The 40,771-nt window shown below is 36.1% G+C and carries 37 protein-coding genes (1 of these 37 only partly in view); 23 read left to right on the top strand and 14 right to left on the bottom strand.

Features of this window, described 5'->3' with window-relative positions; genetic code table 11:
- The 3 genes in view from fliD to A9G03_RS11980 are tightly spaced (at most 13 nt apart) and all read left to right on the top strand, a layout consistent with a single transcriptional unit that may run on beyond the window.
- Positions 1-745: the 3' portion of a flagellar filament capping protein FliD gene (fliD, locus tag A9G03_RS11970; RefSeq protein ID WP_082209462.1), read on the top strand. 689 nt of this gene lie to the left of the window's left edge; 745 of the gene's 1,434 nt are visible here — the last part of the coding sequence; its start codon lies off the left edge, out of view; its stop codon occupies positions 743-745.
- A 9-nt stretch (positions 746-754) separates the two neighbouring features.
- The gene (gene fliS, locus A9G03_RS11975; RefSeq protein WP_065633052.1) at positions 755-1,135 is read left to right on the top strand and encodes a flagellar export chaperone FliS; all 381 of its coding nucleotides are present in this window, start codon (positions 755-757) and stop codon (positions 1,133-1,135) included.
- Positions 1,136-1,148: 13 nt separating this feature from the next.
- The gene (locus A9G03_RS11980; protein ID WP_065633051.1) at positions 1,149-1,493 is read left to right on the top strand and encodes a hypothetical protein; all 345 of its coding nucleotides are present in this window, start codon (positions 1,149-1,151) and stop codon (positions 1,491-1,493) included.
- Between the two features lie 231 nt (positions 1,494-1,724).
- Here the strand turns inward: A9G03_RS11980 and fliE are convergent, their stop codons facing one another.
- Positions 1,725-2,036: a flagellar hook-basal body complex protein FliE gene (gene fliE / locus A9G03_RS11985; protein WP_065799345.1), complete on the bottom strand. Its 312-nt coding sequence runs from the start codon at positions 2,034-2,036 to the stop codon at positions 1,725-1,727.
- Between the two features lie 178 nt (positions 2,037-2,214).
- Between fliE and fliF the strand changes: the two genes are divergently transcribed.
- From fliF to A9G03_RS12055, 14 genes are all read left to right on the top strand, one after another.
- The gene (gene fliF / locus A9G03_RS11990) at positions 2,215-3,924 is read left to right on the top strand and encodes a flagellar basal-body MS-ring/collar protein FliF (protein ID WP_065633050.1); all 1,710 of its coding nucleotides are present in this window, start codon (positions 2,215-2,217) and stop codon (positions 3,922-3,924) included.
- Complete coding sequence (gene fliG / locus A9G03_RS11995; protein WP_065633049.1) at positions 3,921-4,925, top strand: flagellar motor switch protein FliG; 1,005 nt, start codon at positions 3,921-3,923, stop codon at positions 4,923-4,925. Before fliF ends, fliG begins: the two co-directional genes overlap by 4 nt.
- A complete protein-coding gene (locus A9G03_RS12000; RefSeq protein WP_065633048.1) occupies positions 4,918-5,670 on the top strand; it encodes a FliH/SctL family protein in 753 nt (250 codons plus the stop codon). The genes fliG and A9G03_RS12000 overlap by 8 nt, the downstream gene beginning before the upstream one ends.
- Before the next feature lie 7 nt (positions 5,671-5,677).
- Positions 5,678-7,045 (top strand): flagellar protein export ATPase FliI, encoded by a 1,368-nt coding sequence (gene fliI / locus A9G03_RS12005; protein ID WP_218837134.1) that lies wholly within the window; start codon positions 5,678-5,680, stop codon positions 7,043-7,045.
- Positions 7,046-7,058: 13 nt separating this feature from the next.
- A complete protein-coding gene (fliJ, locus tag A9G03_RS12010; protein ID WP_065633047.1) occupies positions 7,059-7,520 on the top strand; it encodes a flagellar export protein FliJ in 462 nt (153 codons plus the stop codon).
- Positions 7,510-8,706 (top strand): flagellar hook-length control protein FliK, encoded by a 1,197-nt coding sequence (locus A9G03_RS12015; RefSeq protein ID WP_065799325.1) that lies wholly within the window; start codon positions 7,510-7,512, stop codon positions 8,704-8,706. Before fliJ ends, A9G03_RS12015 begins: the two co-directional genes overlap by 11 nt.
- Before the next feature lie 176 nt (positions 8,707-8,882).
- Positions 8,883-9,350, top strand: a complete 468-nt coding sequence (locus A9G03_RS12020; RefSeq protein WP_065799326.1) for a flagellar basal body-associated FliL family protein — start codon at positions 8,883-8,885, stop codon at positions 9,348-9,350.
- Between the two features lie 5 nt (positions 9,351-9,355).
- Complete coding sequence (gene fliM / locus A9G03_RS12025) at positions 9,356-10,393, top strand: flagellar motor switch protein FliM (protein ID WP_065633044.1); 1,038 nt, start codon at positions 9,356-9,358, stop codon at positions 10,391-10,393.
- Positions 10,386-10,763: a flagellar motor switch protein FliN gene (gene fliN, locus A9G03_RS12030; RefSeq protein ID WP_065633043.1), complete on the top strand. Its 378-nt coding sequence runs from the start codon at positions 10,386-10,388 to the stop codon at positions 10,761-10,763. The genes fliM and fliN overlap by 8 nt, the downstream gene beginning before the upstream one ends.
- Complete coding sequence (locus A9G03_RS12035; protein ID WP_065799327.1) at positions 10,763-11,200, top strand: FliO/MopB family protein; 438 nt, start codon at positions 10,763-10,765, stop codon at positions 11,198-11,200. Before fliN ends, A9G03_RS12035 begins: the two co-directional genes overlap by 1 nt.
- On the top strand, positions 11,197-11,937 hold the full coding sequence (gene fliP, locus A9G03_RS12040) for a flagellar type III secretion system pore protein FliP (RefSeq protein WP_306453258.1): 741 nt from the start codon (positions 11,197-11,199) through the stop codon (positions 11,935-11,937). The genes A9G03_RS12035 and fliP overlap by 4 nt, the downstream gene beginning before the upstream one ends.
- Before the next feature lie 8 nt (positions 11,938-11,945).
- Positions 11,946-12,215 carry a flagellar biosynthesis protein FliQ gene (fliQ, locus tag A9G03_RS12045; protein ID WP_065633041.1) on the top strand — a complete coding sequence of 90 codons (270 nt, stop codon included), beginning with the start codon at positions 11,946-11,948 and terminating at the stop codon, positions 12,213-12,215.
- 5 nt (positions 12,216-12,220) lie between these two features.
- Positions 12,221-13,021 carry a flagellar biosynthetic protein FliR gene (gene fliR / locus A9G03_RS12050; RefSeq protein ID WP_065799328.1) on the top strand — a complete coding sequence of 267 codons (801 nt, stop codon included), beginning with the start codon at positions 12,221-12,223 and terminating at the stop codon, positions 13,019-13,021.
- A 589-nt stretch (positions 13,022-13,610) separates the two neighbouring features.
- On the top strand, positions 13,611-14,903 hold the full coding sequence (locus tag A9G03_RS12055) for a hypothetical protein (protein WP_143425859.1): 1,293 nt from the start codon (positions 13,611-13,613) through the stop codon (positions 14,901-14,903).
- A 138-nt stretch (positions 14,904-15,041) separates the two neighbouring features.
- Here the strand turns inward: A9G03_RS12055 and A9G03_RS12060 are convergent, their stop codons facing one another.
- Entirely contained in the window at positions 15,042-15,677 is a 636-nt protein-coding gene (locus tag A9G03_RS12060) for a tetratricopeptide repeat protein (protein WP_065633038.1), read from the bottom strand.
- Positions 15,678-15,939: 262 nt separating this feature from the next.
- The gene (locus A9G03_RS12065) at positions 15,940-16,275 is read right to left on the bottom strand and encodes a zinc ribbon domain-containing protein YjdM (protein WP_065633037.1); all 336 of its coding nucleotides are present in this window, start codon (positions 16,273-16,275) and stop codon (positions 15,940-15,942) included.
- 321 nt (positions 16,276-16,596) lie between these two features.
- Between A9G03_RS12065 and A9G03_RS12070 the strand changes: the two genes are divergently transcribed.
- From A9G03_RS12070 to A9G03_RS12090, 5 genes are all read left to right on the top strand, one after another.
- Positions 16,597-18,171, top strand: coding sequence for a hypothetical protein (locus tag A9G03_RS12070; protein ID WP_065799330.1), 1,575 nt, complete (start codon positions 16,597-16,599; stop codon positions 18,169-18,171).
- 54 nt (positions 18,172-18,225) lie between these two features.
- A complete protein-coding gene (locus A9G03_RS12075; RefSeq protein WP_143425860.1) occupies positions 18,226-18,759 on the top strand; it encodes a hypothetical protein in 534 nt (177 codons plus the stop codon).
- A 197-nt stretch (positions 18,760-18,956) separates the two neighbouring features.
- Entirely contained in the window at positions 18,957-19,958 is a 1,002-nt protein-coding gene (locus A9G03_RS12080; RefSeq protein WP_065799332.1) for an ABC transporter substrate-binding protein, read from the top strand.
- Between the two features lie 61 nt (positions 19,959-20,019).
- Positions 20,020-20,847: an ABC transporter permease gene (locus A9G03_RS12085; RefSeq protein WP_065633035.1), complete on the top strand. Its 828-nt coding sequence runs from the start codon at positions 20,020-20,022 to the stop codon at positions 20,845-20,847.
- Complete coding sequence (locus A9G03_RS12090) at positions 20,847-21,608, top strand: ABC transporter ATP-binding protein (protein WP_065799333.1); 762 nt, start codon at positions 20,847-20,849, stop codon at positions 21,606-21,608. The genes A9G03_RS12085 and A9G03_RS12090 overlap by 1 nt, the downstream gene beginning before the upstream one ends.
- 171 nt (positions 21,609-21,779) lie before the next feature.
- On the opposite strand, the gene tuf is transcribed toward A9G03_RS12090, so the two are convergent.
- The 4 genes from tuf to rpsL form a co-directional block, all read right to left on the bottom strand.
- Positions 21,780-22,964, bottom strand: coding sequence for an elongation factor Tu (gene tuf / locus A9G03_RS12095; protein WP_065633263.1), 1,185 nt, complete (start codon positions 22,962-22,964; stop codon positions 21,780-21,782).
- Between the two features lie 68 nt (positions 22,965-23,032).
- On the bottom strand, positions 23,033-25,135 hold the full coding sequence (fusA, locus tag A9G03_RS12100; RefSeq protein WP_065633264.1) for an elongation factor G: 2,103 nt from the start codon (positions 25,133-25,135) through the stop codon (positions 23,033-23,035).
- 108 nt (positions 25,136-25,243) lie between these two features.
- The gene (gene rpsG / locus A9G03_RS12105; protein ID WP_065633265.1) at positions 25,244-25,714 is read right to left on the bottom strand and encodes a 30S ribosomal protein S7; all 471 of its coding nucleotides are present in this window, start codon (positions 25,712-25,714) and stop codon (positions 25,244-25,246) included.
- 99 nt (positions 25,715-25,813) lie between these two features.
- Entirely contained in the window at positions 25,814-26,188 is a 375-nt protein-coding gene (rpsL, locus tag A9G03_RS12110; RefSeq protein ID WP_034883792.1) for a 30S ribosomal protein S12, read from the bottom strand.
- A 432-nt stretch (positions 26,189-26,620) separates the two neighbouring features.
- Between rpsL and A9G03_RS12115 the strand changes: the two genes are divergently transcribed.
- The gene (locus A9G03_RS12115; protein WP_065799334.1) at positions 26,621-27,805 is read left to right on the top strand and encodes a XylR family transcriptional regulator; all 1,185 of its coding nucleotides are present in this window, start codon (positions 26,621-26,623) and stop codon (positions 27,803-27,805) included.
- 87 nt (positions 27,806-27,892) lie between these two features.
- On the opposite strand, the gene A9G03_RS12120 is transcribed toward A9G03_RS12115, so the two are convergent.
- The 7 genes from A9G03_RS12120 to A9G03_RS12150 all read right to left on the bottom strand — a co-directional run.
- The gene (locus A9G03_RS12120) at positions 27,893-29,128 is read right to left on the bottom strand and encodes an MFS transporter (protein WP_218837135.1); all 1,236 of its coding nucleotides are present in this window, start codon (positions 29,126-29,128) and stop codon (positions 27,893-27,895) included.
- Positions 29,129-29,146: 18 nt separating this feature from the next.
- Complete coding sequence (locus A9G03_RS12125) at positions 29,147-30,793, bottom strand: family 43 glycosylhydrolase (protein ID WP_065799336.1); 1,647 nt, start codon at positions 30,791-30,793, stop codon at positions 29,147-29,149.
- A gap of 406 nt (positions 30,794-31,199) precedes the next feature.
- The gene (gene xylB / locus A9G03_RS12130) at positions 31,200-32,657 is read right to left on the bottom strand and encodes a xylulokinase (RefSeq protein ID WP_065799337.1); all 1,458 of its coding nucleotides are present in this window, start codon (positions 32,655-32,657) and stop codon (positions 31,200-31,202) included.
- 70 nt (positions 32,658-32,727) lie between these two features.
- Positions 32,728-34,047, bottom strand: coding sequence for a xylose isomerase (xylA, locus tag A9G03_RS12135; RefSeq protein ID WP_065799338.1), 1,320 nt, complete (start codon positions 34,045-34,047; stop codon positions 32,728-32,730).
- Between the two features lie 317 nt (positions 34,048-34,364).
- Positions 34,365-35,675: an NCS2 family permease gene (locus A9G03_RS12140; protein WP_065633271.1), complete on the bottom strand. Its 1,311-nt coding sequence runs from the start codon at positions 35,673-35,675 to the stop codon at positions 34,365-34,367.
- 178 nt (positions 35,676-35,853) lie between these two features.
- Positions 35,854-37,653: a YbaL family putative K(+) efflux transporter gene (gene ybaL, locus A9G03_RS12145; RefSeq protein ID WP_065799339.1), complete on the bottom strand. Its 1,800-nt coding sequence runs from the start codon at positions 37,651-37,653 to the stop codon at positions 35,854-35,856.
- Between the two features lie 1,826 nt (positions 37,654-39,479).
- A partial coding sequence (locus tag A9G03_RS12150; protein ID WP_143425861.1) for a TerC family protein occupies positions 39,480-40,771 on the bottom strand: 1,292 nt, incomplete at its 5' end.

Below are 40,771 nucleotides of genomic sequence, written 5' to 3' on the forward strand. Positions count from 1 at the left end.
CCAAGCGCAAGATGCTAAGTTTACTTTTAATGGTATTGCCATTACCAGCGCTTCAAATACTGTTAAAGATGTGGTTGCTGGCATTGATATCACCTTAAAGGCAACGACTACAACTAGCGAAAATTTAACTATAACGGCTGATAACGAAAAAGCCGAAGAAGCCATTAAACAGTGGGTTGAGGCATTTAATCAATTACAATCAACCATATCGAGCTTGACTAAATTTACCGCAAAAGAGGCCAATTCCGAAGAGTTAGATAGTAATAATGGACCGCTCATTGGTGATTCTACTTTACGTAATATCGATCAAAGTATTCGTTCAATTTTTGCAAAAGGGCAAGCTGGGGAATTTTCGGTTTTAGCACAAATTGGTGTCAATATGGATAATAATGGTTCATTAACTATCAACCAAACTCAATTACAAAAAGTGCTGAGTGAAAATAGTGAAGCTGTTGCTGAGTTGTTTATTGGTGATGGTCAAAATAGCGGTATCGCTAATGAGGTTTTCGCTAAGATTAGTGGATTTATTGATAATGACGGTATGATTGATTCTGCAACGAATGGCTTAAATTCGACATTAAAATCATTAGATAAGCGTTATGAACAAGTGAATAACTCAATTGAACAAACTGTTGAACGCTATCGAGTACAATTTACTAAGTTGGATGTTTTAATCAGCTCGTTAGATAGCATGAGTAACTATTTATCTACTCAATTTGACATGATGGCCAATTTAAAAAAATAGGAATACCCGATGTATAAAGTTGGTTCTGATGCTTATCAGCAAGTGAATTTAGAAACTCAAGTTAGTCAGGCGTCCCCTCATCAATTGATTGTATTACTGTTTGATGGTGCACTTAACGCTATTCGCTTGGCCAGTCTACACATTGAACGAGGCAATATTGCCGGTAAAGGCGCAGCAATTTCAAAAGCCATTAATATCATTGATAATGGCTTGAAAAGTTGTTTAGATCTAGAACAAGGTGGCGAAATTGCTGAAAATCTAGATCGCTTATATCACTATATGACCCAACAATTGGTGCTAGCAAATTTGCATAATGATAGGCAAAAATTACAAACTTGCTTTGATTTACTTGATAATATTGCAGAGTCTTGGCGCGAGATTGCCAGATAAAAAGGAATAGAATGTGAAAACATCTTTATTAGAACAATATGAACAACTTAATTATGTCACAGAACAAATGCTTATCAATGCGCGTGATGAAAATTGGGATCTATTGTTAACTTGGCAAGCTAAATATCATCAATTAACGAAAGCAATTATGCAGGCCGATGATCTCACTGCTGTTGATAAAATACCTTTAAAACAAAAAGATATATTTAGTATGTATATAAAAAATATTCATAGCTATCAACAGCAAATTAGTCAATTAATTATTTATCGTCATGCTCAATTAAAAGAGTTAATTGGCGAACAAGTCGATTATCAAACAAAGCTTGATAGCTATCAAAAAATCGCAAGTTTAATTTAGATTGCCTTATTAGCTTTAGTTTTATTAATAAAATACGGTTAAATATAACTATGTTGAGCAAAATAGTGATATTGTTGGCCAGTGATTTTTAGTTATGATAAGTGATATTGCAATCACTTATCAGATGTTTGAATCTTATTTAGCGTTACTTACAACCGCTTATAGTAATATGACGAGCTGTGAGTCATGCTAAACCTGTTAAATTGAAGATAGCATAGACAATTACATCATTTAAACATTCATGTTCATGACTTCTTGATAGGCAGCAACGAGTTTATTACGCACTTGAATACCAAATTGAAGTGAAACCGAAGATTTTTGCATATTAACCATCACTTCATTTAACGTTATGTTGGGCTTTCCTTGTTCAAAAGCTTGTGCTTGATTATGGGCCTGAATTTGTGTTTGGCTAATGTGATCGAGTGCCATTTTTAATGCCGCAGTAAAATCAGATTGTGCGCTCTTTGATTGGTTGTTTATTGTGGAGTTGGTTTGATTAAAATCAACTAGAAACGTATTGTTAATTGTATTTAGCGTGTTCATGGCGTTAAAAGTCATCTCTTCTTAACTTGCTCAATATGTGATTGAATTTAACATACAACCTTAAATCTAAATGCCACAAGTAAGGGGTAAAGCATTTGCTTTTTTAGCTATTGATTTTTTTAAATGGATTGATAATAAACTCTAGAACAAATCTAATTAGTTTAGCATTAGGGTTTTTATGGATAGCCAAACTGTCGGTAACAAAGGCGAATCAATATTGAGTAAGTTACCATTTATCAATCAATTTAAACAAAATCGTAAAATGCTGCTGCTTGTTGCTGGCGTGGTTGTGCTTGCCATTAGTAGTATCGCCTATTTATGGTTAAAAGATGATAATTATGGGGTTTTGTTTAGCCAGTTGAGCGATAAAGATGGCGGCGAAATTATTAGCCAACTTGATAAGATGAATATTCCTTATCAGTTTTCATCTTCAGGATCGACTATCTTAATTCCTGCTGATAAAGTTTATGACACGCGCTTACGTATTGCCCAGCAAGGCCTACCTAAAGGTGGTGCTGTTGGTTTTGAATTACTCGACAAAGACAGCTTTGGTATGAGTCAATTTAATGAACAGATTAATTATCAACGCGCATTAGAAGGCGAACTATCAAGAACCATTTCAATTATTAGTAGTGTGGATGATGCGAGAGTGCATTTAGCGATGCCTAAGCCATCTTTATTTGTACGTGAACGAAAATTTCCTTCAGCGTCTGTAGCATTAACATTGTTGCCAGGACGATCATTATCGCAAGGGCAAATAGATGCTATTGTTCATTTAATTTCAAGCAGTGTACCGGAATTACAAGCAGAAAAAGTCACAATTATTGACCAACAAGGTCATTTATTAACGGGTGAAAAATTTCGCGACGGTAACGTCAACGTAGCGCAGTTAGAATACAGTCAAAAAGTAGAAGATACTATTCGAGAGCGGGTCGAAAAAATCATTACACCAGTGTTAGGTAAACAAAATATTATGGTGCAAGTTAATGCTGATATTGATTATAGCCGGCAAGAAGCAACATCTGAAACCTTTGATCCCAATGGCGATACTGCTCAGCAAACCTTACGTAGTAAGCATCAAGTGGAGAATCGTCAGTTAGCAGCAAACGATAACACAGGTGGTGTGCCGGGCGCTTTGTCAAACCAACCTATGCCAACACCGAGTGCCCCAATAGATGATAATCCAGACTCAAAATCAAAAGACGATAAGAAAAAAATTTATAATTTACAATCAAATAACACGTTAAATTTTGAAGTAAATAGACAAATCGTGCACAGTAAAATCCCAGAAGGGCGTATTAAACGATTGTCAGTTGCAGTGCTGGTTAATTATAAGTTTATGGCACAACAGTTGGATCAATCTCAATTACAAGAGCAATCTGACAATGCCAAGGAACCAGCACCACAATGGGTGAAATTAGATAAAGACGAATTGGAAAATATTGAAGCATTAGCGCGTCAAGCAATGGGATTTTCTGATTCACGCGGTGATACGTTGACAGTTGCAAATTTAAAATTTACCGATCAAGCGCTCGAAACGGATGATAGCTTGCCATTTTGGCGAACACATGAGTTTTATGATGTGCTAAAAACAGTAATTAAATATCTTGTTTATGTTTTAGTGTTATGGTTTGTTTGGCGCAAAATGTTACGTGCTTTATGGATTAAATTACAACGCCAGCTCTTTAATGTGAACCATGCTTCAACGGATACTAAATTATCGGGTGAGGATAAGTTAGATTATAAGGCGCATAGTAAACAGCAGCAGAAGATATTTGAAGATAATATGCAGCAGCAACAATATATTCGCAAAATTGTCGAGAAAGATCCTCGGGTCATGGCGTTAATTATACGTGGTTGGATAAGTAAGGCGGACACAAATCCATGAATTTAAGTTTAAGTGAATCTCAAAAAGCAGCAACCGTGCTAATGGTATTAGGTGAAGAGCTTGCCGCTAACGTTATGCAATACCTTAATCCCAAAGAGGTACAGCAAATTAGTAGTGCAATGATGTCGCTACCACAACTTTCTCAAGAACAGTTGAAAGACATCTTAAATGAATGTCAAAAAACACTTGAAGAGTGTGCAGTACTTAATACCGATACCAATGGTTATTTACGTTCAATTCTCGAAAAATCAATCGGTACTGAAAAAGCCGATCGGTTACTTGATGAGTTGTTAGAGGTCGATTTAGATGAAGCGAAAGATGGACTTGAGATGCTTAATTTTGTCGATGCAGCTAGAGCGGTTGATTTAGTTAAAAAAGAACATCCACAAATTATTGCTACAATTTTAGTTCATTTAAATCGAGATTTAGCTGCGGAAATTTTAAATCTATTTGATGATGAATTACGTAATGATGTCATGCTTAGAATCGCAACATTTGGCGGGGTTGAGCCGTCGGCACTTCAGGTTTTATCTGCCTCATTATCGACGTTACTACATGGTCAAAATATTAAACTTAATAACCTTGGTGGTATTCGTACTGCGGCTGAAATTATTAACTTGATGAAATCACAACAAGAAGAATTGGTGATCAATTCCTTACGTGATTATGACAGTGAACTTGCACAGAAAATTATTGATGAAATGTTCTTGTTCGAAAATCTGGTTGAAGTTGATGATAGAAGCATCCAACGTCTACTTAAAGAGGTGGATAATGAAACATTGATTATTGCCTTAAAAGGGGCATCTGTGGCATTACGTGACAAGCTATTAAGTAATATGTCACAGCGTGCCGCTTCGATTTTACGTGAAGATTTAGAAAATAGACCACCAGTGCGCTTATCTCAAGTCGAAACAGAACAGAAGAAAATTTTGGTTATTGCGCGCAAATTAGCTGAAAGTGGTGAAATGATTTTAAGTAGCGGTGATGACGAATATGTATAATCGAACCAATACCATGAGTTGGGAACCATTAAGTTTTCAGGATTTAACGTTAGCTAAGTCGCAAAAGTTAACCAAAAAGAAAATAACTAAAAATGCTGATAAGGTTGAGCCTAAGCCAGAACCTAAAGTTATTGAAGTCGACAACAGTGTTATTGAACAACAATTAGCCATTATCAAGCAACAAGCAAAAGAGCAAGCTTATCAAGATGGATTTAATTTAGGGAAAGAAGAAGGGTTTAATATAGGCCAACAAGCAGGTTATGAGCAAGGGTATGCCATTGGTCAACAAGAAGGCAAAGCGGTAATTGAACAACAGCTTGATGCAGAAAAATTAAAAGCAGTAGAGACAATAGCTAATTTAGTTAGCCATTTTCATACCGCTATCAATCAAATAGATGATTTAATTGTCCCACAATTGTTTGATTTAGCCTTAGTTGCGGCACAAAAAACGGTAGGGACAATATCAAAAGTTAAACAAAAACAGTTAATGCATACCATTAAGACCTTAATTGACGAAGGTTCGATGATAATTAAGTCAGCTTCTTTGCACCTGCATCCCGATGATCTGTTATGGATTGAACCTTTATTACAAGATGAAATTAAACAATATCATTGGCAATTAGTTGCAGATACGAATGTTGAATTAGGTGACTGTAAAATATGGACCGATACTAATCAAGTCGATGCTAGCAATGCTTGTCATTGGCAAATGATGGCCGATTGTATACAGGGAGAGAATCAGTAGCGTGAGCTTGGCAAAGCAATGGGCAGCTAAAATTGATTATGCCACACAGCAGCTGCAATCGTTATCGTTGATTCGGCATTATGGACGATTAGTTAAAGCTTCGGGCTTAGTACTTGAAGCTATCGGATTAAAATTACCGTTAGGATCAAATTGTTTTGTTGAACGGCAATCACATGGAAAAATCGATGCGGTGGAGTGTGAAGTCATTGGCTTTAACGATAAAACTCTATATTTAATGCCTTTTGATACCACTGAAGGTATTTTGTTAGGTGCTAGAGTGTATACCGCACAATATGATTTAGCTCACTTTAATCATAAAGTGTTACCTATTGGTATGGCATTGTTGGGTCGGGTTGTTGATGCAGCTGGAAGACCGTTAGATGGTATGCCATTACCAGAAAATATTGAATATCAAGGATTAGCAAATTCATCGCTCAATCCACTACAACGTACACCTATTGATCAGATCTTAGATGTGGGTATTCGAGCTATTAATGCGCTGTTAACCGTTGGTCGAGGGCAAAGAATGGGGTTGTTTGCCGGTTCAGGTGTTGGTAAAAGTGTTTTATTAGGGATGATGGCGCGTTATACCAAGGCCGATATTATCGTCGTTGGCTTAATTGGTGAGCGTGGTCGGGAAGTTAAAGATTTTATCGAAAATATTTTAGGAAAAGAAGGATTAGCGCGATCGGTTGTGGTAGCTGCTCCTGCTGATGTTTCACCGCTGCTACGTTTACAAGGCGCGGCATATGCAACAAAAATTGCAGAAAACTTTCGCGACCAAGGGTTTAACGTGCTACTCATTATGGACTCTTTGACCCGTTATGCTATGGCACAACGAGAAATTGCTTTAGCTATTGGCGAACCACCAGCTACCAAAGGTTATCCACCTTCGGTATTTGCTAAATTACCGGCATTAGTTGAAAGGGCAGGTAATGATGATAAAGGTCAAGGATCGATTACTGCATTTTATACCGTATTAACTGAAGGCGATGATCAGCAAGATCCGATTGCAGACTCAGCACGTGCTATTTTAGATGGGCATATTGTATTATCACGTTCACTCGCAGAATCCGGGCATTACCCAGCGATTGATATTGAAGCGTCAATTAGCCGTGTCATGACTGATTTAACACCTGTTGCCGATGAAAAAAAATCTCGGTTATTTAAACAGCTATTTTCGAGTTTTCAACGAAATCGTGATTTGATTAATGTCGGTGCTTATGTTTCGGGCACCGATCCTCTATTAGACAGTGCTATCACTTTGTACCCAGCAATGAAAGATTTTTTACAACAGGGTATTGATGAACATTGTAGTTATCAAGATGCTTATCAACAATTAGCCAGTATGTTGCAACCCATTTTAACTAATTAAAAAGGGGGGAATGATGAATAAAAATTCAGGGTATTTGGCGTTTTTAACATTAAAAAAGTTAGCGAAAAAATCGCTAGATGATACGTTAATTAAGTTAAAAAAAGCTGATGATAATCAGCGCCATGCTCAGTCTCAGCTCAATTTATTAAATGAGTATTATCTTGAGTATCAAGGACGATTGAATAAAGCTTTATTCAATGGCATTAAAGGGCATGAATTATCAAATTTTCAGGCTTTTATTGCAACACTAGAGCAAGGTATTGCTAAACAAAGAAAGTTATTATTGACGTTAGATATCAAAAAAAAACAGATAACGCATGAACTTAATCAATCTCAAAAAAATCTTAATACTTATAAAACATTGTTAGATAAGCAGCAGCAAAAATATGTAGAGCAACAAAACCGGTTACAACAAAAACTGACAGATGAATTTGCTCAGCAACAATTAGCCAGGAGAGCGTTAAATGAATATTAACCTAATCACTGATGTAGCATTAGCACCTTCAAAGCAGTTACCCTCAACTGATGAAGATTTGTCGTTGGTGGATAGCGATTTATTTCAGCAATTATTACACGCTAATCAAAATCATGGGTTAGGTTTGCAACACAGCCTTAACTCAACACAAAAAATAGGTGATGATAGTGACGCGGATCAGCAACAAGATGATAGTTGTTTAGCTATGGTGTGGATAACGCCATCTCCGCTAGAAATCGTTAATTCACGAACAGATGTCACATTGAATGATATGATTGCCAATCATTTAATTGAAAAATCGCATTGCGCCTTAAACGCTAATCAACCGGCTAAAGTTGATAGCTTGCCATTGAATACTTTGCAAAATGCTGATTCTCCGACAATTGCTAATAATCAAGTTACCGAGTTGTTGATATCGATCAATGATAGTGAACTATTGATCAACAACATCTCTCAGCCAGATGAATTCTTTAATCAACGTAATGGTGCTAGTAACCGTTTAATGGAAGAACATTTGGTGGATAAAACAATTGCGGCTCATTATTTGCAAACGGATGCACCAAGTCAGATGCTGGATTCTGATAGTATAAACAAACCAATTGCTTTATTTAATCAGTTTGTAACTAACCCTGTGGATAATGATACTGCCATTCATGCCCAAGCCGATAATCATGTTGTGACCAGTATTAATACGTTCACTCAACCTTTTTCACAACAAACTGCGCCTGTTACAACTTCGACTTTTATGATGAATTTGCCTATGCCAGTTGATGTGACACAGTGGCAAGCAGCGTTGACAGAGCAAATTAGCTTAATAACTCGTCAAGGTATTCAAAGTGCGGAAATCAAGTTAAACCCCGAACAATTAGGATCGTTACATATTAAGCTTGATCTGCTCGATGATAAAATCAATATGCATATGGTAGTTGCCCATTCGGCGGTTAAAAGTGTTTTGGAATCTACATTACCTTATCTTAGAGCTTCCCTTGAAGAACAAGGCATGAGTTTAGCGCAAACCAATATTAGTGATTTTTCAACGATGCATCATTCAGAGCAATCCTCTGGATATAAATCAAGTAAAAATCCTCAATTCACTGCTGCTAATTCAGATACCATTGATGAATCTGTTGAGCAAGTGGAGGGTGACAAGCCCTTATCGCACTTAGGATTAAGTATATTTGCTTAAGTGAAGGAGTTAGCTTGTGTTTAGCGGTTGTTTCAATGTTAAAAACGTCGAATAGGTGATATTTTTATTGTCTATTCTTCAAATCAAATTTTTAAGCATGATTTATTATTTTTGTAATTTTTACCATTTAGCTGGTCAAAAAATAATTTTTAATTTTTACTGAGATAATAATCAATATGCAAACTACCAAGAAAAAAGTAAGTATTTTAAACATAATACTTATTATCATTACGTTATTAGCATCAGGCACTGCAGTTTATTTGTGGTTACAAAATCATTCAAGTAACAAGCCTCAAGTTGAGCAAGAAACACCAATTGTATCTCCGGTATTTTTAACTTTAAAACCTTTCACTCTTTCGTTACCGGTTGCCGAAGATAACAGTGATGCGACTAAAATTTTGTATGTTGGTATGGTGTTACGCGTTGCTGATGAGCAACAAAAAACAGTTTTATTAGAGTATTTACCAGAAGTGAGAAGTGATGTTTTACTTTTGGCATCAAAGCAGTATGTTAATAATCTTAAAAAAGAGAACGGTAAAACTGATTTACAAGAGAAGATTAAGTCAACGTTAACTCGTCAATATGACGCAAAACATTCTGTAAAAATTGATGAAGTGCTATTTACTGATTTTATACTTCGGTAAGTATTATGTCTGATAAGCAAGAATCAACAGTTGACATTAATCCCTCTACAGATGCTGAGTTTACTCATAACCCAGCAGAGGCTCAATCTGATATTTTGATTGATTCTCAGCAATCGATTGGTAAAAAGATTGAAGTCAAACCCTATGATTTATCGGTAAAACACAGCTTTATTCCAGAGCGATTAACCGCTTTAGAAATTATTAATGAGCGTTTTTCGCGCCAGTTTCGCATTGGCTTATTTAATTTACTTCGTCGTAATACCGATGTTATTGCTTGCCCGATTGAGCCGAAAACATTTAAAGAGTTTTCGGCAATTTCGGCAACAAATCATCTAAATTTAGTCCATCTTAATCCACTAAGGGGGACGAGTTTATTTTCGTTTTCACCTGAACTGGTGTTTATTGTTGTCGATACTTTATTTGGCGGTGATGGTCACTTATCTAAAGTTGAAACAGAAGGGCGAGAGTTTACTCATACTGAACAACAAATTATAAAACGAGTATTAGAGCTAGCTTTAACTATCTATCAAAATGCATGGACAGATATATATTCAATTGAAACTGAATATATTCGTTCTGAAATCCAAAGTAAATTTACCAATATTACCAGCTCGCCGGATGATGTTGTATTAACCACTACATTCAAAGTCGAAATTGGTAATTGTAAAGCTACATTTTGTATCTGTATTCCCTATGCAATGGTTGAACCCATCAAAGAATTACTAATAAAACCGCCAGTAGAACAACAAACGTATCAGGATGATAACGTTTGGATGAGTTCGTTAACCAGTGGTATTAAACAATCGACCGTTGAATTAGTGGCTAACTTTACTCATATCCATACCACAGTCAATAAACTTTTAGCCTTAAAAGTGAATGATATTTTAGTGATTGAAAAGCCTACACATCTTGATGTCACTGTTGGTGGGGTGCCAGTGCTAAAAGGTCACTATGGTAAAGTGAATAAACAATATGCAATTCAAGTCGAACAGGTAATTAATCCTGTTTTAGAACAACTGAATGAAGGAGCACTTAATGACTGATAGCAAATCAACGAATGATGATGATCAAACGTCCGCTGTGGCTGATGAATCAGTGAATAAACAAACTATTTTTGAAACACTATCACCACAACAAACCGAAATCAAAAAGCAAGATATCAATTTGATTTTAGATATTCCTGTGAATTTAAGTGTTGAATTGGGTCGAACCAAAATGGCAATTAAAGATCTCTTAAATTTAACGCAAGGCTCAGTTATTGCATTAGATGGTTTAGCCGGTGAACCTTTAGATATATTAATTAATGGTTATTTAATTGCACAAGGTGAAATTGTGGTGGTGGGTGATAATTATGGTGTGCGAATTACTGATATTATTACACCTTCTGAACGTGTACGTAGATTGAGTCGTTAATGTCTAGTAACAATCAACATACATCTCCAGCAATATCCACAAGTGAGCATACCGTGTCTTCTTCGCCAGAAATGAACCTATATACACAAGTTGCAACATCGATGGGGCTATCCTTTGTTTTAGTTATTAGCGTTATTTTGTTATTAGGTTGGATGGTCAAGCGGCTGAGTTGGAAAAAAAAGACAAAGCAGTTAATCGAGGTTAAATCTATCTATAATTTAAGTCCAAAAGAACGCATTATTTTAGTACATGTTGATCACCAATTATTGGTTGTCGGGGTGAGTGCACAACAAATGACGTTATTACATACGATAGATGAGCAACGTACTGAAATGTTATTATCCCAACCTACCGCAAGCAAAGAATCGAGTAAAAATAATTTATTTCATCAACTATTACTGTCTACGTTAAGTTCAAAAAGGAGTAATAACGAGTGAAGTTAAAAATCTTTTTTTTACTTAGCTTATTATTATTCAGTCACTTATGTCAGGCTGACATTTCACCGTTTTCTTTGATTGCTGAACCCACGGCGCAAGGTGGGCAAAGCTGGTCATTGCCAGTTGAAACGTTAGTTTTTATTACACTACTGACCTTTATTCCGGCTATTTTGCTGTTAATGACCAGTTTTACGCGGATTATTATTGTATTAGGTTTGTTACGTAATGCACTCGGCACTCAGTCAGCACCACCTAATCAAGTGATATTAGGTATTGCGTTGTTTATGACATTTTTTATCATGTCACCGGTATTTGATAAAATTTATCAAGATGCTTATTTACCCTACTCTCAAAACCAAATTACCTTGCATCAGGGCTTATCTACAGCCAGTCAACCATTACGAGAGTTTATGTTAACTCAAACTCGTGAAGATGATTTAGCGTTATTTGTAAACATGTCTCATTCAGGTGATATTGCAACGCGTGATGAAATTCCTTTAAAAATATTGGTGCCCGCGTTTGTGGTGAGTGAACTTAAAACCGCTTTTCAAATCGGTTTTACTCTTTTTATTCCCTTTTTAGTGATTGATTTGGTGGTAGCAAGCACACTCATGGCACTCGGTATGATGATGGTTCCACCAGCAACGGTATCTTTACCATTTAAAATCATGCTGTTTGTGTTAGCCGATGGGTGGCACTTATTATTAGGATCGTTGGCTCAAAGTTTTTTTAGTTGAGGAGTGTTATGTCATCTGAATATATCAGTACATTAGCGATGCAAGCGATAAAAGTGGCAGGCTTACTTGCTGGTCCTTTACTCCTTGCTGCACTGATTACTGGGTTGATTATTAGTTTGTTACAAGCGGCAACTCAAATTAATGAAATGACATTGTCATTTATTCCAAAGATTCTGGCGGTAGTTGTAGTACTCATTATTTTAGGCCCATCAATGTTATCAACAATGATTGATTATATTCGAATTGTTATTACCGATATTCCAAACTTAACGCGTTAAGCTTAATGGATTTTAATATTCAGCAACTACTTAATATTGATTTGTTTACTTGGATAAAACAATGTTTTTTTCCATTTGTACGCATTTTAGCATTGATTATGGTTGCTCCTATTACCGGCGAAAAAGAGGTCCCTAAGCGACTTAAGATTGGTTTAGCTTTATTTATTACTATACTTTTACCCTTACCTGAGTTTGATAATACCTTAGGGATCTACTCTTTTATCGGGGTTGCTGTTATTTTGCAACAAATTGTCATCGGTGTCATGATGGGTTTTACTATGCAGTTAGCATTTATGGCAGTCAGGTTTTCTGGTGAATTAATTGGTATGCAAATGGGACTTGGTATGGCGACTTTTTTTGATCCAATTGGTGGTCCTGCAACCTCGGTATTATCGCGCTTAATTAATATCGTCGCACTGTTAATTTTTTTAAGTTTAAATGGTCATTTGTGGTTGTTATATGGCTTGGCTAATAGCTTTGATATCATTCCAATTAGCTTTACCTCTTTAAAACAAAATGGCTATTTAGTTTTAATTGAGGTCAGCGCATCATTATTTGTAAATGGTCTTATGTTAGCACTCCCGTTAATGACATTGTTGTTGATAATAAACATTGCACTTGGTTTATTAAACAGAATGACACCACAATTATCCATTTTTGTGGTCGGCTATCCGGTGACCTTATTATTGGGACTGACCATGTTAACTTACATAATTTCAACATTACCTGTTTTTGCCGAATCTATTTTTGAACAAATGTTTGAACATATTTCAACCATGCTTTTGGATTTAAGTGATAGTAATTAACTCTAAAATTGATAGGGTTATATGCTAGCCTTTATAAATTGTACAGTAATAAGACAATGTTATATTTATAATTCAATTTTGAGTTCTTTTTTATTGCAAATTTATGACTATTTTGATGAAAAGAAAAGTAATCAAAAAGCCAAGTTATAGTACAAATGTGTAAACGATTAATGGTCTAACTGATTAAATAAGTGTTAATAATTCCGTCATATACTTGACATTTTTTTATAATAATAAGGGTATACAACAAGATCGTTTTCATTTAGCATACAAGCATATTTAATGCAAATTACGTTGTATTGCATAGTTATTAAACAGATTCATTCTTTCAATTTTAGAAAAATTTATATTTATATTTATGAAAAATAAGGAATAATTGTCAAAAGAGGTAAAGTATGTTAAAATATGGTCCTAATCAAGCATCACAATAATTGATCATTTTCTGTTCTATAACGGTTTTCTTTTTTATATCTCTTCTTATTTCAACTATTTTCTACTTTATGCAATTACCACTAAAAATTATCGAACTGTATGTCGTATAAAAGTAATCGATATCCTTGTTATTTTAATTTTGCTCGCTACTTTTTTATTGCCAATTAATTCTGCTAATGCGCTATCTGCGGTAACATCTCAAAAAATTATTGGTAATTCACCTAGATTTGTTGATGTTCAAAATGCTACCAATAAGCTTGGGTTCAAAGTGAATGGTATCTTGTATCGTGAATTTGACAATAATATCAAATCAACAGAAATAAAAGTGTTTGATGGAGAATTTACCTTTGATAATTTTCAAGTTCAAAATTATGACACCAGCAATCTGGTAGTGTTAAACAATTATAAAGATAGTGATGGTGATGGTGCCCATTTAAATACCCCTTTTGTTATTACTGAAACTGAATATAAGTGGTTTGATAATAGCGGTAAGCAAATAGATTCAAGTGAATATCAGCATAGTATTGGCTGTGGTAGTGGTTATTATATGCCTCTAAAACTGGTTATTGCTACACAAGTTAAGGTTAAATCACAATATGGGATACCCGATGAGAGTGAATATATAACATTAAAAAAAGAGTATAAAATTGCCACTAAACCTGCCATATGTTTTGCAAAACCTAACGCAACCATTACTGTTGAAAATGCCCAGTGGCATAGTTTTGATGACAATGGTAATTCACAACCTTGGAATCTCAATAATGCGCAAATTAGTTCGATATATGGTGGTGGGCGCACCACTGATTATGTACTGAATTTTGGTTTTAAAGCATCACCGACACAATCAAATGGAAAAAAATTTCCAACCACTGGTTTTCCTGGGGCTAAATTTCAGTTAGTAATGGCGGGTTCGCAATATGATTATCGTTTTTCTTTAATAACACCAACAAGCGATGTGGTTACGGTTAGTGCAGATGGGTTTGTTACTTTAAACAAGAAACCTGTGGGTAATGTAACTATACGTGCCACGCTGAAAAGAGAGCCAGCGATCACGTTTGATTATACTTTTAATCCAACATCGGTTTGGGCGGTGCCTACAGGGGATTATTCTGCTATTTGGGCCGTTGCTGTTCAAGATAAGTGTGGTAGTGAATCAAATGTATTAAGTCGGCAAGAACTGACTAATTCACCACAAAATCAAGCTCCTCAATTTTGGACTTATTTCGATAATAACTATACTCGCAAGATAGGCGGTGGACTTAGTGCTGAGTGGGGACAAATGAATCAAACAAGTTATCCAGATTCTAATTGGCGCAATGAGCATTATTGGACCAGAGATTACTATTCACCAGACAGGCACTTTGTTGTACATAGTGTTAATGGTGGAGTCGGTTATGATGGCTATGAAAACAAAATAGGGAAAATTAATTATATTGCTTGTAAGCAATAGCTATATTTACATATAAATCACTCCAGCTATAATTTTTTAGATAAAAAGAGTTATCAAGGATAAATAATTAAGGGATGATGTGATTATCGTCCCTTAATATAATATTTATTTTAATTTAAATTTTGTTTAGCTAGACTATTAATTTTCATGCCAACCTAGATAATCAAGCATGATATCCATTGGCGGTTTTTTACTATTTTTTTGATGTAAGGCGTTGTACACTACTTTGCCTTGTTCTAGCTCTGCTTTTGTCATTTTACTTTGTAGAACAGCTAAATTATTTGGTGCTTCTCTATCACCTTGATTGACTGCACTGGCAAATAAAGCCCAAGCAACAGACGTGTTTTGTGGTAAGATTTCGCCGTTAAGTGCCATTACACCCAGATTATTCATTGATTTGCCATCACCTTCATTTAGTCCGGTAAAATAATATCCCATTGCGGTACCCCAATCTTGTTTTACGCCTCGACCGAGTTCATATAATACAGCTAGGTTACCATTGGCTTTTACATTACCTTTTTCAGCTGCTTTTTTATAATACTTTACTGCAGTTTGATAATTTTGTTCAACACCTAAACCTTTCTCATATAAGGTACCAAGACTATTGTATGCTCGTGGGTCATCATTTTCTTTAATGGCTTTTTGAAAAAGCTTATATGCAACATCATACTGTTGATTTTGTGCTGCCTCGGCTGCTTCATCATAAGTTGCTGCTAAAGCGAGTTGAAGCGAGCTAAAGCTAAAAAACAATACAATTATCACTTTTTTAAACATGATTATTCTCCTTAATGTTGTAATAAACAAAAATTACAACTGCATAACACTTCATGTTGTTAACCTTATTTTCAATCGGTTATATGGTGATTGATTTACCAACATGATCTAAATACAAAATGAGCTTAAAAGTGAATATTGTCAATGTAAAGCAGTTAGATGAGCATTAATAGCCTAAGAAGTTTTAAAACAAGTTTGCGGAACAATTGGCGGGAAAACTATTTGTAACACTGATTGGAACAGCATTACAAATAGTCACTAACTAAGCTTTCTTAACAAAGCAGGCTTTTAGCATGATTTTCATGCCATCAATTTTACAATCGATTTCATGATCGCCTTCTACTAAACGAATACCTTTTGCTTTAGCACCTTTTTTCAGCACAGTTGATGATCCTTTTAATTTAAGATCTTTAATTAAAATAATATCATCGCCATCAGCCAGTAAATTTCCATTGCTATCTTTTACTTGAAGCTCGTCAGATGCTTCAGTAGCTTGGTTTGGGTCCCACTCATAAGCACATTCAGGACAAACATAAAAAGTACCATCATGATAGGTATGTTCTGAATGGCATTTAGGGCAGTTAGGTATAGATTCCATAATATATGATTAATCCAAATTGAATAAAATAGGGCCTACTATAGCAAAAAAACGTTATTAAGTCATGGCGACTTGTCTTTATACATGTAATTGTTAGCATATTGATTTTAGTATAAAATAATTTACTAACTTTTTTAGTATAATAAATGACATAAAATATTCATTTAGATTGTTATCTATTTTACTATTGCAACGCATTTTACTATGATTTGTAATCAACTATTTGATTTAATCAGTAATGTGCTTTTTGTTATATCTTAATGAATTATATCAAAATTTATTGAAAATTATTATAAGGGAGCAGTAAAAATATGTTAAAATATGGTCTTAATCGGGCATCGGGCATCGGGCATCGGGCATCGGGCATTATTAAATAGTCTAGGTACAAAAAGTCATCGCGCCAGCGAATTATCCTCGCACTTATCGTCTTTTATCTCTTTTATTTCATCTTTAAAATTTTTATATCACTTTAAACACTCTTCGAGCATTATTTCGTTAAATAATTTATATGTAATAGATTATTTTAAATCAATTCAATCGAAATTAGCGCAACGCTCATTATTCATATTTTTTATTTTATTGACGATTCACCCAGCCCAAGCATTAAGTACAACGACAGCGAAAGCGATAGAAGGTAGTGCACCGGAAGTGATAAATATCGATTTGGCAGCGAATAAACAAGGATTTACGGTTAATGGTGTTTTTTACAGTGAAGCAAGTAATAACATTAAGGGCAATGAAGTTAAGGAATTTAGTGGTGAGTTAAGTCCTGAAAATTTTATCGTTAAGAATTTTTACTATAATTCATTGGATAACACATTAAATTATGCAGATAAAGATGGCGATGGAATAGATACATCAAAGCCGTTTTTACTCTCACTTACCAGTAAACAGTGGTATGACGGTAATGGAAAATTAATTACAGATACTAGTAAAACGATGGGGTGTGGAAGTAGTTATCCGATGCCATTAACACTTGAGATTACAACACAAGTAAAGACCTATTCTAAATATGGCATGCCGAGGGAAAGTGATTATGTACCAATAGTGAAACGTTATCAAATCGCTCCTAAATCAAAAATTTGTTATGCCGCACCTTATTCGCTAGTCAGTTTTCCAGACTTAGAGTGGCGTATGTTTGATGCAAATGGGACACTACTACCTGGTTGGAGAAGTAGTGGTTCTCATCAATCTCATCCACTATATGGCGGGGGATATAATGACGATTATATTGCAAACAAGGGATTTAGAGCTGATCCAATTATCTCCTCTCGTAAGTTCCCAACTACAGGTTTTGTTGGTGCACAATTTCAATTAGTTATGACCGGTGCTCAATCAGATTATGATTTTTCGTTGTTGCAAAACCCTGGTAATGGAGCTTCCATTGATCACTTGGGTAATATCCGTTTAAATAATAAACCAACCGGACCGATTCAAGTTAGAACAACACTACGAAGAAAACCGACAGTTGTTCATGATTATATTTTTGACCCAACAACAGTTTGGGTTGAACCACAAAAAACATTTATTGGTAATTGGTCAGAGGCTAAAAATCAATGTGGTGGTTCACAATATATGCTAACACGTTCAGAATTAACTAATTCACCACAGAGTAAGGTATCCGGTCCTTTGCTTTGGCAGTATCATGACAATACATTTACTCGAGCTATAGGACAAGGTTTATTACCGGAGTGGGGTACAATAAATGCTGATGTCTCTTATCCTGGTTCATCTTGGACTGGAAAAACGCATTATTGGACAAATGAAGTAGATCTTCCGAATTACTCTCATTTTTTAGTTGTGGGACATGATGGCAATGTATCTATTGGTATTGACTCAAGAAATACCGATTTGCGTGATAGTACTATTGAGCTTCGGGTTGTGTGTAAGAAATAATGGTTTGTTATATCAAACCATATCTTATCTTTCAAAATGAGCAAAAATATTAAAATGACTATTATTAAGAAGTTGAATAATCAGCAGCAATTTAAAGGCATTCTCTTGTTTAAAGATGGTGTCTTTTTACGAGCTTATAATCAAGGTGTTTATATTTTAACAGAAGTACTTGGTTATCGTTTTAACGTTCGTGCAATGCAATTGAAAAAATACCAAAATCGATATGTTGTGACGTGTGCATTTCCGTTCAATAAATTGAGCGAGCGGCTACCAGAAGCGGTAATAACCGATTTTGGTGGACAGCTAGCGCATGAATTTGATATGGCTGAGTATCATGCATGGTTTAAGCGACGTTGTCTGGAAGTGAGTTTCACGAACTTAAAGACAAAAGCCAGCAGCGAGTCGTTGCAAACGCTCGAGTGGTTGGCGTCGGAGCCCTCGCTAGAAAGTGACAGTCATACAAACACGATTTGTTTGGCTGTCAGTTGGCAACAAGTTGTTTTCTTGAAGAATTGGCAACCAAATAGTTATCCTATCGAAGTTGATTATGCCTTTATTCAAAGCTTAAAAAATAAATTTTTCAAATAGATTCTAATTTAAAGACTACAAACAATAATCTTATTTAATACAATTAGTGTAGTCTTAGTTATATCTTTATATTTATTAATAACGGTTTTTGATAGTAATGTTGATATATTGTTATAAAACGAATATCTATCTTGCTGTTATGCTAAAAAATCGGTTATATTAAAACCATATTGAATATTTTTTAATTGGTTGCAGTTATGCTTAAAAACATCGTAGTAAAATTATCGTCCTTAATCTTAACGTTCACCGCTATATTTTTCCATCCTTTAGCAATTGCCGATCAAATCCCACAACCAGAATCACCAAATGTCACTATTGGTATTCAACCTTGGCTTGGTTATGGACAATGGTATATTGCTAAAGAAAAAGGTTTTTTTAACGAAAATGGTTTAACCAATGTATCAATGATCAATTTTATTGAAGATAAAGATATTAATGCGGCTTTAGCCAGCGGACAAATTGATGGTGCGAATGTAGCAACCCATACCGCTATGAGTATGGTAGCAGCAGGCATTCCAGTTAAAATTATTTTATTACTTGATACCAGTAAAACTTCAGATGCTATTTTAGTTGAGCCAAGCATCAAAACATTAGCAGATTTAAAAGGTAAGTCTATAGCTTATGAAGAAGGTACCACCAGCGATATCTTATTACGTAATGCGTTAGATAAAGCCAACATAGCATGGGATCAAATTACCCCAGTACCAATGCCAGCAGCTTCAGCAGGCTCTGCATTAATCACTAAACGCGTCAATGTCGCTGTAACTTATGAGCCATATATTACCGTAAGTAAAGCAAATGATGCTTCTATTCAAGTATTATATGATGGTGCGCAAGTTCCAGGTTTGATTAGTGATGCCTTTGTTGTTCGTAATGAAGTAATTGAAAAAAATCCAGGCAAAGTTTATGCACTTGTTAAGAGTTGGAATGATGCTGTACGTTATTATCATCAAAATACTCAAGATGGACGCGCAATTATTGTAAGAGGTATTGGTGAGTCACCGGAAGAAATCACCACTGCTTTTGATGGTGTCGAATATCTATCTATTGCTGATAATAATCAGCAATTCAATGGAGCATTTAAACAAAATACATTTGCACAAATATTAAAAGCGGCTACCTCAGCAGGTATGATTATGCAACCAATAAGCTATGAAAATGTTATTGATAGTCGATTTGTTGATAATTTATCTAACTAGGTATGAAAGTTAGTGTTTAAATTGTTAGTATTTATTAAGTATGAGTAGTTGAGTTGCAATAATGGTATCTAAAAAGTCCTTACAAGGCAAACACACGTCACAGCGTATATTTACAATAGGTAGGCAGCTCTCGCGCCGTAGTATGTTAACAATTTCAATAGTGACATTTGGCTTACTTTTGGTGTTATGGTGGGGTGTGACAACTTACGGTTTAGTTCAACCTATATTTATTCCTTCCCCTCCATCGGTTTGGCAGCGGCTTGTTGCCTTATGGGATAATGGTACATTAATTTCTGATATTCAAGTCAGTGTTTATCGAATTCTTACCGCTTTTATTATTTCGTCGATTATGTCAATTATCATTGGCGTGTTAGCTGGCTGTTTTGCGGTTGGTAAAGCCATTATTGAGCCATTAGTTGATTTTATTCGATATATGCCTGTTGTAGCATTTGTACCATTAACTATTTTATGGTTCGGTACTGGCGATCAGCAAAAATTTATCATTATTTGGATTGGTACTTTTTTTCAACAAGTTTTAATGGTGATTGATGCGACTAAACGTGTACCAGCCGATTTTATTGGTTTAGGGCGAACGTTAGGGATGAGTGAAAGTAAAATTCTTTTCAAGATTGTTATCCCTTCTGCTTTGCCTGCTATTTGGGATACCTTACGTATTAGTCTTGGTTGGGCATGGACTTGGTTGGTTGTCGCTGAATTAGTCGCGGCAACGTCGGGTTTGGGCTATCGAATTCTACTTTCACAGCGTTATTTTCAAACGGATACTATCATTGGTTATATTTTAATTTTAGGTTTATTGGGATTAATAACAGATCAGTTAATGCGCCTATTTGAAAAAATACTATTCCGCTATAATGTGAGGTCAAAATAATGGCGAGCTTAACTATCAAACATCTGAATAAAAGTTTTTGTTTAGGTAAGCATCAGCGCAATGTATTAAGTGATATAAATTTATCGGTTAATGATAATGAATTTGTTTCAATTGTTGGCGCTTCTGGTTGTGGTAAAAGTACACTATTATCGATTATCGCAGGTTTAGAATCTTATGATAGTGGTGAAGTTTTCGTGGATGATAAACCCATTTATACCCCAGGGCTTGATCGTGGTGTGGTTTTTCAATCTTACACTTTATTACCTTGGCTTACTGTCCAGCAGAATGTTGAATTTGCGCTTTCAGCTGCCGGTTACTCTGGTCACGAAAGCCGTGATATTGCCAAAGAACACCTTGAGTTAGTCAATTTATCTAAGTTTGCTAAGGTTTATCCTAATCAATTATCGGGAGGTATGAAACAACGCGTTGCGTTGGCGAGAGCGATTTCATATCGTCCTAAGATTTTATTAATGGATGAACCATTTGGTGCATTAGATGCAATTACTCGTCATCAAATGCAAACATTATTGACTAAAATATGGGAACAACATCGGCTCACTGTAATCTTTATTACTCATGATGTTGAAGAGGCAATTTATCTTTCTGATAGAATTGTTTTATTATCAGTGAAACAAAAAGGGATTAAAGCAATTTTTCCCGTTAATCAAATGCGGCCAAGAAATAAATCTACCTTAAATACGGGCGATTTTTTAAATCTGAATCAACAAATCCTTGATGCCATCAATCAAGATATTGAATAAAACATTATTGTTACAGTCACAATAAGACAATCAAAAAAGGATTGTTAAACGATATTGTATTATAGACGGCAATTTGCTTTCTTTTTTATGGGATAAAAAAACAGGTGCACATTGTGCACCTGCTTCTGAGCTAATTAAGAGCACTCATCGTGCTCTAGTTATTATCTAAAATTATTTAATAACTTTAGCAACAACACCCGCACCAACAGTACGGCCACCTTCACGAATCGCAAAACGTAAACCTTCTGCCATCGCAATTGGGTGAATTAATGATACTGTCATTTTGATATTATCGCCTGGCATTACCATTTCTACACCTTCTGGTAACTCGATAGTACCTGTTACGTCAGTTGTACGGAAGTAGAACTGTGGACGGTAACCTTTGAAGAATGGAGTATGACGTCCGCCTTCTTCTTTACTTAAAATATAAACTTCTGATTCAAAGTCTGTATGTGGTGTGATTGAACCTGGTTTAGCTAATACTTGACCACGTTCGATTTCTTCACGTTTAGTACCACGTAGTAACACACCTACGTTTTCACCTGCTCGACCTTCGTCAAGTAATTTACGGAACATTTCAACACCAGTACAAGTTGTCTTTGTAGTCGGTTTGATACCAACGATTTCAACTTCTTCACCAACTTTGATTACACCGCGTTCTACACGACCTGTTACTACTGTACCACGTCCTGAAATTGAGAATACGTCTTCAATTGGAAGTAGGAATGGTTTGTCGATATCACGCTCTGGCTCTGGAATATAAGTATCTAAAGCTTCAGCTAATTCAACAATTTTGTCTTCCCATGCTGCATCGCCTTCTAACGCTTTTAACGCTGAACCACGAATAACTGGTGTGTCATCACCTGGGAAATCGTATTGAGATAGAAGTTCACGTACTTCCATTTCAACTAATTCTAATAATTCTTCATCATCAACCATATCACATTTGTTTAAGAATACGATGATGTAAGGAACACCTACTTGACGTCCTAAAAGGATGTGCTCACGAGTTTGTGGCATAGGACCGTCAGTTGCTGCTACTACTAAGATAGCGCCGTCCATTTGTGCAGCACCAGTGATCATGTTTTTAACATAGTCAGCATGGCCCGGACAGTCTACGTGTGCGTAGTGACGAGTTGGTGTATCGTATTCAACGTGTGAAGTATTGATGGTAATACCACGTGCTTTTTCTTCTGGTGCGTTATCGATTTGATCGAATGCACGAGCTTGACCGCCGTATTTTTTAGCAAGTACAGACGTAATTGCAGCAGTTAAAGTTGTTTTACCATGGTCAACGTGGCCGATTGTACCAACGTTAACGTGGGGTTTTGTACGTTCAAATTTTTCTTTAGACATCTTAATGTTCCTTTATTTAACCACTTCCCTAATTTAATAGGGAAGTGTTACTTTATTTATATAAATAATTATTTCGCTTTACGAGCTTCAATAATTGCGGTTGCAATATTTGTTGGTGCTTCATTGTACTTCAAGAACTCCATTGAGTAAGAAGCACGACCTTGTGTTTGCGAACGAAGGTCTGTTGCATAACCAAACATTTCTGAAAGTGGAACTTGTGCTTTAACTGTTTTACCAGTTGCAGTATCTTCCATACCTTCGATCATACCACGACGACGGTTTAAGTCACCGATAACGTCACCCATATAATCTTCAGGGGTTTCAACTTCTACTTTCATAATCGGTTCTAAAAGCACAGGTTTAGCTTTCATGAAGCCTTCTTTAAATGCCATTGAACCGGCAATTTTAAATGCCATTTCTGATGAGTCGACATCATGGTAAGAACCATCAAAGATAGTGACTTCAACATCAACAATTGGGTAACCAGCAAGAACACCGTTTTTCATTTGTTCTTGACAGCCTTTATCAACTGCTGGGATGTATTCTTTAGGAACCACACCACCAACAATTTCGTTGTTGAATTTGTAGCCTTCGCCACCCGCTTCCAATGGTTTGATTTTTAACCATACATGACCATATTGACCACGACCACCAGACTGACGAACAAATTTACCTTCTTGTTCAACTTCATTGCGAATTGTTTCACGGTAAGCAACTTGTGGTTTACCAACATTTGCTTCCACTTTAAATTCACGTTTCATACGGTCAACGATGATTTCTAAGTGTAGTTCACCCATACCAGAAATGATAGTTTGACCTGATTCTTCATCAGTGTGTACACGGAATGAAGGATCTTCTTGTGCTAGTCGACCTAAAGCAAGGCCCATTTTTTCTTGGTCAGCTTTAGTTTTTGGTTCTACTGCAACAGAAATAACAGGTTCAGGGAACTCCATTCTTTCAAGAATGATAGGTGCGCTTTCAGCACATAATGTATCACCTGTTGTTACGTCTTTAAGACCGATTGCTGCAGCGATGTCGCCAGCGCGAACTTCTTTGATTTCTTCACGTTTGTTAGCGTGCATCTGAACGATACGACCAAAGCGTTCTTTTTTATCTTTAACAGAGTTAAGAACAGTATCACCAGAGTTAACCACACCAGAGTAAACACGGAAGAATGTTAAGTTACCAACAAATGGGTCAGTTGCAATTTTAAATGCTAATGATGAGAATGGTTCATCATCACTTGAATGACGTTCTGCTGGTTCACCATCTGGTAATTCACCTTTAATCGCTGGAACATCAGTCGGTGCTGGTAAATATTCAACAACTGCATCAAGCATGAATTGAACACCTTTATTTTTAAAGGCACTACCACAAGTTACTAAGATGATTTCATTAGCAAGTACGCGTTCACGTAATGCTTTTTTCACTTCTTCTTCAGTTAACTCTTCACCACCAAGGTATTTTTCCATTAACTCTTCGTTTGCTTCAGCTGCAGCTTCCATTAAGTTAGCACGCCATTCTTCGACTTGCTCAACCATGTCTGCAGGCACATCTTCATAAGTAAATGTTACGCCTTGATCAGCATCGTTCCAGTTAATTGCTTTACGTTTAAGTAAATCAACTACACCAGTAAATCCTTCTTCAGCACCGATTGGTAATACTAATGGAACAGGTACTGCTGCTAAACGTGTTTTGATTTGTTCTACAACACGTAAGAAGTTAGCACCCATACGGTCCATTTTGTTTACAAATGCGATACGTGGAACTTTATATTTGTTTGCTTGGCGCCATACTGTTTCTGATTGAGGTTGCACACCACCAACCGCACAGTAAACCATAACTGCACCATCAAGTACACGCATAGAACGTTCAACTTCGATTGTGAAGTCAACGTGTCCCGGGGTGTCGATGATATTGATACGGTGTGGTTCAAATTGTTGTCCCATACCAGACCAGAATGCAGTGGTCGCCGCTGACGTGATAGTAATACCACGTTCTTGTTCTTGTTCCATCCAGTCCATGGTAGCTGCGCCATCATGAACTTCACCAATTTTATGACTTACACCAGTGTAAAACAAAATACGTTCAGTTGTTGTCGTTTTACCTGCGTCAATGTGTGCACTGATACCGATATTGCGGTAGCGTGCTATAGGGGTTGTACGAGCCATATTAATCCTCTATTTAGAATCGTTTGCTTAATAAAATATCATTTAGGTGGACTGACAGTAGATATGTGCTGTCAGTCTATTTTCAAGCCACTTAATATAAGTGGTTGATTACCAACGATAGTGTGCAAACGCTCTATTAGCCTCAGCCATACGATGAACATCTTCACGTTTTTTCACAGCGGTACCTTTGTTTTCAAAAGCATCCATAAGTTCATTCGCTAGGCGTAAAGCCATTGATTTATCGCCACGTTTACGTGCAGCATCTACAATCCAACGCATTGCAAGTGCATTTCGACGAACAGGACGCACTTCAACAGGAACTTGGTATGTAGAACCACCAACGCGACGAGACTTAACTTCTACAGTTGGTCTTACGTTATCTAGTGCAACTTCGAAAGCTGCTAAGTGGTCTTTTCCACTACGCTCAGCTAATTTATCAAGAGCTGAATATACGATTGATTCTGCGATAGATTTTTTACCATCTACCATTAAAATATTGACAAATTTTGCCAGTAAATCTGAACCGAATTTCGGATCAGGTAAAATTTTTCTTTGACCGACAACATGACGACGTGGCATTGGAATACTCCGTTTATATGTTATAAATTTTCAGGTTTACCCAAAACTCAAATGAGTTAAATGGAATTTTATAGTTTGGCCTTACTTAACGGAGTACCATTAAGCTTTAGGTCGTTTTACACCGTATTTAGAACGGCTTTGTTTGCGATCTTTAACACCTGCGCAGTCTAATGCACCGCGAACAGTATGATAACGAACACCAGGTAAATCTTTAACACGACCACCGCGGATTAAAATCACGCTATGTTCTTGTAAGTTATGACCTTCACCACCGATGTAAGAAGTCACTTCAAAACCGTTGGTTAAACGTACACGGCATACTTTACGTAATGCTGAGTTAGGTTTTTTCGGTGTAGTTGTGTAAACACGTGTACAAACACCGCGTTTTTGCGGGCATGCTTCAAGGGCAGGAACGTTACTTTTCGCTTCCTTTAGGGCTCTTGGTTTGCGTACCAGCTGATTAATTGTTGCCATTAATAAGCTCCTGATTAATTAAAATAAATTTAAAATTGCATTTTAGATACGTAATTAATAACTGTAGACCAAAACCTATGTATATAAGTTTTGGGTCGCAAGATTCTAGACCCCAACAGGCATAATGTCAAGTATTACCACAAGTTGTTTGTCGGGTTTAATACATATTTAATATTGATATTAGCGAGGTATAGTTGAGTATTATCAGTAAGCGAATTATTTTTATCTTAGTAAGATTTTTAGCCACTAAAATAGTATTTATTACACAGTTGGTTGTAATTGATGGCTTAAGTTTAGGTACACTCGTATTTTATGTGTAATTATCAACGTGGTTTTATCGATAAAGATTAAAATTATATTAATCAAATTTTTGCATTAAAAAGTGGTAATATTATACTGGGTTTTGAATTTACCATGTATCAAAGAACATCTATGAAAAGTGAATCTTACAAAGTTGTTTTACTCTTTAATGCAAACAATATTTATGACCGCCAAATATTAAAAGGCATAGGCGATTATTTGAAATTGCATAATATTCATTGGAATATTTATATTTCAGAAACCCTGCGTTATGATGCAAAAACCGCTTTTCATTTTGATTGTGATGGAATTATTGCCAATTTTGATGATCCGGATATTGAAGACTTGCTGGCTAAAGAAACCATTCCTATTATTGGTGTTGGCAGTTCTTACCATGATCACGTAAGCTATCCAAACGTACCTTATGTGGCAGCTGATAATTATGCCATTATCGAAAGTGCGTTTAATCATCTATGTGAAAAAGGCATCCATCAATTTGCTTTTTATAGTATACCGCCAACACGATATTGCCGCTGGGCAGCAGTAAGAGAAAAAATATTTGAGCAGATCTTAGCGCAAAAAGGCTACCAAGGGGTTATATATCAAGGAATGACTACCTCGCTGGATAATTGGCAAGAAAGCCTAGACAAACTGTCTAAATGGTTACTCGCTTTACCGGTTAATACAGGCATTATTGCGGTCAATGACGCTAGAGCGCATCATATTTTGCAAGCTTGTGATAGAGTGGGAATAAAAATACCTGAACAGTTATGTTTGATTGGGATTGATAATGAAGAGGTGATCAATAATTTGTCGATGGTGTCGTTATCGACTGTCAAGCAAGGGACTGAAGAGATGGGATTTAATGCGGCAAGTTTATTAAATAAACAGTTCGCAAAAGGCAAAATCTCAACAGAACCACTCCTTATAGCACCTAAAAAAATTATTGCTAGGCGCTCAACTGATTACCGATCAATACAAGATCCATATGTAATTCAAGCTATGCATTATATTCGCGATTATGCTTGTAAAGGAATTAAAGTTGAGCAAGTTATTTCTGAAATGCAAATATCTCGATCAAACTTAGAACTTCGTTTTAAAGAGTCATTAGGTAAAACAATTCATTGTGTCATTCATGAAGAAAAGTTTAATCGAGCCAAATACCTATTAATTGAATCTTCACTGTCTATTCAAATGATTTCTGAGCAGTGTGGTTACCCTTCTGTACAATACTTTTATTTTTTATTCAAAAAGCTTTATGGAATGACACCTAAAGATTATAGAAATAAGTATGATGTCAATAAAACTTCATCATGATATCGCGTTAATGAAAATTATGTTGTATCACTTTATCACCAGAAAAAAGTTGCTTGTTACTAACAAAATTTTTCTGGTGTGAATAGACTATTTTTTAACTGAACCAATCGATAATATGGCTATGCCCCCCATTGTGGCAAATATCAATGAAACGATAAAAATAGCAGAAAAGCCAAATACTGAAATAACAAAAGCAGCAATAATTGGTGCTAGTGCTTGGGTAATAGTATTGCCTAGATTGTAAATACCTAAAAAGAATGCTATGCGATTTTTATCGGGAATCACTTTTAAATTTAATAAATTGTCGAGTGAATTCCAGATCCCCATACCAATACCAGCAGTAAAGGCATAAATAAGGACACCATTTAAGTTTGGATAAATAAATAAGCTTATTGCACCAATACCTAAAAAGATGGTGGACAGTCCAACAGGTAGTTTTAGAATTTTTAATTTATCGGAGATTGGTCCTGCAATGAACCCCATTAAAATGCCTAATATAAGCATAATCAAATTAATTAGCTGAATTGAATTTTGGGTTGCTTGCGCATCATGGTGGATAAAATCGGTCATGATATATAATAAGTAACCTGCAATAGTAAAATTACTGACACCTTGAAAGAGTTTACCAATTAGCGCTAAGTAGTAGTCTCGTCCAATTGACCACTTAGGGAAAATTGTTAACGCACCACTAAAACTATTTTGCTTTCTGATTGCACGATGGTTGGTTGCTTGATTTAGATTAGCTGGCTCTCGCACTATGATGACAGCAATTAATATACCAATAAATGCCAGCACACCAAAGATAACAAAGCCAAACCGGAAATTACCTAAAAACATTGCAGCAATAATGGTAAAGCCATTATTACCAAGTGCCATTCCTAGCCCACCATAGGCACTCGATGCGGTGCCTTTTCTATCGTCAGCGGCAAAATCTATCCAAGCCACCATGGGCGCAACAATAAAATTCAATGCGATTTGACCAAATAACCAACAGCCCAGTAAAAAAGGTATGCTATCAGCCGTTGACGCTAATATCATAGCAAACATGAAAGCGATGCCACCACAAATTATCCAAGGTGAGCGATTACCAAATTTTGAGCGTGTTCGATCTGATAAATAGCCTGCAAGCATATTGGATATTGCCGCAATCACCATACCGCAGGCAGAAAATAGGGCTAATAGATGGATCTTGTTGGCTTCATCAATTTGTTGAATTAATGCCGGTAAAAAGAGACTTGATGCAGCAATATATGGACCTAACCACGATGCAGGACCAATGATTAGCCCAGGGATAAGTCGAGTTAATGGAATCGTTATTTTCATAATATATCGCCTTAAATCTCAATCATTATTTATTACATAGTAATAGTCAAAGTCAGCATAAGATTGATGCTGATAGCTATCGACAGAGGCAATAAAATTAAATAAGCCAGTAAATCCACCTATTTCACCCGGCTCGCCATTAACGCCTTCATCAGATAAGTAAAGGACATCCAAATTACTCATGAAAGATAGCCAAGCGTTATCGCGTTTGTAAAATAGTTCAATAATACCTTGTTGATAGACTATTTTGAGTTCAACAACACCATGAGGTATAGCAACACGGTGATTGGTGAACTCGATTCGAACGCCTAACTTTGCTTGTAGAAGGCTAAGAACGGTAGTTTTTAGTTGTTCGTTATAGGTTAAGTGAAAGTAAATCCAATTATTGGCATCATAGTAAAGCCCAACGCCTGCCGTTTGTGAATAATGCTCGGGCTGGAATTCGACTTTGGTTTGAACGTGATAATTAAACGATGTGGCCCTTGTTGCCATGATTGCCGGATTAACTTGAGAAAATAGCGAATTTTGCCCATATATTCTGAGATGACTTGTGCGTTCATAGCTATTGACCCAATTAGTGGTTTGATTTCTATAAGGTGTCATAAAACGTAATGAATATGATCCATCGAACTCATCAATCACATCATGATTGAGTGGCTTACTAAGTGGTAGTTCAGAGTCGAAATCCATTTTAGCCAAATTAGAACCATCAGCCATGACTAACCAACCGTCGTCAGTCCACTGCATTTTTTGGATTGAAGTTTCGCGTCCAAGTGGATTTAGTAATGTGTTTTTTATCGGTCTGGACATCAGATGAGCAATGTACCAATCGCCATTTTGTGTCTCAACTAGTGAACCATGTCCAGCTTTTTGCATGATTGAGTTAGGATTATACATTTCAAAATGACCCGCATCAGGATCGCCCAATGAAAATAGATGATTAGGCGAAGATGTCACAATAGGTTCTAATGATGGATGAGGTTGGTAAGGGCCAAAAATAGTTTTACTACGCCCAATTTCAATGCCATGTGCATAACCGGTCCCTCCAGCTGCGATTAACAGATAATAATAATCCTGTTTTTTATAAAGTTGCGGTGCTTCGGCGCAGCCTCGTGTGGTGAAACCTTGTGTAAGTCGAACCCAAGGGCTTACTAATTTTTTATGGTCTAAATCGATTTCGGCTATTACGATATGACCCGGTGCTTGATAACCTTGACGTGTTTCCCATTCTAAAATGGTTAAATAATGTTTGCCATCCTCATCATGAAACAGTGCAGGATCAAAACCTATTGAGGTGATGTAGATAGGTGCAGACCAAGGACCCTGAATATTATCGGCACACGTTACATAGGTATCGGCATTAAATTCTCGTCCGGCCATATTGATCATGTGAGAGTAAATAAGCCAATATTTTTTGGTGATGCGATCGTACGATAAATGTGGGGCCCATATTCCTGCTGGTGTATGTGTTCCTGATAAATTAATTTCTCCTTGTTTAAACACATAGTCAATAAGTTGCCAATTGGCTAAATCAGTTGATTTAAAAATTTGTATCGCTGGTAGCCAATGAAAAGTCGAGGTTACAAGGTAATAAATATCATCGACACGAATAATCGATGGGTCGGGTGACATACCGGGTATAACGGGATTATTTATTTTTAGCATGTTATTTTTCTCTTATCGTTAAATTATTGATACTCAATGAAAAATATAAGTTGCATAACAGATAAATTAAAACGTGCTTTTCAATATAATTTATCTCTGTTTATTTTGTTATTATCAAATTTGGTTTTAAATTTATGAAATTTGGTTTATGAGATATTTGTCACAATCTGAAAAATATAAAAAAAATTGGCAGGTAAATTAAGATTTTTAATTCTAAAAAAGATCTGCTTAGCACAGGTGGTGTGTAACAATCGCCAATCAAGCTAGCGGTAGTTTATTGACACAATAATGTTATGTTAACGCCTTTTTATTGGGAAGAGCGATTTACTTAAGTATTGATATGATTGGTTTTCGATAGTGGAAATAAGGGGGAAGGTAACATGATTCCTTCCTCCTTTGATGATCATTAACACATGAGTGGTTTTAGTTGCTGATAAATCTGTCTGAAAACAGCGCGTTGTTGTTGATAGATTTGATAATTATCACGGTTAGGTTGATGCAGTTGAATTACTTTTGGTGAAGGTAATAAATCGTTTATAGGGGTATCTGGATGGCAAGCAATTTGGGCTAGTTTAGCTGCCCCTAATGCCGGACCCACTTCACCGCCTTCACAATATTCAATAGGATAACCAGAAATATCACAGATTAATTGTCGCCAGTAGGCACTTTTTGCCCCGCCACCAATTACCATTATTTTATCGGGCGAAATGCCGGTTTTCGCAACGACATCGATACCGTCAGCCAGTGCGTAACTGACACCTAACAATATGGCTTTAGCTAAGTCTACTTTGTTGTGCTGATTAGTTAAGCCAAAAAATACGCCTTTCGCTTCAGGATTATTATGTGGTGTTCTTTCGCCAGATAAATAAGGTAAAAATTGGATGGGAGGTTTAGCATCAGTTTGATCGGTTTGAATTAATGAAATTAGCGTAGGTACATCTTTGATTGATAATAATTGGCAGCCCCAATCAAGGCAAGATGCACAGCTTAACATTACGGACATAAGATGCCAACGATCTGGTAATGCATGACAAAAACTGTGAATGGCCTGTTCTGGTTGGCTAACAAAATGATCTGTGACAGCAAAGTAGACGCCCGAGGTGCCAAGTGATAACATCGCTTGCCCAGGTTGATAGAGCCCAACACCAATTGCGCCAGCTGCATTATCACCGCCACCTGCAACCACCGGAATGGTATTTATTCCCCAACTTTTTGCAACTTCATCGTTGACATAACCGGTGATTTGATTACCTTCAAATAGCGTCGGCATATGATGCCTGCTTAGTCCGCAAGCGGCTAATAGATCATCATTCCAATCACGTTTTTCAACATCTAACCACATGGTACCGGCTGAATCTGACATGTCTGATGCCAATTGTCCGGTAATGTTAAGACGTAAATAATCTTTAGGCAGGAGTACTTTATCGATTTTGGCAAAAATGTCTGGCTCATGATTTTTAACCCATTTGATTTTAGGCGCAGTAAAGCCAGCCATCATTAAATTACCGGTGATTTTTCTTGAATTCGGGACTTGTTGTTCTAATTGATGACACTCGGCATCGCAGCGGCCATCATTCCATAAGATGGCTGGTCTTAAAATTTGCAATTGTTTATCTAATAATACTGCGCCATGCATTTGCCCACTTAAACCAATCGCTTTAACGTGTTGTAAATCATGCAGTGAACGAAGTTCACGCATCGCTATATTGGTCGCTTGCCACCATTGATTTGGATCTTGTTCTGACCAAAGCGGAAAAGGGCGAGACACGCTAAGAGGTTGTGTTGTCGATGCGATAATGTTTTGCTGTTCATCCATGAGAATGACTTTTATACCGGAAGTGCCTAAATCAATACCAATATACATATATTTCTCCACTACAATGTTTATTAAGGCTACGGGTTTGTAGCCCTAATAAACTTATGTTGCCTAACGATTAGCCAAAAATGAACTTATTGACTAAGTTTTCAAGTTTTTCTTGCTCTCCACTACGTGTTTTTGGTTGTAATTTATGTTTTAGACTATACTCTGCAATTTGTTGTAATGACATTTTTCCCTGTAATATATCGTTACCAAGTTGTTTATCCCAACCAGCATAACGATTGGTAACACATTGGCTTAATGTTTGGCTTTCGAGCATTTTTGCTGCACTTTTCAATGATAACGCCATAGTATCAATAGCGCCAATATGACCATAAAAGACATCGTATTTATCAACGCTTTGACGGCGAATTTTGGCATCAAAATTTAGACCGCCGGTTTTAAAACCACCACTTTTTAGGATTTCATACATGACAAGAGTATTTTCTTCGACACTATTTGGAAACTGATCGGTATCCCAACCTAATTGTGGATCGCCTCGATTGGCATCAAGCGAACCAAAAATATCAAGTGAGATAGCTGAGGCAACTTCATGTTGAAAAGAGTGACCAGCAAGGGTGGCATGATTAGCTTCGATGTTAACTTTTATCTCGTTTTCTAGTCCAAATTGTTTTAAGAAACCATAAATAGTGGCAACATCATAATCATACTGATGTTTGGTGGGTTCTTGAGGTTTAGGTTCGATTAGTAACGCACCTTTAAAACCAATTTTATGTTTGTTTTCAACAACCAATTGCATAAATTTACCCAGTTGTTGTCTTTCTTTACGCAGATCGGTATTTAAAAGTGTTTCATAGCCTTCACGACCACCCCATAGCACATAATTTTGTCCACCAAGTTTATGTGTGGCATTCATCGCATAGACAACTTGCGTTGCTGCACAAGCAAAAACTTCTGGATCAGGATTAGTTGCTGCACCTGCTGCATATTTCGGATTAGTGAAACAATTTGCTGTGCCCCAAAGTAGGTTAACGCCTGTTTGTTGTTGTTTTTCTAGCAAAATGTCAGTCATAGTGGATAAATTATTGATGTATTCTTGAATTGAATTCCCCTCAGGTGAAACATCCACATCATGAAAAGCATAAAAAGGAACATTCATTTTGTAGAAAAACTCAAAAGCAATCTCGGCTTTTGCTTTAGCATTGATTAAAGGATCACTACTTTTTTGCCAAGGATAATCAAACGAACCAGAACCAAACATATCGGTACCTGCCCAACAAAAAGTATGCCAATAGCAGATTGAAAAACGTAAATGTTCAGCCATTGTTTTACCTAAAATTATCTGGTTTGGATCATAATGTCGAAATGCAAAAGGATTATCTGATTGTGTTCCTTCATAGTTGATTCTATCTATTTTGTCGTAATATTGATTCATAATATTCCTCTAAATGGTGCCTAATAAGTTAATGAGAGAGTTATCTTTGCTTGTTTTAATTTAGTGTTAAGCACAGTTGTGTTAATACGTTGTAATCAATATGCATTAAATTTGAAACTAACGACAATTATTAAATTTTGTAATTATTTTATGTTTTTTTATTTTTGTGATGCAGATCAAACTCTATAAGCACGTCTAGTGACATGTTTGGTAATGAATGATTTTTTTGACTGAATAATGAGGATTTTTGAAGATTAGCTGGTTGGTAAGTAACTAAGCTATTACTACGGTGTTAATCGTAGCAATAGCTGTTTAAATTAGTGATGATCAATAAAGATAAATTTTAATGCGAACAATAATGCAAAAATAATTACACAAAGATTGAGTTCTTTAAATTTACCTGTACAGGTTTTTAATACCACATAAGAGATAAAGCCAAGCGCAACACCTTCAGTAATTGCAAAGGCAAAAGGCATCATCAAAGCGGTAATAAATGCAGGCGTTGCATCGGTTAAATCAGACCAGTTAACTTTGACTAAACTTGAAACCATTAAAATACCGACAAATATGAGTGCGCCAGATGTGGCATAACTTGGTACTAAATGTGCAAGCGGTGATAAAAAGGTCATCAGTAAGAATAAGATTCCAACCACAACAGCTGTTAAGCCAGTTCGTCCACCAACCGAAATACCCGCAGAACTTTCAATATAAGTTAATACAGATGATGTACCAAATAATCCGCCTAGTGATGAGCTAAAGCTATCGATTAATAGAGCTTGACGCATTTTAGGAAAGCGTCCTTTTTCGTCCGAAATGCCTGCTTTGTCGGTTAAGGCTAAAATTGTGCCTGATGAATCAAATAAGCTAACAATCATCACTGAAAAAATTACACCCATAATACCAATGTTGAATGAGCCAGCAAGATCAACATGACCAACAACTGGTGCGACACTCGGTGGCACTGCCGCTACACCTTGATACGTAATATTAGGATCAAGCCATAACGCTAGTAGGGTGACTACAAATATTGAAATTAAAACCGCTGCATGGAAATTGCGCGCTGCTAAAATAATAATAATAAAAAAACCAAGAGAGCCTAGTAATACTTTGAGTGATAAGATATTGCCCATGGTTAAGAGTGTTGCCGGTGAACTCACGACTATGCCCATATTTTGGAAGCCCATAAAGGCAATAAATAGTCCAATACCTGCACTAATCCCTACTCGTAAACATTGTGGAATATGCTCAATTAACCAATGACGTACTTTAAATAGTGATAAAGCGAAAAAGACTAAAGAACCCCAAAATATCGCGCCCATGCCAATTTGCCAAGAATAGCCCATTGCGCCGCAAATCCCATAAGCAAAAAATACGTTAAGTCCCATCGCGGGGGCCAATGCGATCGGTAAATTGGCAAATAAACCCATTAAAATAGTGGCAACAGCTGTCACCACACAGGTGAGAACGAATACCGCAGAAGTATCCATACCGGTTGCAGATAAGATAGACGGGTTAACAAAGATGATATAAACCATAGTAAGAAAGGTGGTACAACCAGCAATGATTTCGGTACCAATGGTGGTTTTTTTCTCTTTCAATTGAAATACTTTTTCGAATATTGAATTCATAAGTTAAGGCCTAATTTAGATTGATAATAGTCAATGTACATTTAGTGTGTTTTTGCTGTGTTTATCTAAAATTTTTGTAAGCCAAAAATAGAAAAGATGCGAAGTATTTACTCCACATCTTACAATAAACAGAGTTTTTACTGCGTTATTATTGCCAGTTATTTATTTAGGTCAAGTGTTATTCTATCGGACTACCATTTCCTGCGGCAAGATTAGCATTTACCGGAATATCTATTTTAACTTTTAAATTATTGTTAGTATTTGAAGTTTCCATATCAATCGACATGGTTTGACTAACTTGATATTGATTATTTGTTTCATGTTGTTTATCAATATTAAGAAACTGTAAAAGGTGATTTGCAATCTCTTCTTCACCGGTAACAACTTTGGTTGCACCATGTTCTTCAATATATTCGATTTCATCTTCGTAAAATGCTCGTACATAAATTTCTAAATCAGGATTCACCGTTTTTGCCTGTTGCGATATTTCTGCTGATTTATAGCCATTTGGCGAGGTAATAATTAACCATTTGGCTGATTTGATATGAGCAAAATTGAGGATCCCCGGCTTTATTGCATTACCAAATACCGCAATTAATCCATCATGGCGAATTTTTTCAACTAAAGTTAGTGACGGCTCGATCACTATAAACGGCACGTGATGGGCAATTAACTTTTCGGCAATCATACTACCTAATCTATCATAGCCAATTAAAATAGCATGGTTTTCAACCTCGGGTATTTGTTGGTTAATTTCAATAATGGGATCAATCATTCTATCAACAATGTTTTCAGTGCGTGATAAGTAGTATTCGAGCAAATTAAATATGAAAGGGTTGAGCACAATAGATATGATAGAACCAGCTAAAATTAGGCTATGCGCTTCATCAGGAAAGATCTGTAAAGTGATACCTAATGCCGCAAGAATATAAGCAAACTCACCAATTTGCGCCAGACTTGCTGAAATAGTTAAAGCGGTGCGTTTAGAATAACCAAATAATCTGACTATCAAATATGCAGCAAGTGATTTGCCTAAAATGATTATTACAATCACCGACAATACGGCAATAGGGTGAATCAGTAATATTTGTGGTTTGAATAACATTCCAACTGAAACAAAAAATAGTACGGCAAAGGCATCTTTTAATGGCAAGATATTTTTAGCGGCCCGATGGCTAAAATCCGATTCAGTTAATACCATTCCGGCAAAAAAAGCGCCCAATGCAAATGAAGCGCCAAACAGTTGTACTGCTGCTAAAGCAATACCTAAAGCAATAGCAAGTACGGTTAGTGTGAAAAGCTCTTCAGAACCTGTTGCGGCACTTTTGGCTAATAGCCAAGGAATCGTTCGTCGACCAATTACAATCATGATAGCGATAAAAAGAATTACAAGACCTATAGTTTTGGCGACTTCTTTGACAACATCGATTGTATTATAGTTATCGCTATCACTAAACATGGTAGCAATCGCGGGTAGCAATACTAGTGTTAACACCATGACTAAATCTTCAACAATTAGCCATCCCACTGCAATTTTACCACGACGACTCTCTATCAGATTTCGATCTTCTAGGGCTCTGAGTAATACAACTGTACTTGCAGTAGATAAGCACAGCCCAAACACTAATCCCGTTAAAATCGGCCATCCAATCAAGCTAGACATACCCATTCCAAGCAATGTGGCAACGGTAATTTGAACAATTGCACCGGGAATAGCAATGTTTTTTACTTGCATAAGATCTTTTAATGAAAAGTGTAGCCCTACACCAAACATTAACAAAATAATGCCAATTTCTGCTAGTTCTTGCACAATTGATGTATCTGCAACAAATCCAGGTGTTGTGGGTCCAACAATAATACCGGCAATAAGATAACCGACTAGCGGGGAAATACGTAAACGATTAGCGAGTAATCCAAGTAGGGTGGCAAGTACAATGCCGCCGATAATGGCAATGAGTAAAGGCCCGGTGTCATGCATGTATACCTCCTTGCTTTGTAAAGGGTGAGTTTGAAAGTATGGAGTGTGTTAATGTTAACATAACATGATGATTTTTTGAATTAATAGATACAGTTATTCACCAATCACTGTAACAGGTAAATAGTTTGGTTTAAGCTTTATTTACTATTTTTAGATATGAATAATTGCTCTGAAAAAAATCGGCAATTTAGCTATTTCATGCTTTAAGTCGGACAGTTAACAGATTTAGCTTTGATTTAATAAACAAACGGCGCTTTTTAATCAAAAGTTAACTTAGTTTTAGCTCACTTAAGTGGGCTAATGCATTTTATGCTAACTGTCTTATTCCGGTTTGTTCAGTTTAATTTTGACTTTAAGAATACGATTGACTTTCTACTTTAGTAGTTTCAATAGCTTTAAAAAAAGGTGATTGAGCTTGCTTGGTAGGATAGCCAAACCATTTCCAGTTAGTTCGATAAGTAACGAATGTACTATCATAATGAGTTAACTTAGTTTTAGCCCACTTAGGTGGGCTAATGCATTTTATGCTAACTGACTTATTCCGGTTTGTTCAGTTTAATTTTGACTTTAAGAATACGATTGACTTTCTACTTTAGTAGTTTCAATAACTTTAAAAAAAGGTGATTGAGCTTGCTTGGTAGGATAGCCAAACCATTTCCAGTTAGTTCGATAAGTAACGAATGTACTATCATAATGAGTTAACTTAGTTTTAGCCCACTTAGGTGGGCTAATGCATTTTATGCTAACTGACTTATTCCGGTTTGTTCAGTTTAATTTTGACTTTAAGAATACGATTGACTTTCTACTTTAGTAGTTTCAATAACTTTAAAAAAAGGTGATTGAGCTTGCTTGGTAGGATAGCCAAACCATTTCCAGTTAGTTCGATAAGTAACGAATGTACTATCATAATGAGTTAACTTAGTTTTAGCCCACTTAGGTGGGCTAATGCATTTTATGCTAACTGACTTATTCCGGTTTGTTCAGTTTAATTTTGACTTTAAGAATACGATTGACTTTCTACTTTAGTAGTTTCAATAACTTTAAAAAAAGGTGATTGAGCTTGCTTGGTAGGATAGCCAAACCATTTCCAGTTAGTTCGATAAGTAACGAATGTACTATCATAATGAGTTAACTTAGTTTTAGCCCACTTAGGTGGGCTAATGCATTTTATGCTAACTGACTTATTCCGGTTTGTTCAGTTTAATTTTGACTTTAAGAATACGATTGACTTTCTACTTTAGTAGTTTCAATAACTTTAAAAAAAGGTGATTGAGCTTGCTTGGTAGGATAGCCAAACCATTTCCAGTTAGTTCGATAAGTAACGAATGTACTATCATAATGAGTTAACTTAGTTTTAGCCCACTTAGGTGGGCTAATGCATTTTATGCTAACTGACTTATTCCGGTTTGTTCAGTTTAATTTTGACTTTAAGAATACGATTGACTTTCTACTTTAGTAGTTTCAATAACTTTAAAAAAAGGTGATTGAGCTTGCTTGGTAGGATAGCCAAACCATTTCCAGTTAGTTCGATAAGTAACGAATGTACTATCATAATGAGTTAACTTAGTTTTAGCCCACTTAGGTGGGCTAATGCATTTTATGCTAACTGACTTATTCCGGTTTGTTCAGTTTAATTTTGACTTTAAGAATACGATTGACTTTCTACTTTAGTAGTTTCAATAACTTTAAAAAAAGGTGATTGAGCTTGCTTGGTAGGATAGCCAAACCATTTCCAGTTAGTTCGATAAGTAACGAATGTACTATCATAATGAGTTAACTTAGTTTTAGCCCACTTAGGTGGGCTAATGCATTTTATGCTAACTGACTTATTCTGGTTTGTTTAGTTTAATTTTGACTTTAAGAATACGATGACTTTCTACTTCGGCAATTTCAAATTGATAATCACCAATTTGGATGGTATCGCCAACATTAAGTAAATGCTGCGCTTTTTCCATCAAAAGTCCCGCTAAGGTATGATATTCTCTTTTATCATCAATAGGGATTGGGACAAACCTGATCAATTCTTCAACAGGAATATAACCATTAGCTATCCAACTATTATCCTCTAAGCATTGAATATCATGTTTGGCGTCGATTTCCTCTTCTTCGGTTGGAAAGTCCCCCGCGATGGTTTCAATGATATCTGTGACAGTTACAACACCTTGCATTGAACCAAATTCGTCAACCACAAAGGCAAAATGGGTTTTAGCTTTTTTAAATTGTTCTAACGCAACTAATAACGAGACTGTTTCTGGAAAAATCAGCGGTTGTTTTATTAGTGCATTAATATCAATCGGCTCTTTGTTTTGTAGTACATCTTTTAAAAGATCATTAACCTGAATAATGCCTAATGGTTCATCAATTGAAGCTGTATCAGTCACCACTAATCGTGAATGTGGATTATCGAAAATTTCTTTTAAAATAACTTCACGTTTTTCATTAATGTTGATCATATCAACATTTAATCTTGAGGTCATAATACTGCTTACCGAACGCTGTGCAAGCCCGAGTACCCGTTCAACCATACTCAGTTCTTGATGATTAAATACTGATACTTTTTTATTGGCATCAGATACAACATCAACGGTATGCGTGTCTGGATCTTCTTCGGCATCGCCTTTAAGTAAATGTAATATCGCTTCGGCTGTGCGTTCACGTAATGGTTTTTTGTTTAACGCTTTACGACGATTAAAGATCGCTAATTGATTGAAAAATTCAATCATAATCGAGAAGCCAATTGCGGCGTATAAGTAACCTTTAGGTATTGCAAAACCAAATCCTTCAGCAACCAAACTAAAACCAATCATCAATAGAAAACTTAAACAGAGGATAACGATTGTTGGATGTGAATTAACAAAATTGGCAAGCGGTTTACTGGCGACCATCATGATTCCAATTGCTATACATACTGCAATTATCATCACTGGAATATGTTCTACCATCCCAACGGCAGTAATCACCGAATCGAGCGAAAATACGGCATCAAGTACGACAATTTGTGCGACAACGGTCCAAAAATGAGATGTTTTTTTCGGTTTGCCATCTTCCTGTGAAGCACCTTCAAGTCGTTCATTGAGCTCCATGGTGGCTTTAAATAGTAAAAATATCCCTCCAATTA

It is taken from the genome of Gilliamella sp. wkB171, from assembly GCF_001693755.1.
Lineage (GTDB): Bacteria > Pseudomonadota > Gammaproteobacteria > Enterobacterales > Orbaceae > Gilliamella > Gilliamella apicola_F.

Bases quoted from the DNA above. Each gene is read 5' to 3' on its own strand.
- A9G03_RS12065 (WP_065633037.1), bottom strand. From the start codon at position 16,275: ATGGAATCTATACCTAACTGCCCTAAATGCCATTCAGAACATACCTAT.
- A9G03_RS12085 (WP_065633035.1), top strand. From the start codon at position 20,020: ATGGTATCTAAAAAGTCCTTACAAGGCAAACACACGTCACAGCGTATA.
- fliE (WP_065799345.1), bottom strand. From the start codon at position 2,036: ATGAACACGCTAAATACAATTAACAATACGTTTCTAGTTGATTTTAAT.
- A9G03_RS12000 (WP_065633048.1), top strand. From the start codon at position 4,918: ATGTATAATCGAACCAATACCATGAGTTGGGAACCATTAAGTTTTCAG.
- A9G03_RS12090 (WP_065799333.1), top strand. From the start codon at position 20,847: ATGGCGAGCTTAACTATCAAACATCTGAATAAAAGTTTTTGTTTAGGT.
- fusA (WP_065633264.1), bottom strand. From the start codon at position 25,135: ATGGCTCGTACAACCCCTATAGCACGCTACCGCAATATCGGTATCAGT.
- A9G03_RS12020 (WP_065799326.1), top strand. From the start codon at position 8,883: ATGCAAACTACCAAGAAAAAAGTAAGTATTTTAAACATAATACTTATT.
- xylB (WP_065799337.1), bottom strand. From the start codon at position 32,657: ATGTATATTGGTATTGATTTAGGCACTTCCGGTATAAAAGTCATTCTC.
- xylA (WP_065799338.1), bottom strand. From the start codon at position 34,047: ATGAATCAATATTACGACAAAATAGATAGAATCAACTATGAAGGAACA.
- fliM (WP_065633044.1), top strand. From the start codon at position 9,356: ATGTCTGATAAGCAAGAATCAACAGTTGACATTAATCCCTCTACAGAT.
- A9G03_RS12035 (WP_065799327.1), top strand. From the start codon at position 10,763: ATGTCTAGTAACAATCAACATACATCTCCAGCAATATCCACAAGTGAG.
- A9G03_RS12125 (WP_065799336.1), bottom strand. From the start codon at position 30,793: ATGCTAAAAATAAATAATCCCGTTATACCCGGTATGTCACCCGACCCA.
- fliS (WP_065633052.1), top strand. From the start codon at position 755: ATGTATAAAGTTGGTTCTGATGCTTATCAGCAAGTGAATTTAGAAACT.
- tuf (WP_065633263.1), bottom strand. From the start codon at position 22,964: ATGTCTAAAGAAAAATTTGAACGTACAAAACCCCACGTTAACGTTGGT.
- rpsL (WP_034883792.1), bottom strand. From the start codon at position 26,188: ATGGCAACAATTAATCAGCTGGTACGCAAACCAAGAGCCCTAAAGGAA.
- fliJ (WP_065633047.1), top strand. From the start codon at position 7,059: ATGAATAAAAATTCAGGGTATTTGGCGTTTTTAACATTAAAAAAGTTA.
- fliF (WP_065633050.1), top strand. From the start codon at position 2,215: ATGGATAGCCAAACTGTCGGTAACAAAGGCGAATCAATATTGAGTAAG.
- fliR (WP_065799328.1), top strand. From the start codon at position 12,221: ATGGATTTTAATATTCAGCAACTACTTAATATTGATTTGTTTACTTGG.
- ybaL (WP_065799339.1), bottom strand. From the start codon at position 37,653: ATGCATGACACCGGGCCTTTACTCATTGCCATTATCGGCGGCATTGTA.
- A9G03_RS12115 (WP_065799334.1), top strand. From the start codon at position 26,621: ATGAAAAGTGAATCTTACAAAGTTGTTTTACTCTTTAATGCAAACAAT.
- A9G03_RS12060 (WP_065633038.1), bottom strand. From the start codon at position 15,677: ATGTTTAAAAAAGTGATAATTGTATTGTTTTTTAGCTTTAGCTCGCTT.
- fliQ (WP_065633041.1), top strand. From the start codon at position 11,946: ATGTCATCTGAATATATCAGTACATTAGCGATGCAAGCGATAAAAGTG.
- fliG (WP_065633049.1), top strand. From the start codon at position 3,921: ATGAATTTAAGTTTAAGTGAATCTCAAAAAGCAGCAACCGTGCTAATG.
- fliN (WP_065633043.1), top strand. From the start codon at position 10,386: ATGACTGATAGCAAATCAACGAATGATGATGATCAAACGTCCGCTGTG.
- rpsG (WP_065633265.1), bottom strand. From the start codon at position 25,714: ATGCCACGTCGTCATGTTGTCGGTCAAAGAAAAATTTTACCTGATCCG.
- A9G03_RS12070 (WP_065799330.1), top strand. From the start codon at position 16,597: ATGGTCTTAATCGGGCATCGGGCATCGGGCATCGGGCATCGGGCATTA.
- A9G03_RS12120 (WP_218837135.1), bottom strand. From the start codon at position 29,128: ATGAAAATAACGATTCCATTAACTCGACTTATCCCTGGGCTAATCATT.
- A9G03_RS12080 (WP_065799332.1), top strand. From the start codon at position 18,957: ATGCTTAAAAACATCGTAGTAAAATTATCGTCCTTAATCTTAACGTTC.
- A9G03_RS12015 (WP_065799325.1), top strand. From the start codon at position 7,510: ATGAATATTAACCTAATCACTGATGTAGCATTAGCACCTTCAAAGCAG.
- A9G03_RS12140 (WP_065633271.1), bottom strand. From the start codon at position 35,675: ATGAATTCAATATTCGAAAAAGTATTTCAATTGAAAGAGAAAAAAACC.
- A9G03_RS12075 (WP_143425860.1), top strand. From the start codon at position 18,226: ATGACTATTATTAAGAAGTTGAATAATCAGCAGCAATTTAAAGGCATT.